We start from the raw sequence: 57671 nt of genomic DNA, 5'->3' as shown, positions 1-57671 counted from the left end.
CGAGTATAATGAGATGAATAATCTTCTTTATGAATTTTTGGACAATCTTACAAAAAGGAATAATTAAATGCAAAAACTTGAAAATTATGAACAAATACTGAATAAAATAAAAGAAGAAAAATATTTTTTATTATACGTTTCAATGAATAATTGCAGCGTCTGTCACTCTGATATGCCAAAAGTTGAGAAAATTGTTAATGAGAAAAATTTTACCGCTTATCATATCGAAGCCTCTGAAATTCCTGAAGCTGTTGGGCAATTAAGTCTATTTTCAGTCCCAGTAGTTATTCTATTTTATGAAGGCAGAGAGATACACAGACAAGCTAAAATTATTGATTTTGACGAATTAAATTATAGAATTGAACAAATAAGTGAAAATAAATAAATACCAAAAGGGAACTGATTCTAATAAAACTAGAACCAATTCCCTTAATTTTATTTTTCCAACATTCTTAACCCATAAGATCTAAAAATATCCTCAGCTTTACCAATCAATTCTTTCGTAGGAGTCGGCGTATCCTGTAATTTATATACTTTTTTCATTTTTTCCCACTTTGATTTTCCCATTTGATGAAATGGCAATATATCCACCCTTTCTATATTTGTAAGCTGTGATACAAATTTTGCCCAGTCATGCAAATCTTTTTCATCATCGGAATATCCTGGAACTAATACATATCTTAACCAGACTGGTTTATTTATTTCCTTCAAGTACTCTGAAAATTTTAGCGTATTTTCCAAATCTACAGAAGTCAATATTTTATATTTTTCAGGATTTATATGTTTAATGTCAAGAAGTACCATATCTACAAGATCCAATACTTTTTTTGCCTTTTCATTAAAAATATATCCAGATGTATCAAGTGCTGTATGAATCTTATTTTCACGGCAAAGTTTAAATAATTCTATCAAAAATTCAGGCTGCATCAAAGGCTCACCACCAGATACAGTAACTCCGCCACTTTTTATAAATCCTTTCACTTTTAAAATTTCCTTCATAACTTCCTGTGCTGTCATTACCATCTTTTTATCTTTAATTTCCCAAGTATCTACATTATGGCAATACAAGCATCTCAAAGGACATCCCTGTAAAAACAGCACAAATCTAATTCCTGGTCCATCCTTTGTCCCAAAAGATTCAAATGAATGAATATACCCTTTTATTTCCATATTAATTTTCTCTCTTTCTCTTTATATTCAATAAATTTGTTCAATAACTTAAATTTTATTTTAAATTTATTGACTATGTCATCAACATCAAACTTTATTTATTTTATGACAAGAGGAAAATACCTCTTGCTAATACTGAAAATCCATAATAAATCTATTACCAAAAAATGAGAAATAACATCTAACAAATTTATTATAAATTAAATTTCAAGCCACATAATAGAAAATAATGCCGCATAACTCATATTCTTATGAAACTATGCGACATTTTTCATATTTCTAACAATTTATTAAATTTATTTTAGCAATTAAATTTTTAAACTTTCAAAAATTACATTTTGTTTGAAATTGTTCTGTTAATTACATCTAATTGTTGTTCTCTAGTCAATTTAACAAAGTTTACTGCATATCCAGAAACTCTGATTGTCAATTGTGGATAATTTTCAGGATGTTCCATTGCATCTTCTAGTAAATCTCTTCCGAATACATTTACATTTAAGTGGTGTCCTGTTTGATTGAAGTATCCATCCATTAATCCAACTAAGTTAGTTTGTTTTTCATTTGCATTTTTACCTAATGTTTCTGGTGTAATTGCGAATGTATAAGAAATTCCATCGTTTGCATCTTCAAATGGGATTTTTGCTACTGAAGCAAGTGAAGCAACAGCTCCTCTTGTATCTCTTCCATGCATAGGGTTTGCTCCTGGACCAAATGGTGCTCCAGCTCTTCTTCCATCAGGTGTATTTCCTGTTTTCTTACCATATACAACATTTGAAGTAATTGTCAATACTGATTGTGTAGGGATTGCATCTCTATACATTTTATGAGTTCTCAATTTGTTCATAAATCTTCTTGTAATATCTACTGCAAATTGGTCAGTTGCATCGTCATTATTTCCAAATGGAACATAATCTTTTTCATTGATGTAGTCAACTGCATCTCCTTCTTCATCTCTTACAACTTTTACTTTACCATATTTAATAGCCGCAAGTGAATCTGCAATAATTGAAAGTCCAGCAATTCCAAATGCTTCTGTTCTTCTAATATTGATGTCGTGCAATGACATTTCCAATGCTTCATAAGAATATTTGTCATGCATATAGTGAATAATATTCAATGCTTTAACATAAGTTGAAGCTAACCAGTCTAACACTTTATCTAATTTTTCCCATACTTCATCAAATTCCAAGTATTCACCTTTGATTGGTTCAAATTGTCCAACTGGTGTAACTTGAATCTTAGATTTTTCATCTTTACCACCATTAATTGCATATAACAATGCTTTTGGCAAGTTTACTCTTGCTCCAAAGAATTGCATTTGATGCCCAATTGTCATTGGAGATACGCAACATGCGATTCCGTAGTCATTTCCAAATTGTGGTCTCATAATGTCGTCATTTTCATATTGTACTGATGAAGTATCAATTGACACTTTAGCACAGAATTTTTTCCAGTTTTCAGGTAATTTTTCACTCCATAAAACTGTTAAGTTTGGTTCAGGTGAAGTTCCCATGTTGTACAATGTGTGTAAAATTCTGAATGAATTTTTTGTAACCATTGATCTTCCGTCTAATCCCATTCCTCCAATTGATTCAGTTACCCAAACTGGATCTCCTGAGAACAATGCATCATATTCAGGTGTTCTTAAGAATCTAATTATTCTTAATTTCATTACAAAGTGGTCCATTATTTCTTGAGCTTCTTTTTCAGTCAAAGTTCCTTCTTGTAAATCTCTTTCCAAGAAAATATCTAAGAATGTAGAAGTTCTACCAATACTCATTGCAGCTCCATTTTGATCTTTTGTAGCAGCTAAGTATGCAAAATACAACCATTGTACTGCTTCTTTACCGTTAGTAGCTGGTCCTGAAATATCAATTCCATAAGCTTGTGCCATTCTCTTCAATGCTTTTAATGCTTTAACTTGTTCAAAGATTTCTTCTCTAAGTCTAATAACATCTTCTGTCATTTCAGCTGGATCTAAGTTTTTAAATTGTTCTTCTCTATCAGCTATCAATCTGTCAACTCCGTAAAGTGCAACTCTTCTGTAATCTCCAATAATTCTTCCTCGTCCATAAGCATCTGGAAGTCCTGTAATAATTCCTGTATGTCTTGCTTTTCTGATTTGATCAGTATAAGCTGAAAATACTCCATCATTATGAGTCTTTCTGTATTTAGTAAAAATTTCTTCAGTTTCTGGATCCAATGTGTATCCAAAAGCATTTAGACTGTTTTTTACCATTCTTAATCCACCATTTGGGAAAATTGCTCTTTTTAAAGGTGCATCAGTTTGAAGTCCTACAATTTGTTCCAAATCTTTATTAATATATCCTGCTCCATAAGCATCAATTTGAGAAGGTATTTTAGTTTCTGCATCATAGATACCTTTTTCTCTTTCTACTTTAAATTTTTCTGAAAGACTTTTCCATAATTCAGTAGTAGCTTCTGTTGGTCCTTCCAAAAAACTGTCATCTCCTAAATATTCAGTATAATTTAGTTTGATGAATTCTGTAACGTCAATGTTGTTTGTCCAATTTCCTTCTTTAAATCCTCTCCATGCGTCCATTATTCAATAACACATCCTTTCAATTTTTAATTTATTTGTTATCTTTTTGTAATCATTATAATATTGAACTTGACTCTGTGTCTATTATACCCCAAAAACTTTATAAAAGCAAATATATTTTGAAAAATTTTTAAAAAATTTTTTTATAAAAAAAGTTATCCAAATGCCGTAAAATAGTGAAAAAAATAACTTATATAATTTATGCACTTGGAAGGTTATTTCTCATAAAATTTATCTATGAAATATTTTTCTATCTTTTTTAAATTCCAAATATTGAAACATCATTGTACGTAAATTTATCATTTGTTTTAAAATATTTGTTCTACTTTGCAAAGTCCCTTTTTCTTTTCCTAATACAATATTAAAAATAGGGATATCCGAAAAATTTCTTATTATATTTAAAAATTTTGAATTAGAAATTATTAATATCTGTTCATAGTTAGCATTATTTTTTGTAATAATTTTTTTAAAATTATTCAAATGATTTACTTCTACTACTTCCAGAAAATTAAAAAATTTTATTACTTTACTAAATGTCTTTAAAATCTGATTTTCTTCTACATCAACAAGAACTAGAGTCTTTATTTTTGAAGTTTCATCAAGATGAATATATTTTTTTACAAGCCTTTTATTTAACAGGTTTTCATTTTCAAAATTTACAGACGTTTCAGCAATACTATAAACTTCTACTTTATCTTCTTTTTTCTTTTTAACCTCTACCTTTTTTATTCCAAACATTTGACGGCTCTTTTCAATCATTAAATTTTTGTTGATTTCCTTTAATATTTTTTCAGGGTTTCTTTTTTTTCTATGTAATTTTTTATAAAATAAAGTAATAAACTTATAATTTATTTTCAATTTTTCTCTTTTATAAATTTTTTCTATCATTATGAAAAATTCTTCATTTTCGATAGTTCTTTCTATACAATATTTAAATTTTATATCTTCATTTCTTAAATTTAAAATAAAATACGTCAATATTGAATATTTTTCATACATCGAAATTATATCAGTAAACTGATCAATATACAAAAAGATTAGCTTTTTCATATATTTAATTCCTTTTAATTCCAAAATTTCTTGTAATATCTTAAAATAAAAATTTTCCTGATATGTACTTTTTCCAATATAAATTTTTTCCATCCTTCTCATCAATATTTCTCTCAAATAATTTTCTCTTAATTCTTTAAGATTATGATTTCTGTTTAAAAACAATTTTTCTGTATTTACTGTTTTTACATATTCTGAATACTTTATATTGTAAATTTTTAGCAGCTGTTTTAAATCATTTTGAATATTTTTAGTATTTTCTTCAGTTCTTCTAATTTGCTTATTGAATTTATAAATATTCAATTTTTCCTTTCCAAGTAGTAAGATAAGCAGGATGAGTTCTCGTCTGAATGACATTTTCATATTTATACTTCTGTCGTCTATTTTAAATAAATCTTCATAATATTTTCCAAAATAATACAAATAATTCTTGCTTTTGTGTATTATATCATTGTTATTTTCACATAAAAAAGTATTTATATGTTCAATTGTATAATCCAATATTTTAAATCCATATTTTTCAGCCAGTTTTTTTCTATTGACAATTTTAAAATTTAAAATATCTTTTAATATGTCACTCTCATTAAAATCAATTTCCATTGATTGTTTACTCCTCATATTTCTTGTTAGACTCGTAATACTGATGAATACGAATATTTTCATAATAACAATTATGAGTTTATTTTTTTAGATGAGATTTTTTGTTTTCTTATTTTTGAAAAATACCCTTTAAATATTGACTTTCAACAATTTATTAAAATTAATTTAAAATTAAAATATTGAAATGTAATTTCAAAATTATGCTCATAAATTACTATATTTACTGATAAATATCATTATAAGTATTTTCAAAATTTATAATTTTTTATACTTTATTTATAAAAAAAATAAAATCATCTCAAAAAAAATAAATAAAAAAACTGATTATATAGTTAAAAAAACCTTTATTTTAAAGAGTTTATTGACAATGTTCGTTTTATTAAAAACAAAAAAAATATAAAATATAGCAATAACTTCTTCTTCCCAAAATTTTATTTTTTAACAAAAAATTTTAAAATTGAACTAAAAAATGATAGAGCAAAAATTTGTAATTGCAAAAAAAATAATATTGTATTATAATAAATATATATATGTGATTATAAAATAACTTTGAAATTAAACTCTAAGATTATGACTATTCTAAATTAAGTTCAATTTTTCTATTAATTTTTAGATTAGCTTAGTTTTAAGCAAGGTTCGATTATAGCGTTATCAAATATATCTAATATTTTTTAGGAAAGGAAGCAATGAAAAAACATTATTTTGAAAGTTTCGATGGAAAAAAAATCCCTTATTTATTTTTTGAATCAAAAAGAAAAAAATATAAAAGCAATATCGTAATATTTCATGGAATGACTGAACCTGTTGACAGATATGCTGAATTTGGAGAATTTTTAGCTTTTAATGGATATAATGTATTTGTTATGGAAATTCGTGGTCACGGAGAGCTAAAAAATAGCGAAATTGGAGATTTTGGAAAAAATGGAATAAAATCTGTCTTTAAAGATATTGACATTTTTTTTACTAAAGCTTTTAATGAAATTGAATTAAACCCTGATAATACTACGATTCTTGGACATAGCATGGGGTCTCTTATTGGAATGCGATGGGGAATCAAAAATAATTATAAATATTTTATTTTATCTGGATTTCCGTTAAAAAAACAGCTGAAAGTCACAAGCGGAATCTTAACAGCTTTTTTTGAAAGAATTATTTTTAGGAAAATTTCTGTATTTAACAAAGTTTTTAAAAAATGGAATACAGCTTTTGAACCAAACAAAACCAAATTTGACTGGCTGACACGTGATGAAACCGAAAATAAAAAATATGAAAATAACGAGTTTTGTGGCTATCCTGTCACACCAAAGTTTTTTTCTGGAATTTTTTCTACAATGGGATTTATTAACAGAAATTATAAAAAATTAGATGACCATACAAAAATATTAGTTATTTATGGAACTGATGATAAAGCGGTTGATACTTATTATATAAACAAAATTTTTAATAATTTAAGAAAAAAAATGAGAAGAATTAATATTCTTGAAAACAGGAATGGACGACACGAATCACTAAACGAAACAAATAAACATGAAATTTATGATGAAATCTTAAAATGGCTGAATGCAAAAAATTTTTAATTTATAACAAAAAATTTCAAAAAATTTGAAAAAATAATAAATTTTTATTGAAAAGTATGATATAATTAAGAAAGTTAATTTTAATAGGAGGAAAAATGGGCGTATTTGATTTTGTAAAAATATTTAGGGTAAATAAAAGTATTTCGATAGATTTAGGAACTGCAAATATATTGATTTACGATAAACAAAGAAAAAAAATAGTATTAAATGAACCGTCTGTTGTTGCACGTGACAGAAAAACAGGAAAATTAATCGCAGTTGGAAAAGAAGCTAGAGAAATGCTAGGAAAAACTCCTGATAGTATTCAAGCTATCAAACCTTTGCAAGATGGAGTTATTGCAGATATTGACTCGACAAAGGAAATGATTACATACTTTATTCACAAAATTTACGGAAATTCATTATTCAAGCCTGAAGTAATGATTTGTGTTCCAATTGAAGTAACAAGTGTTGAAAGAAAAGCACTATTTGATGCAGTAAAAGGTGCTAAGAAAACATATATCATCGAAGAAGGAAGAGCTGCCATTATTGGTTCAGGAGTAGATATTTCGCAACCTGAAGGAAGCATGGTAATTGATATAGGTGGAGGTTCTACTGATATTGCAATTCTATCGTTAGATGAAATTATTGCAAGCAAATCAATTAGAATTGCTGGAAACAGATTTGATGAAGACATAGTAAGATTTGTAAAAAGAAAATACAATTTGTTAATTGGAGATAGAACTGCTGAAAAAATAAAAAAAGAATTAGGTTCAGCATTAAAAGTTCAATCGCCTGAAGTTATGGAAATAAAAGGTAGAGATTTGGAAACTGGAATTCCTAATACTGTGGAAGTCAATGCAAATGAAATTTATGAAGCAATAGAAGATTCTTTATTCCAAATTGTAAACTCTACAAAAGAAGTTCTTGAAAAATGTCCGCCTGAATTGGCAGCAGATATTTTAGATAACGGAATTGTAATGACTGGTGGAGGTTCACTAATCAGAAACTTTATTGATATGATGGAACAAGAAGTTGGAATCAAAGTATTCTTATCTCCAAATCCACTTGATTCAGTAGTTTTAGGTGGAGGAGCCGCATTTGACAACAAAAAATTATTAAGAACTCTTCAAATGAAAGAAAACTAATATTTGTTGTTATTAAAAAATAGAAAATGGTAAAAAATGAAATTACAAAAAATAACTGAAAAATTTAAAAATGAAATAAATCAAGAAAAAATAAGTGCAAGTTACCTCTTTTATGGAGATAAGAGAGTTGACTTGCTTTCTTATGCACTAATGTTTTCAAAAATGATCATGGTAAAAAATATTCAAAATAATGTTGAAAAAGAAAAAATAGAAAAACTTATTGATAATTTTCAACATCCTGACATTGAAATAATAAATAAAAATAATGAAAACATAAAAATTGATGAAGTAAGGGAAATCATCTATTCATCAATAGAATCTTCATTTAATTCACCAAAAAAAATATTTATTTTGTGTGGAATTGAAAACTTGAGAAAAGAATCTTCAAATGCACTTTTAAAAATTTTGGAAGAACCTCCAAAAAACGTTTATTTCATACTTTTATCAAGAACTTTAAATATTATTTCTACAATAAAATCCCGTACAATCAAATTTTATCTTTCTGGAATGAATAATAATGAGCTGGAAGTTAGCAAGGAAATTTACTATTTCTTTGATGGCAATGAAAAAGATATTTTAGAATTTAAAAAACAAAACTTCTCGCTTGATAATATTCAATTCCAAATTAATACCGTGGAAGATATTTTAAAAATTATTATTGAAATGAAAAATTATGTGACTGGCGAGATAACTATAAAAAATTACTTGGATTTAATAATAAAATATAATAAAAGTATTGAACTTCTTTCACGCAGAGTGCGTTTTTGGAATCTTGAAAATCTATATTTTTTTATAAATGAAATAGAAAACGAATTAAAAAAAGAAAAAGAATTTTTGATAAGTTTTCTTTCTAAAATCATTATAAATTCAAAAAATTCTGTGGAAACAGAAGATTTTAAAAATCTGATAAATTTAAAAAATAGTATTAGAAATAATGTAAATGTAAAAAGTGTACTTTTTAATTTTTTTGATATTTTGCAAAATTCTTAAAAATAATTCAATGAAATTAATAAAAAAAAATGGGAAATAAACTGTGTGATCAGAATATCTCCCATTTTTTATAGCAAAACTCTAAATATATCTAATAAAAAATTCAAAATATTTACAATTTAATTTTTATCTTTTATTATTGGAACCCAAAGTTCCATTTACATATCTCCCTTGCTCTGAACCTCTTATGGATAAAGAAGATTCTTAAATACTATTTAGTTTCTTTATGAAGATCTAGAACTAATTTCCTTAAGACTTTAATGGAAAAGCTCTCCCCCAAAACATTAGCATATAGTAGAATATAAATTTAATTTTCTTGTAAACTAAAAATATGATTTGCATAATCTTTAGCATTTTCTGAAAGTTCCTCATCACTTATATTTTCAGTATCAAAAAGAAAATAATTAGAAATTAGATTTGCCTTTACATATTCAACAGTTGCTTTAAAATGTATCAAAATTTCATCCATTGAAAATTTCACAGAGCCAGTTTTTGAATAGTCACTTTCAAATCCTCCAATAGAAATTGCAACTCCTATATTTTTTCCTTTTAGATTATATTCATTTCCATAGGCCCAATTATAAGAAAGTACATCATCAAGCCATTTTTTCAATAAAGGAGTGTATGTATACCAGTAAAGCGGAAATTGAATAATTATGTTATCATGAGATAATAATAATTCGTGCTCTCTTTCAATATCAATATCCCAATTTGGATAATTTTTGTAAAGTTCATTTACTGTAATTTTGTCAGGATATTTTTCCAGTTCTTCCTTCCATCTTTTGTTAATTCTCGAATTTTCCATATCTGGATGTGCTAAAATAACTAAAGTTTTCATAATTTAATCATCCTTTCTTTTTTAAATATATTAAAGCAAAAATAATCGTTACCCGAAACCTTTCAAATCCTCCTTTGAAATATTCAAATAATTTTTTAGTTTTTTCCATAAATTTTCCCATAGGCAATCACCTCTTATCATATTTTGGTTTTAATTCTCTCAATTTTATGATACCACATATTATTTAAAAACAAATAATAAAATTTATTAAAAATAATAGATTAATCAAATAATTTAACATTTCCAGAATAATAAAATAAATTTTTATTTTTATCTATTAAATAACAAGTCAATATGATATAATTTATCATAAAATATAAGTTTTATTATTTAAGTGGCAGATTTTTGAAAAATCATTAGATAACATAATCAAAGGGGGGATTATTATGAAAATAAAATATGTCATTATTTTTGTAATGCTGTTAATTGCGGGGAATTTTTTAAGACTTTTAATTGAGGATAAAAATATTCCTGAAATTGAAATTAATAAGGAAAAAAATTATAAAAAAGATAAGGCTAAGAAAGATACTGATTTGACAAAAAGTAATGTAAAATTTGATATTAACAGTATTGAGTATAAAGATTTGCTAAAGCTGGGGATTAATAAGAATAAGGCTGAAAGATTTATGAAATATCGGGACGAAGTTGGGATTATTAAAGATGTTAATGAAGTAAAGAATGTCTCTGGATTTGGAAAATCAGGACTAGAAATTGCTCAGAAATTTTTGTTTGTGGATAATGAAAAAATACAAAATTCTAGACAAAATTATGGGCGTGAAATAACTAAATATAATATTAATAAATTAAGTGAAAAAGAATTAAAAAAAATAGGATTTACAAATAAGGAAATAAAAAAATTACTTCCTGAAATTGAAAAAAATAACATAAGGTCAAATGTGGATTTGGAAAAGATTATTGGGAAAGAACGTTATGTAGAAATTGAAGATAAAATAAAATTTATAGAATAAAATTTAATATCATTTTATTTATTAGACTTGATTGAAAATTATATGCAATTTTATAATTAATAAAATAAATGTTCTAAAACAAAGGGACTTAAAAGTTATCGAATAGATATATTTGATAATAAGGCTTAATTTCTTGTTAAATCAGAACTTTTATTTAAATAAAACTTATGCTTAGCAAAAAAAATTATATAATTATTTTTTTATAAAAACTGCCACTTAGATATCTACTTATATTAATTTTAAATTATGCTCTAACTCATTCAAAATTAAGCTATTAAAAATCATATAAACTTAAAGTTTAGTCATAGTTTTTGAGTTCAGTTTTATTATATATACTTCGTTAAAAAATAAAAATTAAACAATGATAATTTATAATAAGTAAAATGTATTAAAAAGAAAGGAGTTTGATTATTTTTTTTAAAATAAAATAAAAAAATGAGTTTATTATCAGATATTGCAGTACCAATCGCAAAGTTGGTAAATATGAAAAAATATAAGGAAAAGGATTTTTTAAATCCAAGAAGAGATACAGATTTTTTGAATAAAAAAAATTTTGATAAATTGCTTACTGCTGATGAGCAGTTCATTGATGAATATCAAATTTTAACAGTTTTCGGTGAGAAAAGCTGTAACAGGCATATTATTTTTTTGCACGGCGGGGCTTATGTTATGCGTGCTGTTCGAGGGCATAAAAATATTATTGAAAAACTCGTAAAGAAATATCATTTGAAAGTTACATTTATTGACTATCCGCTTGCTCCTGAAAATACTGTGGAGAAAGCACATAAAGTTGTAATGGAAGCTTACAGAAAAATAACGAAAAAATATAAAAATGATGAGTTTTATTTATTTGGAGATTCTTCTGGCGGAGGGCTGGCACTTGCATTTTTGCAAAGATTAAAAAAAGAAAAACAGTTGCCTTTTTCAGAAAAAACTGTATTGATGTCGCCTTGGGTTGATGTTTCAATGACAAATAAGGAAATAGAGGAATTTGCAGAAAAAGATCCGCTTTTGCCGTTAAATGGGCTGATTGTAACTGGAAAGCAGTTTGCTGGGAAACTGGATGTAAAAGATCCGCTGATTTCGCCAATTTATGGAAATATGGATAATCTTGGGGAAATATTTCTTATTTTTGGAACAAATGAAATTTTGTATCCTGATTGCTTAAAATTAAGCGATATGCTGGAAATTGCAGTCGGAACAAGTGTAGAAATAAAAATTGGAGAAAATTTGTGCCATGACTGGATTTTAGCACCCCTTAAAGAAACAGAGGAAACTATTGATGAAATTGGAAAATTTTTTCTGAAATAATCAAAATTCTTCAAATTTAAATAAATTCTATAAAATCTCATTTCTATTTTTTTTTAGAGTTTATTATTATCCCAAAAAATAAAAAAAGGAACTTTAATTATGTCTAAAACAATTGAGAAAAAAAGTGATGAATATAACAACATTAGTAAAAAAATTAATCAGGAAAAACACAAGGAAATCCTTAAAATTCACAAAGAAATAAAAACTGGAATCAAAAAGGCTATAAAAGGTTATAAAAAGGCATGGAAAGGTACAGAGCAAGAGGTTTTTGCAGAAATGGCATTTTGCATCTTGACACCTCAGTCGAAGGCTAAAAACGCTTGGAAAGCTATTACAAATTTAGTGGAAAATGGACTTTTGTACAAGGGAAAAGCTGAAGAAATAGTCGAATTTTTAAATATTGTCAGATTTAAAAATAATAAGTCTAAATATTTGGTGGAATTTAGAAAATTAATGACAAGAGATGGAAAATTACAGCCAAAAAAAATTTTATCTGAAATTGGGGATACTTTTGAAAAACGAAAATGGATATTGAAAAACGTCAAGGGCATGGGACTAAAAGAGGCAAATCACGTGCTGCGAAATCTTGGATTCGGAGAAAATATTGCAATTTTGGATAGACATATTTTGAGAAATCTTGAGGCTCTTAATGTGATTGATGAAATTCCTAAGACAATAACTGAGAAAAAATATTATGAAATTGAAGAAAAAATGAGAGAATATTCAGACTTTGCAAAAATAAAAATGGATGAGCTAGACTTGGTTTTATGGTATAAAGAAGCTGGTGAAATTTTCAAATAATTTTTAAAATTCTGTAGTGAATTTTTCAAAAAAATATGGTAAAATACTAATGGAAATTTTTATAAATAATTAAATATATATAGGCATATCTATTTAAAAATTAATTTTTTTTAAGCAACAATTAAAAACAACGAAAGGAGCGGTTTTTTATGACCTCTAATTTAAAGCAACTAAAAAATGATATAAAAAAATATAATTTTAAAAAAAGCACAATTATCTTTGGATTAGCCGCACTACTAGTCAGCTGTGGTGGAGGCGGAGGCGGAGGTGGAGAAAGCGGTTCTACGACATCGGCTGCTACTCCTACACCTGCAAATCCAGCACCAGTAACAACAAAACCAACTGTAACAGCAAAAACTTCTAACATAGCTTGGAACTCTTCCACTCTTTCCTATGACAAAAATAATCCACATAATAATTCAAATACAACACTCACAGGTAATAATGTAAAAGTGGGAATTATTGACGTAGGATTTGAAAATTCAGCATTTAGTTCTGATCTTACGGAAAAATTTGGAACTCGTCTAACAAAACTTTCAGTTTCTGGATTTACCTCAGAAGCTACTGCAGACGATGACCACGGAATTGTTGTAGCAGATCTTGCAGCAGGATCTTCAGCAGGAATTGCTAAAGGAGCTAGTGTATACGTAATTGATGCAGCAAAAAGAAATACTGACAGCAATACAACCTATCCAAGCGTAAAATTAGAAATGTACCAAAAATTAAAAGATAATGGTGTAACTATTTACAACCAGTCATTTGGAATTGATGGACAAGTGACTGACTTTAATGCTGATTCTGCTTCAAGTCACTACTATGGACACCAAATTGGAAGTTCTATGCTTAATTTTTATAGAAATGAAGTAAACAATGGAGCATTATTTGTATGGTCTGCAGGAAATGACTCATCTGATTCACAGCCTACGCTTGAAGGAGGTTTGCCACATTTTGAAAGCGGACTTCAAAAAGGATGGATAAATGTAGTTGCATTAACTTCAAAAGATGAATCTAAACTAGGAGATACAAGTTGGGATAACTTAACTCCGCTATCGCCTGCAGGAGTTGCTAAAAACTGGTCTGTAACAGCTGTCGGAGATCAGACATTTACAATGAAAGGAAAAAGCTATATTGGTGGCGGATCTTCATTTGCAGCACCACTTGTAAGTGGAACGGCTGCCTTAATTAAACAAAAATATCCTTGGATGGATGGAGATTTAATTAGACAGACTATTTTATCAACTGCAACAGATATAGGAGCTGCTGGTGTCGATGACGTTTATGGATGGGGACTTTTAAATATTGACAAAGCGTTAAAAGGTCCTGCTTTATTTAGTAAACAGCTTGCGCTCGCAGATAACGTAACTATCAATATTCCAAGCGGAAGCTATATTTTCTCAAATGATATTTCAGGAGATGCAGGTGTAATTAAAAATGGATCTGGGGATTTAATCTTGTCTGGAAATTCTACATTCACAGGACCTACTACAGTAAATGCTGGAAGATTGCAAGTAAATGGTGTTTATTCTTCTTCAATTAACGTAAGAAAACAAGCTATTCTTTCAACAAACAATGCTGTTATTAAAAATGACATTACAAATAGTGGAACTATAGAAAATAACGGTTCTACAGAAGTTACTGGAAATTATTCGTCACTGGAAAATTCCAGAATTGTAACAGATTTAAATTCTAATATACACGTAAAAGGAAAAGTTACTTTAAGTAACACAAAACTTGAAGTAAAGCCTGAAGAAAATGGAGAAAGAAAATACATAACAGCTAACGGAACTACACAAAATGTAATCACATCAGATAACAAAATTGAAGGAAACTTTAATGATGTAAATACTGATGAAATGTTAAATGCCAATGTTAATCAAACTGAAAACTCTGTTTCTGCAAAAGTAAGCAGAAAAAATGTTCTAGACTATGTTGAAAAAATTTCAGATTCTGACGAAATGCAAAAAAATACTGCACAAAATTTAGAAACTGCTTTTCAAAAACTAGATCAGGACATTGAAGACGGAACAGCTGGAAATGTTGCACAATTTGAAAGAAAAGCCGCTAAATTACAAGCTCTTACTTCGTCAAGCAGAGCAGCCATTTTAGATAGCTTATCTGGACAAATTTATGCTTCAGCACAAGCATTGACTTTTCAACATTCACAAACTGTAAATAAAGACTTATCTAACAGATTGGTTATGTTAGGAACTCTTGATAATGTTGGAGACAAATTTGGATTATGGATTTCTGGATTAGGTGCTAACGGTAAATTAAAACAAGATGGATACGGTAAGGGAGATACTAAAGTATACGGTGGACAAGTTGGAGTTGATAAGCAATTTGGAGAAAACTTAATTTTAGGTACTGCTTTATCTTACTCAAAAGCTGATGTTAAATTTGACAGATATGGTGGAAAATCTGATGCTAATAACTTTGGGGCTTCATTATATGGAAGATTAGGAAATAAGAATATTCCAGTTTATTTGCAAGGACGTTTAGGAATTGGATTTGTTGACAGTGATGTTGAAAGAGATATTATTTTAAGTAATAATGATTATACAAGAGCTAAAATTAATCATAATGATAAAGTTTATTCTGGATATTTAGAAACAGGATATGATGTCAAAAATAATAATGGAGACTTTGTTGTAACGCCATTTGCAGGATTAACTCACGATACTGTTGTAAGAGGTTCATTCTCTGAAGAAAAAAGTCAGTTTGGATTAACCGCTGATAAGAAAAACTATAATCAAACTGCTGCATTAGTTGGGCTTAGAGTTGGAAAAGCTGTAAATTGGAAAGGTGGAAGCAAAACTACATTCCAAGGCTATGTAACACATCAAAGAGCTTTCAATAAACAGGATTTAAGTTTTGATGCAAGATATACTGGACTTCCAGGAGCAAAATTCAAAGTAAAAGGTATTGGACTTGCTAAAAATAAAACTTGGGCTGGAGTTGGAGCATTGACAGAAGTAAACAAAGATTTTGGATGGTATGTAAACTATGATGGCTCTGTTGACAGCGGAAAAGGCAAAGGAAACAATAACGTATTTACAACTGGAGTAAGATTTAATTTCTAATTTAAAATTTAAAATTTAGATTTGTTGACTTTTTACATAACGAATGTTATAATACTTTAAAAATAATAAAAATGGAGGTTTTATCATGAAACAAAATACTTTAATCAGCAACATTATAAAAATCGAAACAAAAGAAAAAGAAACTTTTAAAAATATTCTTTTAGTGTTAGGTGGAGTTGCATTTTTATCAATAATGTCTCAAGTTTTGATTCCGCTTCCTTATACTCCTGTACCAATTTCACTTGGAACATTTGGAGTAACATTAATGGCGTTACTATACGGAAGAAAATTAGGAACTGCAACTATACTTTCATACGTTGCAGCAGGTAGCTTAGGTGCTCCAATTTTTGCTGGAGGTAAAGCTGGTTCATTATTCTCACCAACTGGCGGATATATTTTAGGATATATTATAGCTACAATAATCTTAGGATACTTATCTGACAAAGGTGTTACAAAATCTTATGTAAAAACATTTTTATCATTATTACTTTCAAGTGCTATTATTTTAACGCTTGGATCAATAGTGTTGTCATTATTTTTACCTGGTAAAAATGCATTTATGGTTGGTGTTTTGCCTTTCCTTCCTGGAGATGCATTAAAATCAACTACTGTAACACTTTTACTTCCAACATTGTGGAAATTTATTCCAAAAAATGATAAAACAGAAGACAAATAATTAATCAAAGATTCCCGTTTTAAAAAATTTTTTTGAACGGGAGTTTTTTTGTAACTAATGTTACACTGTTATTTAAAAAAATGTTATACAATATAAATGGAGAGAACTTAGTGATTTAGTATTACACTCGAACTCATCAAATTAAACTGTTAAAAATCATATAAACTTATGTTTTGAGTAAAATAGTCATAGTTTTTGAGTTCGGTTTTAAATCAGTTTTACTATAATCCCATTTAAATAAAATATTATTTTTAATTTTTTAATGGAATTTAGTATAAAATTGATATGAATTGGCTATACCGTCATATCTTTCGATTTTCGATTTCAAAGTACATTTTATAATATTCAGATAAAAATTCTGATATTATTAGATGTACTTTTTTATTTTTGCAGGATTGCTCATTGCCGCAAATCCTACAACCTATGGCTAGTCTACGACACTTTTCTGTACTGAGAAAAAACTCGCTATGCTCGAACAGTTTTACCAGCACAGGAAAATCCCCCGACGGATTATTTATACTAGACTTTTTTTTAATGAAAATTATATTTTAATTATTTGAAAATATTAGGTTTATATCCTTTATAAAAAAAGTTTGTAATAAATTCGTTATTTAAATGGGGTTTAAATATTCGCTTTTTAAACGAGAAATAATATTATTATAAATTGATTTACCAAAAAAAATTTAAATATCAAAAAAATATCTTGACAATCAAAGTATTTAGTGTTAATATAATATCGTAATTAGGTTAGACTAATTTTTAATTAGGTTGAACTAAAAACAGGAAGGAGGTCAAATGAGCAGAAGTATAGAAGATTACTTAAAGGGAATATATGCTTTAAAAAGAAAAAAAGAATACTCTAACAAAAAACTTGCAGAATATTTAAATATTTCTCCAGCATCAGTAAGTGGAATGATAAAAAAATTAGAAAATGATAATTATCTTACTGTTGATAAAAAAACTGTTAATCTTACTGAAAAGGGAAATAGATTTGCACTAGATATTATACGTAAACATAGAGTTTGGGAAGTTTTTTTATTTGAAAAGCTAGGATATGATAAAAAGGAAGTTCATAAAGAAGCTGAAATTTTAGAGCACGTAACAAGTAACAAACTTCTTAAAAAATTGGAAAAGTTTTTATTCTATCCAAAGGAGTGTCCTCATGGAAAACCAATTTTTTATGATTTTGAGGACTTTGATGGAGAAAATATCATAAAACTATCAGAAGCCAAAGAAAATGATGAAATTGTCATACTAAGTGCAGATGATAATATCGAGTTACATGACTATTTACGAGATTTGGATATACATTTGAAGGAACAGTATATTGTGAAAAAAAAAGATCCATTTAATGGACCGATATATTTGAAAAGTGAGCAAAATAATGAAAAAATACTGGCTTTTAATGCGGCAGACATGATTGAGGTTTATAAAAAAAATGAAGATATGGAGGAAACAGATTATGAGTAAAAATAATGTACTTAAAAAATTGAATTTGGTAATTGCAGTATGTGTGGCAATGATGTTGTTAATATCTTGTGGAAAAGGTGGAGCTGCATCAGGGAAAAAAATAAAAGTTACAACAACAACAACAATGCTTACTGACCTTGTAAAAACAATAGGTGGAGATAAAGTTGAAGTTACAGGGCTTATGGGAGAAGGAGTAGATCCGCATCTATACAGTGCCAGTGCAGGTGATATTGAAAAACTTGGAAATGCTGACATTATAGTGTATGGTGGACTGCATTTGGAAGGTAAAATGACAGAAATTTTTGAAAAATTAACTTCTCAAAATAAAAATATATTAAATGTTGGGGACAAGCTGGATAAAAGTAAAGTTCATTTAGTTGACCAAAATACTCCTGATCCACATGTATGGTTTAATACAGAATTATGGGGAAAAGAAGCCGAAGCTGTAGAAGCTGCATTAAGTAAATATGACCCTAAAAACAGCACATATTATAAAGAAAATTTAAAGAAATACAAAACTGAACTGAACGAACTGACAACTTATGTAAAAACAAGAATTAATGAAATTCCTAAAAAAAGCAGAGTACTTGTAACAGCTCACGATGCCTTTAACTACTTTGGAGAACAATTTGGACTGGAAGTAAAAGCTATACAAGGTGTTTCTACAGATTCTGAAACTGGTACAAAAAATATAAGTGATTTGGCTAATTTCATAGTTGAAAGAAATATAAAAGCAATATTTGTAGAATCTTCTGTTCCGAAAAAAAGTATAGAAGCACTGCAAGAAGCTATAAAGGCTAGAGGAAAAGAAGTTAAGATAGGTGGGGAATTGTATTCAGACTCGCTAGGAGATAAAGCACATAATTCTGAAACTTATATTAAAACTGTTAAGGCAAATGCTGATACCATTGTAAATGCTTTAAAATAAATATTAAGCAAAATTTCGTTAAAGAAAAAAGAACTGTTTAAGCTAAATTAAAAATGTCGTGATTTTTTGGAAATAAAATTGATTGTTTGAGCGAAGTCTCACGTAGCAAGTTTCAATTTTGTTTTCAAAAAATGCTTAGACAAGCGGGGATGCAAGGGTATGGCGATTGATACCCTTGCTATAATTAAAGAAATAACATAAAAAATTAAAGGAAATTATTTATTAACAACGATTTATTTTATAAAAATACAAAATGATTATTAAAAATTAAGACAAAATTAGACATTAAATAAAAATAAATTTACACAAAAGAATAGTTTTACAATTTAGAAGAAGGAGGAAAGATGAATCAAAATGTTTCTGATGATGTTATTATAAAAGTTGAGGATTTGACAATAGCTTATGAGGATAAACCCGTTTTATGGGATGTTGAGCTTGGAATAAAAAAAGGAATCCTTATGGCGATTGTTGGTCCAAACGGGGCGGGAAAATCTACCTTAATTAAGGCTATGCTTGACTTGATAAAGCCTGTTACTGGAGAAGTCAGATTTTACGGAGAAAAATATAGCAAGGTAAGGGATAAAATTGCTTACGTGCCTCAAAGAGGTAGTGTTGACTGGGATTTTCCTACTACTGTATTTGATGTTGTGGAAATGGGGCGTTACGGGAAAGTTGGATGGCTAAAGAAAGTTAGAAAAATTGATAAGGAAAAGACTAAGGAAGCTATTCACAAAGTTGAAATGGATGAATTTATGGATAGACAAATAAGCCAACTATCTGGTGGTCAACAGCAAAGAGTCTTTTTAGCAAGAGCATTAGTCCAAGAAGCTGAAATATATTTTATGGATGAGCCTTTTCAAGGTGTTGACACTAAAACTGAAAAATCTATTGTAAATATTTTAAAAAAATTGAGAAATGAGAAAAAAACAGTAATTGTTGTTCACCATGATTTGCAAACTGTAAAAGATTATTTTGATTATGTAACATTTATAAATGTTTCTGTTGTAGCTTCTGGACCTGTTGAAGAAGTATTTACTCCTGAAAATATCGAAAAAACATATAAAAGTAAAAAAGTTATTCAAAATAATGTAGAGGAGGATTAACATGAACATATTAAATCTTCTTATAACTGACCATACTTTTAGAACAGTTGCACTTGGATGCTCATTGCTCGGAATGGTTTCAGGAATATTGGGATGCTTTGCAGTTTTACGAAAACAGAGTTTACTAGGTGATGCTGTTTCGCATGCTTCACTTCCTGGAGTTTGTTTGGCTTTTTTGCTAACAGGTGTAAAAAATACTGAAATTTTACTATTTGGTGCATTAATAACAGGAATTATCTGTATTGGAATAATTCAGGTAATCCAAAATTATACAAAGATAAAATTTGACAGTGCTTTAGCATTGATTTTATCCGTATTTTTTGGATTAGGTTTAGTTCTGCTTTCTTATATGAATAAATTACCAGGGGCAAATAAATCTGGGCTGAATAAATTTATTTTTGGACAGGCTTCTACATTTATCAAAAGAGATGTTGATATTATTTTTATTACAGGAATTATTCTTCTGATTATAATTATTCTTTTCTGGAAAGAATTTAAAATTGTTTCATTTGACTCTGATTTTGCCAAAACATTGGGATTTCCAAGTAAAAAAATTGAAATACTAATTTCTGTATTAATTGTAACTACTGTAATAATCGGTATTCAAGCAGCAGGAGTAATATTAATAAGCGCAATGATTATTTCACCAGCAGTTGCAGCAAGGCAATGGACAGACAAACTTTCAATTATGGTAATTTTATCAGCTATTTTTGGTGGCATATCAGGTTTGCTTGGAACTTTGATAAGCATAAGCGAAAACAATTTGCCAACTGGACCTATTATAGTTATAATCATAAGCATAATAGTAGTTACTAGCATTTTATTTTCAAATAAAAGAGGTATTATTTTTAAAATTATAAGAAACAAAAAGCGAAAAAAAGAATTTATAAAAAAATTAAAAATAAAAAAAACTGAAATAAACAGTTTGGAAAGGGGAAAATAAATTATGAATTTTGCGTTGGAAATACAGCTTATTGCGATAATGGTAGCTAGTGCCTGTTCTATTTTGGGAACTTTTCTAGTCTTAAAAAGTATGTCGATGGTTTCAGATGCGATTACACATACTATTTTACTTGGAATTGTAATAGCATTTTTTGCAGTTCATGACTTGAATTCTCCTTTATTAATTATTGGTGCAGGAATAGTTGGCGTTTTAACAGTTTATCTTGTAGAGCTTCTTAACTCTACAAAACTTGTAAAAGAAGATTCAGCAATCGGAGTGGTTTTTCCACTACTATTTAGCATTGCTGTAATCTTGATTTCAAAATACGCTGGAAATGTGCATTTGGATTTAGATTCAGTATTACTTGGAGAATTGGCATTTGCACCATTTAATCGTGTACAAATATTAGGACTTAGCATTCCAAAAGGATTTGTTACAACTTTAATTGTATTTTTAGTAAATCTATCATTTATTACTATATTCTTCAAAGAGCTAAAAATTTCAGTATTTGACAAAGCTTTAGCATTGACACTTGGAATGAAGCCAATACTAATTCATTATATGCTGATGTCGCTTGTATCAATGACGGCTGTGGCTTCATTTGAAGCAGTAGGTTCAATATTAGTCGTTGCATTTATGATAGGACCTCCGATTACAGCATATTTATTAACTGATAAATTAAAAGTTATGGTTGGATTAAGTATTTTGATAGGTGCATTATCAAGTATCATAGGCTTTCATTTTGCAAGGCTTTTTGATGTTTCGATTGCTGGAAGCATCGCAGTAGTAATAGGATTAATTTTTCTTTTAACATTAATTTTTTCTCCTAAAAAAGGTTTAATTTTTACAATTAACCGTAAAAAGAATCAAAAGATGATTTTTTCGGTTAGAATTCTTTTAATCCATTTATATAATCATGCAAATACTAAACAAGAAAAAGATGAATGTGGAACTAATACAATCGACAATCATCTTCGTTGGAACAAAAACTTTTTAAATAAAGTTATTGAAAAAGCCAAAAAAGAAAAATATATTTATGTAGATAGCAATGTTTTCAAAATCTCTGAAAAAGGAAAAAAATATTTATTAAACATTTAATCCTAAATCTGAATAGTTTTGAATATAGTATAAAAACAAAAATATGGATTGCTTTTTTATAAATTGTAAAAAGCAATTCTTTTTTATTTATTTTACACTTCTTATACTGTTGTTGGATTTATTATATATATGATTAAAAAAAGATAAATAAATTTTTTTTATCATAATTAATGGTATAAGAAATGAAAAATTTTGGAAAAAATGGGGATTTGTGGAATTATATATTTTTTTTATGAAACTTGAAAAACACAAAATATTGTGTTATTATTATGTTATAAAAACAATATATTGTGTTTTAGATTTGAAAAAATCTAAATGAATTTCAAGTATATTTAAAGGGATAAGGGAAATTGGTGGTTTGCGAAAAAATAAAAAAAGTATGAAAGTAAAAATAAGGGAGGAATAAAAATGCAACCACAATTAACAGAAAATTTAAAAAATATAATATCAGGAATAGTGAATGTTGAAAGTAACGATACATGTAATGAAAATGCAAACATGTCTTCAATGACACCAGCGGGGCAAATGATGAAATTCGCAAGTGAAGTATCAAAAATTTACGCTTTGGAAAATTTAGTTTCACCAAGATTTAAGGAAGCTCATGAAAAGGGGCTTATTCATATTCACGATTTGGATTTTTATTCCAGCAAGACTACAACTTGCCTGCAATATGACTTGGCAGATATGTTTGAGAATGGTTTTTATACTAAGCATGGATATATTCGGGAAGCACAAAGCATTTCCACTTATGCAACGCTTGCTACCATTATTTTTCAGACAAATCAGAATGAACAGCATGGAGGACAGGCAATACCAGCATTTGACTTCTATATGGCAAAAGGTGTGCTAAAATCATTTAGACGTCATTTAAAAAGAAGAATTTTAAGCTTTGTAGAAATCAAAAATGGAGTAGAAATTACACAAGAATACGAAAAAAATGCAAAAGAATTTTTGAAAAAAAATGTTTCTTCAATTAAATGCAATGAAAATGAAATAAAATTACTGGAAGAATACTTTAAAATAAATAGAGATGATTTAATTAAATTGCTAGTTGAGGCTTATGATGATACTCAAAATGAAACTTATCAAGCAATGGAAGGATTTTTGCACAATTTGAACACAATGCATTCTCGTGGTGGAAATCAAGTTGTATTTTCTTCAATAAATTATGGAACTGATACTTCAGAAGAAGGCAGAATGGTCATCCGTGAATTATTAAAGGCTACATCAAGTGGGCTTGGTAAAAATGAAACTCCAATCTTTCCAATACAAATTTTTAAAGTAAAGGAAGGTCTTAATTATTCTGAAAAAGACTATGATTTAGCTAGAAACGATTTTGATGGAGTTTTAGAAACTGTAAAAAAACAAAAAGTTTCTTATGAAGATAATCCAGAAAATAAAAAGTCACTTTTTGAAACACCAAATTTTGATTTATTATTATTATCTTGTGAAACTTCAAGCCGAAGATTATTTCCAAATTTCGTATTTTTAGATTCAGAATTTAACAAACACGAAAAATGGAGAATGGATGATCCAGGAAGATACAAATATGAAATCGCAACAATGGGATGTCGAACACGTGTATTTGAAAATGTAAATGGTGAAAAAACTAGTCTTGGACGTGGAAACTTGTCTTTTACAAGTATTAATTTTCCAAGAATTGCAATTTTAACTAGAAAAAATGTGGAAAAAGAAATTGCAGAAATGGAAAAAAATGGAAAATTTGCAAATGAAGAAGAAAAAAATAATAAAAAAATCGAACTTTTGACAGAAGAATTTCAAAAAAGAGTGCTGGAAGCAACATATTTAGTTGGAGATCAGCTTTATGAACGTTACAATTTCCAAAGAACAGCTTTGGCAAAACAATTTCCATTTATGAGAAGCAATAATTTATGGAAAGGACTTGGCGAAAAGGATGGAAATGATGAAGTTGGAGATGCGATAAATACAGGTTCTCTTTCAATTGGTTTTGTTGGAGGGGCAAATGCGATGTATGCTTTATTTGATGCGGAACATGGAACAAGTGAAGTTGCTTATAATGTGCTTTATGATACAGTTAAAAAAATGGGTGCAGTTGCAGATGAATTTAGAGATAAATATCATTTAAATTATTCAATTTTGGCAACTCCAGCAGAAAGCCTAGCAGGAAGATTTTTACGTATAGATAGAGATGAATTTGGAGTAATAAAAAATGTTACAGATAGAGATTACTACGTAAATTCATTTCACATTGATGTAAAAAAAGAAATTAGCCTTTTTGACAAAATTAGAAAAGAAGCTCCATTTCATAAATTGACAAGAGGTGGGCATATCACTTATGTGGAATTGGATGGGGAAGCACGAAAAAATATAGGTGTTATGTTAAAAATTGTAAAAGTTATGAAAGATTCTGGAATTGGTTATGGCTCAATAAATCATCCAGTTGATAGATGCAGAGATTGTGGAACAGAAGCAATAATTTATGATAAATGCCCAATTTGTGGAAGCCATAATATTTCTAGAATTAGAAGAATAACAGGTTATCTGACAGGAGATTTAGACAGCTGGAATAGTGCTAAGCAAGCTGAAGAGCACGACAGAGTAAAACACGGTATAAAATAAATATATAAATTATAACAGCGAGGTAATTTAAAGTGAATAAACTAAAGACAGAAAAAGAAAAAACTTTAGAAAAAAAAATTTCAAGAACTCCAAAAAATGACTTTACACTAAAAATCTTAACAACTTACAAGGAAACAATCGTTGACGGTGTCGGTCTTCGTTATTCACTTTACTTTGCTGGCTGTTCTCATGCCTGTCCTGGCTGCCATAACGAATATTCATGGAATCCAAATCACGGAAATACTCTAACTTATGAAATTTTAGAAAAAATTGCCAATGAAATAAATGAAAATACTCTGCTTGATGGAATTACAATAAGTGGTGGCGATCCCCTCTTTAATCCAACAGATATGTTAAAAGTATTGAAATTCTTGAAGGAAAAGACAGGAAAGAATATATGGCTTTATACGGGTTATACAATTGAACAGATTCGCTGTGATGAATTGCGAAAAAAATGTCTTGAGTATGTAGATGTGCTAGTTGACGGGCGATTTGTAAAAGAGCTTTATGATCCGAAACTAAAATTTAGGGGAAGCAGTAATCAAAGAATTATAAAAAAGGAAGATTTTTTTATTAAATAGATTTATTTGATAATTTTATAAATACATATTTTAAATTAATTAACGAATAAGTCTATTTTTTTTTATAAAATTTTATCCAAAAAACATTTCATATTCTCATATCAAAAGAAAAATTAATGTAAAAATATATAGAAAAAACTTAAAAATAATGATAAAATATTTATGTATAATTATGTTTTATAAAAAAATTTAATATATAGAGGTGAAAAGTGAAGGAAAAAATTATTATTATCGATTTTGGTTCACAATATAGCCAGCTAATTGCTAGAAGAATTAGGGAAATGGAAGTTTATTGTGAAATTGTACCTTTAATTGATATTGAAAAAATAAAAACTGGGAAAGAAAAGGTAAAAGGGATTATATTCTCTGGAGGGCCTGCTTCAGTTTATGAAAAAGATGCTCCAACTGTAAATCCAGAAGTATTTAACCTAAATCTTCCTATTTTGGGAATCTGCTACGGAATGCAGCTAATTACACATTTAAATGGTGGAAAAGTTGAAAAAGCTGATTCAAGGGAATTTGGAAAGGCTATCTTGGAAGTGGAAAATAATAATAATCCATTATTTACAGGAGTTAAAAAATCTTCTAACATCTGGATGAGCCACAATGACCACATCACAGAATTACCAAAAGATTTTGAAGTAATTGCAAAAACTGATTCATCAATTGCTGCAATTACAAATAACAATGGAATTTACGCATTGCAATTCCATCCAGAAGTAGTTCATTCTGAATGTGGAACTCAAATTTTGGAAAATTTTGTATTTAACATTTGTAAATGTGAAAAAAATTGGAAAATTTCAAGTTTTATTACTGAAAAAACAAAATTTATAAAAGAAACTGTTGGAGATGAGCATGTACTTCTTGCCCTTTCAGGTGGAGTAGATTCATCAGTTGCTGCAGTTCTTATTAACAATGCAATTGGACATCAGCTTACTTGCATGTTTGTAGATACTGGACTTTTGAGAAAAGACGAAGGAAAAAAAGTATTGGAATACTACAAGGAACATTTTGATCTGAATATTGTATTTGTTGATGCAAAAGACAGATTTCTAAATAAATTAAAAGGTGTAGATGAACCTGAAGCTAAAAGAAAAATCATTGGAAATGAATTTATTGAAGTGTTTAACGAAGAAATCAGAAAACTTAAAGGTCAAGAAGGTGCAAAATTTTTGGCACAGGGAACAATTTATCCAGATGTTATTGAATCTCAATCTATAAAAGGACCTTCTCACACAATAAAATCCCATCACAATGTTGGAGGATTGCCAGAAGACTTGCAATTTGAATTATTAGAGCCTTTAAAGGAATTGTTTAAGGATGAAGTTAGAAAGGTAGGACACGAGCTTGGACTTCCTGATACAATCATAAAAAGACATCCATTCCCAGGTCCAGGACTTGGAATCCGTGTAATTGGAGAAGTAACGCCTGACAAAGTAAAAATCCTTCAAGAAGCCGATGATATTTTCATTACTGAATTAATGGAAAAAGGACTTTATGATAAGGTAGATCAAGCATTTGTAACATTACTTCCTGTAAAAACTGTCGGAGTAATGGGAGATCAAAGAACTTATGAATTTGTAGCGGCAATTCGTTCAGTAAATACAATTGATTTTATGACAGCCACTTGGTCAAAACTTCCTTATGAATTTCTGGAAGAGGTGTCAAATAAGATTATAAACAAAGTAAATGGGATTAATAGAATTGTGTACGATATTTCTTCTAAACCGCCTGGAACAATTGAGTGGGAATAATTCAATTTATAATTAAAATAAAGTTTCACTATACAAGCAAAAATTAATATTAAATTAATTTTAGATATTCTAAAAACTAAAATTTTTATGCTATAAATAATATAGTAAACAAAAGGAGAGATAAAAAATGAAAAATTTAAAAATTACAGTAAGTGCAATGGTTGTTATGATGTCTATTTCTGGAATGTCTGCAAGTTTTAGATTCTTTAAAAAGAAAAAAAGTGATGACAAACCGGCTGTAACAGCTCCAGCACCTGCAAAATCAACATCATCAAATCCAGCAGCAGATTTTTGTGCAAGTCAAGGTGGAAGATCTGTTAATGTAAGAAGTAGTAAAGGTAACTATGATGTTTGTCTGTTAAATGATGGAACAGCCGTTGAAGAATGGGATTATTATAGACAAAACAATACTCCAAGAAATATTGAAGCAGCAGTAATAGGATCACCAAATCCAGCTTCTAAATTCTGTGTTGACAAAGGTGGAAAATCTGATATTGAAAAAGATAAAAATGGAAATGAAAGAGGGGTATGCAGATTCAATAACGGTACAAAAGTTGATGAATGGGAATACTACAGAGAAAATAATTAATTTTAACAAATAACAGGCAAGAAATTTCAGTTTCTAAAAGCGGGAGCAGTTCATTAAAGATGGCAAGTTTTTAATTTGCCATTTTTTTATATACTCAAACCTATTTAAAATTAAACTATTAAAGATCATATAAATTCAGGGTTTGAGTAAAATAGTCATAATTCTTGAGTTCAGTTTTAAAGCAGTTTTACTATAAAATAAACAAGGGGCTTTTAACCCCTTGCTAAAAAATATTTAATACATTAAATTTATAATTTTATTATCTCTCGCTTCGTTTTTTTAATGCTGCTTCTATCCATCCTGTAAACAACGGATGTGGACGATTTGGACGGCTCTTAAATTCTGGATGATATTGTGAAGCTATGAAATATGGATGATCTTTTATTTCAATTACTTCTACATAATTTCCGTCTGGAGATAATCCTACAATGTCCATTCCAGCTTTTTCAAATTCTTCTCTGTAAGCATTGTTAAATTCATATCTATGTCTATGTCTTTCAGCAATTTCAGTTTTTCCATAAACTTTTGAGGCCAAACTATCTTCTTTTAATACACAAGGGTATGCTCCTAGACGCATTGTTCCTCCCATGTCCTTAAGTCCTTTCTGTTCTTCCATAAGACTGATAATTGGATAATCTGTATCTTTATCAAATTCTGTTGAAGTAGCATTCTTGTATCCCAGTATATTTCTTGCAAATTCCACACATGCCATTTGCATTCCAAGACAAATTCCCAAAAATGGAATGTTATTTTCTCTTGCAAACTTAATTGCTTCAACTTTTCCATCAACTCCCCTGTCACCAAATCCACCTGGTACTAGAATTCCATCATAATCTGCCAATTTTCTCACATCAAATTCTCCAGCCTTAAAGTAATCAATCTCAACTTTTGTGTCAAGATTAAATCCTGCATGTTCTATTGATTCATGAATACTTATATAAGCATCTTTTAATTCAACATACTTTCCGACAACTGCCACTTTTACAAGTTTTTTAGGATTTTTAAATTTTTCAACCATTTTAGTCCATGCAGTTAATAATGGTTTTTCATTTTTTATTTTAAAATGTTTACAAATTACATCTGCAAGTCCTAATTTTTCCATAGTTAATGGTATTTCATAAAGGCTTTCTGCATCAAGTGATTCAATAACTGCTTCTTCATCAATATCACAAAAAAGTGAGATTTTTTTCTTAATATTTCCATCAACAGGATGTTCACTTCTCACTACAATTACATCTGGTGAAATTCCAAGCCCTTGAAGCATTTTTACACTATGTTGTGTTGGTTTTGTTTTTAACTCCCCTGCAGCTTTCAGATATGGTAATAATGTCACATGAATATAAGCAATGTTATCTCTTCCAACTTCTCTTTTCAATTGACGAATTGCTTCAATAAATGGATCGCTTTCAATATCTCCGATAGTTCCACCAATTTCAGTAATTACAATATCCGAATTATTTTCTTCAGCAGCTTTTATAACATTGTACTTAATTTCATCTGTAACATGAGGTACTGTTTGAACTGTTCCTCCCAAAAATTCTCCTCTACGTTCTTTTGCAATAATTTTTGACATAATTTTTCCTGTTGTTAAATTATTATATTTTGTCAAATTCTCATTAATAAATCTTTCATAATGTCCTAAATCCAAATCTGTTTCTGCTCCATCTTCAGTTACAAAAACTTCTCCATGCTGATAAGGACTCATAGTTCCAGGATCTACATTTATATATGGATCGAATTTTTGAATTGTAACTTTATATCCCCTTTCTTTCAATAATCTTCCTAATGAAGAAGCCACAATTCCTTTTCCAAGTGATGAAACAACTCCACCTGTAACAAAAATATATTTCGTAGTAGTAGTATTATGCTTACCCATTTTTTCCTCCTATTTTTATTTCTAATTTTATCTATTTAATTTTTTATATTCTATATTTAATTCATAAATATTTTTGGCAATTTTACAAAAACATCACTTTATTCACTAAGTTATCATTTTTTAAATTATTTAATCAATTTTATTTTAATCAGAAGAATCAATCTCCATCTATCTGCACCATGCTTTACACAAACATTTTTTATAAAGAAAAAATAAGACTCAATTTTAAATAAAGACTATTTTACCAATTAACCAAATATAATTCAAAATTTACTTCAAAATCTAAAACAGTTATTTTTTCTTCAACAAAATTATATTGTTTTCCCACAAAAAAAGATGAAAAAAAAAATTTTCACCTTTTTTAAACAAGTTTTATTTGTATTAGTCTAAAGGAATTATCCTAAATTTAGGATAATTCCAAATTCAACTTTTATTTTTTAATTTTCAATCTTTGGATAACTATCTTGCAGCTCCAGCTTTGTAAGCTCCATTTGCTCCAAATACGTTTCTAATTTTATCTTTATAGTATTCTTTCATATAATCTTTTGCAGGCCCTAAATATTTTCTTGGATCAAATTCTCCTGGTTTTTTAGCGAATACTTCTCTGATTCCTGCTGTGAAAGCCAATCTTCCATCAGTATCTACATTAATTTTAGCTACTGCTGATTTAGCAGCTTTTCTTAATTCTGAATCAGGGATACCAATTGCATCTGCAATTTGTCCACCATATTGATTAATCATTTCAACGAATTGGTGTGGTACAGCTGATGAACCATGTAATACGATTGGGAATCCAGGAATTCTTTTTTCAATTTCTGCCAAGATATCCAATCTTAATTTAGGATCTTCACCTGGTTTAAATTTGTGAGCTCCGTGAGAAGTTCCAATTGCGATTGCTAATGAATCAACACCAGTTTTAGATACGAAATCTTCAACTTCTTCAGGTTGAGTGTAAATATGTTCAGCTGCTTCTACATCATCTTCGATTCCAGCTAAAACTCCTAATTCAGCTTCAACTGTAACATCGTGTTGGTGAGCGAAATCAGCAACTTGTTTTGCTTCTGCTACGTTTACGTCGTAAGGGTGGTGAGAACCATCATACATTACTGATGAGAATCCGTATTCGATACAGTCTTTTGCTTCAGCAAAATTTGGACCATGATCCAAGTGCAATGCTACTGGAATATCTGATCCAGCTGCTTCTACATAAGCTGTTGCAGCTTTTGCAAGCCAAGGTAACATTTCTTTACCAATATATTTTCTAGCACCTGTTGATACTTGAAGAATTACTGGTGCTCCTTCTTCAACACATGCTTCAATAATTCCTTGTAATTGTTCCATATTGTTGAAATTAAAAGCAGGTACCGCATAACCTTCTTTGTTTGCTTTAGCAAACATTTCTTTAGTATTTGCTAATCCTAATTCTTTGTAATGATATTTCATTATTACGCCTCCTAATATTTATTAATTAGTTAAATTCATTAATTATATGTTACCAAATTTTTCTATAAAAATCAATAGATAACAAAAAATAATTGTATAAAATTATTAATTTATTTTATTTTGCTCTAGCAAATCTTCCACGGTCATTTTTTTTCTAAGTACATTTTTATCTGTAAAACCTGGAATACCATCAACCCTTCCACGTCTTGAAACTTGCCAAATTATCCATCTATTATGTTCTTTTATTCTAGGAAAATATTTATAATCTGTAATCCATATTTTATTTTTGGGAAATTCACCTTTTATATACGCATTATAAGTATTATAATTTACATAAAAAATTACTCTTTTTTTATAATGTTTTTCAAGTTTTTCAACCATTTCTCCCAAATTTTTTATTACACTCTTTTTTTTGTACTTTTTTGTAGATATTTCCAAATCAATAATTGGTGGCAATGTTTTGTCAGAATCAGGAACTTTACTTATATAAAAATCAGCTTGTGCTGCTCCACTGCTTGTCATTGTGAAAAAATGATATGCCCCAACTACAAAGCCATTTAATCTGGCATTATTCCAATTATACAAAAAATCTGTATCAAGAAAGTTCTGTCCTTCAGTTGCCTTTAAAATAATAAACTTATACTTTGGATCTACACGAGTCCAGTTTACTTTTTCCTGATGATGTGAAATATCCAGTCCCTGTGTATTATAACCTGCCATTTGTGCCAAAATCTCATTGTGGTACAAATATCCGTTAATTTCCAAAAAAACTGCTATACCTCCAACAATTATTACAATTATCAAAAATTTTATAAATTTTTCCATATTTTCTCCATTCAGTTATTTAATAACAAAATTTTTTCAAAGTAGCTCAAAATTGCTCAAAGTATTTAAAATATATTTGAATCTTTTGAAAATTGAACTGTTAAAAATTATATAAACTTAAAGTTTGAGTAAAATAGTTATAATTTTTGAGTTCGGTTTTAAATTAGTTTACTATACTTTAACTTTGCATTATTGAGCTTAATTTTTGAGCATTTTTGACAGTTTTGGAAAAAATCAAATTAATTTGATATTTAATTTATAGCTTTTGTTATTTTATAACTGTCATTCCGCCCATATACGGCACCAATACTTCTGGAATCTTTATAGTTCCATCTTCTTGCTGATAATTTTCCATAATTGCAAGCAATGTTCTTCCTACAGCAAGTCCTGATCCATTTAATGTGTGCACAAAATGACTTTTTTTCGTTTCTTTATCACGATATTTAATCATAGCTCTTCTTGCTTGAAAATCTTCAGTATTTGAGCAAGAAGAAATTTCTCTATATTTATTTTGGCTAGGCACCCAAACTTCCAAATCATAAGTTTTTGCAGCACTAAATCCTAAATCTCCACTGCAAAGTGCCACTACTCTATATGGCAAATTCAATTTTTGCAAGATTTTTTCTGCACTATTTACCATTGATTCAAGTTCGTCATAAGAAGTTTCTGGTTTCACAATTTTTACCATTTCAACTTTATTAAATTGATGTTGACGAATAAGCCCTTTTAAATCACGACCACCTGAACCAGCTTCTTTTCTGAAACAAGCCGTATATCCACAGTAATGTTTAGGCAATTCTTCTTCGTCTAAAATTTCTCCATTATGTAAATTTGTAAGCGTTACTTCTGCTGTTGGGATTAAATACATTTCTTCCCCTTCGATTTTGTAAGCATCATCAGCAAATTTAGGAAGTTGTCCAGTTCCAACCATCATTTCTTTTTTTACAAGTTGTGGCGTGAAAATTTCTTCAAAATCTTCTTCTTGAGTGTGAACATCAATCATAAAAGCAATTAACGCTCTCTCAAGTCTAGCAGCCGCATTTTTATAAACTGTAAATCTTGAACCACCTAATTTTGCTCCTCTTTCAAAATCCAAAATTCCAAGATTAACTCCTAATTCATCGTGAGGCTTTATTTCAAAGTCAAATTCTCTTGGAGTTCCCCATTTTCTTACTTCTACATTTTCATCTTCATCTTTTCCAATTGGAGTTGTATCACTTAATTTATTTGGAATTGTATAGGCAAGTTGTACTTGTTTTTCATCAATTTCAGTCACTCTTTGATCCAATTCCTTAATTTTTGCACTTACTGTTTGCATTCTGGCAAGTAATTCAGCAGGATCTTTTCCTTCTTGCTTATATTTCCCAATTAATGAACTTGATTCATTTCTTTCCTTTTTTAACATTTCAACTTCCTGAAGCAAGTTTCTTCTATCTTCATCAAGTTTTAACAATGAATCCAAATCAAAGTCACTATTTCTATTTTTTAAATCTTGTTTGATTTTTTCAGCATTTTCTCTTATGTATCTCATTTCTAACATAATTTTTTATTTCCTTTCTAAAATATTTATATTTAATTTATTTAAGTGAACTAAAAATTTTCAAGATATGTATATAATACTTTTTTACTTTCACTTAAATTTTCAAAATCATAATTTTTATCAAATTCTATTTTTTTTACATTTTGAATATTATATTTTTCCACAATTTTGTCAAAGTTTTCCACATAAATTTTTTTGTAAAGTTCATCAACGTGATTTTCCACAAAATAATTTAAGTTTTCCACATTTTCAAAATTTAAAAATACTAAATCAGATTTTGTAAAATAATTTAAAATATTTTTTATTACCTCATCTATTTTATCACGAATTTCATTAAATTTCGAGTTATTTTCAATTTCTATTTTTTCTATTATTTTTTCTGCAAAAAAAGTTTTTACAAACTTATTTGTATCCATTAAAATCAAAGAATAACTATACAATATTTCAAAAAATTTATTTCTATTTCGATATAATAATTCATTCCCCAATTTTACTGCAAAAATTGACTCCTTATTAAAAATACTTCTTCTAAATCCATCTACTAATTTCTGCATTTCAATTTTGCTTACTCTTTCTATTTTTTTCTCTTTTCCCTTAAACGTTTCCAAGAACTGTTCGCTTATAATTTTTTTTATATTTTTGTTTTTTTTATTCGCATCAAAATAAATATATGCCAGTTCAAGTATAAATGATGGCTCTTTTTCAATAATTTTAAAATTTTTATCAACCTGAAAATATTTTGGTTTTTCAAAGTGATTTTTATATTTTAAAATAAATTCTGAAAAATTTTCTATATTTAAAAATACATTTTCACTTTCCAGATTTTTATTCTCAGTCAAAATTTAATTCCTCCTTTCTGCTCAAACTCTATTTTTATTTTTTATATTACTTTCCCTCTTTAGCAATTTTAAATTCCATTTTCAAAATCATTAAATTTTCTATATTTTTATCAATTTTTACAATATCCTTTTCCGTTGTCAAAATATAGTCATAATTTTCAGATTTTTTCTTTATTTCTGAAATTTCTTCATTTGTATAAACGTGATGATCTGTAAATTTTATTTCGTCAATATTACTCGGATTCAATTTTTTTATTGTTTGATAAAACACGGCTGGATTAGCAATTGAAGAAAAAATCATCAAATTTTTATTTTGAATAGCTTCCAAAGGAAATTTCTCATTTTCAATTTTATTTCTGCTATTTATTTTACCAAATTTTTCATTATTTTCAAAGTTTAATTTGTAAAAATAACTTTCCTCGAAAGTAGCAACAGAAATTGGTTTTTCATATTTTACCAGCCTTTCCTTAATTTTCCCAATTTCTTCTTCCAAAACATAGTTACTTTTCGTAATAATAATTTCATCAGCCCTTTTCAAAGCATTAAGTGATTCCCGCAATCGACCTTTTGGTAAATAATCGTCCATTCCAAAAGGATTGGTTGCATCAATCAAAATGATATTTTTATCTTTCTTTAATTTTCTATGCTGAAAGCCATCGTCCATAATAATTGTCTCCACACCGCATTTTTCTTTTAAAAAAGTTGCACCTTCATAACGATTTTTACAAACTACGACAGGAATTTGAAAATTTAAGGCATGTAAATAGGCTTCATCTCCCGATTCTTTCGGATTAGCATAAATCTTTTTTTCATCTCGCACGAGCAATAAATCTGTTTTCCGTTTTCCCTTGTAGCCTCGGCTCAAAATTCCAACTTTTTTATTTTTTTCTAAATATTTTTGAACAAAATACTGCACAGCTGGGGTTTTCCCAGTCCCGCCTGCCACAATATTTCCAATACAAATTATTTCCACTCCATCAACTTTTTTTTCTTTAAAAATTTTTAAATCATAAAGTTTATTTCGTAAAAATACGATAAATCCATATATAATTGATAATAATTTCATTAATCTTTCCTCAATCTAATTTTTCTAATTAATTTTCCACTAATCCTTTATAAATTGTTTCCAGCCTTCTAAATCGATTTTTTATTCCAGATTTGGAAATTTCCATTAAATCTGCCAGTTCCTGTAATGACATTTCTTGATTTTCCAGCCGTAATTTTGCCGTTTCACTCAATACATCTGTCAGTTCGGAAAGCCCCAATTTTTGATCAATTACTTTTATCATGCGAATCTGCTTTTCGGAAGCTGACAATTTTTTCGTTTCATTTGCAATTTCCCAGTTCATATTTCTATTAATTTTATTCCGAATTTCCTTATTTATCGTAACTTCCTCAAATTCAAAAAATGAATTTATTCCACCAATTAAAAAAATTATATCAAGAATATCCTCTGAATTTCGCAAATAAACAAGACTCTTATTTTTTTTCTCTGTCTGAAAAACCTTTTTTCCCATCTGTTTAAACAAATAATACAAATAAGTGGCAGAATCCTCACTATCCACAAAAAAGTCCATCGCATAAGCCTTTTCTGGAGATTTTATATATCCGCAGCTAAGGAAAAAACCTCTGATTATGCCAGCTAGCTGCTTTTCATCTTCCACAACTGCAAAATTTTTATGAAAATATATTTTCTTTAAAAAAGATTTATATTCCTGCTGGTTGTGCTGTGTTGGAAAAAGTATTACTTCATAGAGCTTATGTGTCCCAAGCCGTTTGCTAATAACATATTTTAACTGAATTGGAATATTTGTTACAGATCGTAAATTTGAATAAATTCTTTTGGCAAGCGATACATTTTCAGTACTAAAATAAATTCCATGTTCTGTAATTACATTTTTTGCAATAAAAATTCCAAAAAGTTCCGCATAGACAATATCTTTATCTGTATTTTCCAAATTAAAGATTTCTCTTTTTACATTTGCTGAATATGACAATTTTCCCTCCTTTTACACTTCACTAAACTTTTTCTAATAATTTACTTTTCTAGGATTTCCTGCCTTATCATAATAAGTCCAAGTCCCAGTTTTTCTTCTACCTATAAAATTTCCGTCAAATCCAAGGCTTCCATTTGTATAATATGCTTTTACAGTCCCACTTTCCCCATCTAAATTTGCTTCATACAAAGGTCTTCCATTTTCATAATAAACATTCATTTTTCCATCTACTTCATCGTTTACATAATTAATTTCAGATTTTTTACCTCCGTTTGTATTCCATTCAGTAAATAATCCATTTTTTTGTCCATTTAAATAGTTTTCTTGTGATTTTCTTGAACCATTTTCGTAATATTCAGTCCAAGTTCCTGTTATTTTCCCATTTTCATAATTTCCAACTGTTTCTTGAACTCCTGTTTTGGCATAATATGAAATATAACGTCCATCTAACTGATCATTTTTATACTGATATTTTTTCCAAACTTGTCCATTTTCAGTATAAACTGTCCATTCTCCTTCTTTTTTTCCGTTTATATAATTTCCCAATGTAAATCTATTTCCATTTGCATAATATTCATCGTATTTCCCATTTAATATTCCGTTGTTTAAATTAACAATAAGTTTTCTTCCGCCTTCTTCTGTAATTTTATATTCTCCATTTCCTGTCAGTTCATAAGTGCTGGCATCAATTCTTTTTAAATCGTCCATACTTGAAGAATTAAGATGTGATAACCTAACTTTTCCAAAATTTGTTCCATAATTTGCAAATACATCTTTTCCATAAGCAACTGCTGAAAATATCATCATTCCAGCAATAAACAATATTTTTTTATTATTATTTTTTTTCATTTTTCCATCTCCCACATTTTATGAAATTTGTTTTTTTATTTTATCAATTCACCTTTTTACATTATAACAAATTTTTTTCATTTTTTAAACTAAATTATTGATTTTTCTTGCTACATATTACATTATAAGTAAACTAGGCTTAATCAGCATTATCAATCCCAAAATAATCATCAAAATTCCACCAAATAGATTTACCCATTTTGAGTATTTTGTAGTCAATTGAAGTTTGTTTATACTCATTAAAGCAAATCCAAAAACTATTATATCATCTATCATATAACCTATTATGTAAATAAATGTATAAAATTGTCTTGCCCAAAAAGGAACTTCATTTATTTGAAGAATTTTTGTATATGTTTGTGGAATTCCAATTGAACAGGCAAACTCTATTACATTTACAGAAAGTGCCAATCCAATTATTGCAAGTGCTGTAAGCAATGTAAATGGCTTATTAGCTATATCCTTTACTTTTCTTGAAATTTTTGCTCTTTGCTCCAAATCTGTCACTTCACATTCTAAAGTATCGCCTTTCTTCAAATAATTTTTAATAAAGAAAATCCCTCCAGCGATTCCGACAATCCCGACAATCGGAGTTACCCATTTATCCAATCCTACAAAGTCCCAAGTATAAATCCATGCATTTAAAATCAAGAAATACATAACAGCTTCAGCCAGAATAAATAGCCCAGCAACCCTAAACATCTTAACTTTATTTCCAACTGCAATCAAGGCTGTCAAAAATAAAACTAGAACCCACATAGCACAAGGATTAAATCCATCAATTGTTCCTAAAACTATTGACATTGTCAACAAGGAATAATTTGTTAGATCAATCGTTTTATTAATAATCGGAATATTCACAAGCACCTGATGTTCAGCCCCTTTCGTAAGTCCTGGAATTTCACAAACTTTATCTCCAGTACAAACTGCACCATTACTGCTTACATTCCCCTTTCCAGCTTGTCCGCTTTCCACATATTCCTTCAAACTCAAAATCTTTTCTTTAGTTTTTCCAGAATCTATCAGCCCTTCAATTTCCTTTCCAGTAGTTTCTGCCGTATTAAACCCTTGAATAATATGCCCGTCAACATAAATAATCGGAGTCCCCTTAACAAGTTTCAACTTTGTCGCAGTTTCATCAAAAAAAGCCTTTTCATCCTTACTCTCATCAATCTTATGCTCCACATACTCAAAATCATCCCTTTTAGTTGACAATTCCTTCAAAAACTTTTCCAAATTAGCACAATTTTTACAATCTTTTCTCCCAAAATACTCAATTTTCACCTTTTTTACCTGACTATTTCCAGCAGAATAATTAATTTGACTTATAAAAAATAATCCCAAAATCATAACCAGCAAAGTAAAAATCTTGCTTTTAACTACTTCAACTTTAAAATCATTTCTCCAAAACATACTTTTTTTCACACCTTTCTTTTTTACAATTTTTATCCTTTTATTTTAAATTTTTTTATTTTTTATAAATAATAACCGTACTAACCGCATATTTCCTACTATGCGAAATACTAATCTGAATTATAAGCCCTTGCGCCTTCTCCTTTATCGCATTATAAAGCGTCACATAAGGCTTTCCAAGTTCATCATTCAAAATCTCAATATCACTTAGCGAAAATCCATGCACTCCAGTCCCAAATGCCTTAGAAACTGCCTCTTTCGCCGCAAATCTACCCGCATAACTAGAATACGGATGTTTCTTTTTCTCAATATGCTCAATTTCCTTTTCTGTATAAACTTTTCTTTTAAAAAGGCTTGTCTGCTTAATCGCCTTTTCAATTCGGGATATTTCAATAATATCTGTCCCAATTCCATAAATTTCCATTTTTATCTCCTTTTTGAAACTTACTATTGTTAGATTATACTACAATTTTGGAAAAATACAAAATTTTATATTTTATAAAATAAAAAAACTATCCCAAGTTTTTGAAATAGTTTTTTATTAAAAATTAAAGATTCTTATTTTTTTTTATAATTGGTTCAATGAAAATATGAAAAAAAACTACAATCATAACTAAATAAATTAACGGATTACATTGATAAGCTCTCTTAAAATTTAATTTTAATATTTGAATACTTGCAGTAGTAAGACCTGAACTCCAGTATTTTATGTGAATTGATTTTGATAGAAGTCTAAGTGGAGTTGGTATTTTTAACCAATATCGGATATATATAATTGATATCAAAAAAATATAAAATTTTATATTCTTTTTGTGAAAATCAAAAATCAAATTAAAATATTTCTTCATAATCAAATTATAAGGTTGCAATAAATTGCATTAATTTATTAAAATTATATTCTCTTGTTTTTTCCATTATTAAAAACCAATCAATAATTGCCCAAATACTACATCCTCCTAACGTAAGAAGTTTTAATACTCCTAATGCTGTTTCTCCTAAAATAAATCTATCTACTCCTAAACTACCAAAAAATAATGACATTATTAATACAAACATGCTATCTTTAAAAACAAAACTTTGAATATATCTTATCTTTTCTTCTGGTAAAGAATTTAATCTTTCTCTCAGTATATATACTTTACTTTGAGGTAAATTTTTAGAATTTAACATCAAAAAATTTTCAATCATATTCTTTTTTTGTTCTGAATTAGAGTTAATTACTTCATTCATTTTTAATATTTCTCCCTTCTTTTTCTATATTTATAATATTATTCTAACACGTAAATCTTTTTTTTTTTTTGAATTTGATTAATTTTTTATTATTCATTTTTTTGTAAAAAAAACCCCTAAATATTATCTAATTTAGAGGCTCTATATTTATTTAAATTCCATTATTTCACTTTAACAATTTTTTTCTTCCCAGCTCTCACAATCATTCCACTTTCAAGAACAACTGTAGCTTTCACATCTTTTATTGGCTCATCATTTATTTTGAATCCACCTTGTTGAATTAATCTTCTAGCTTCACTTGTTGTTTTCATCAACCCTGTTTCTTTTACCAACAAATCAATGATTCCAACTTCTTTGTATTCCAACTCAACTTCAGGCAAGTCAACATTTAAGTTTCTCTTACTGAATACATTTTCAAACCAATCTCTCGCTTCTTTAGCCGCTTCTTCACCGTAGTAAATTTTTACAACTTCTGCTCCCAATTGTTTTTTAGCTTCCATTGGATGTAAACTTCCATCTGCGATTTGTGCTTTAATTTCTTCAATTTTTTCAAAAGGAACATCAGTTATCATTGTGTAATAGTTTTCCATCAATTCATCTGAAATTGACATAACTTTACCAAACATATCGTTTGGCGTATCTTTTACACCAATGTAGTTTCCTAATGATTTCGACATTTTTTCTACTCCATCAAGTCCAACCAAAATCGGCATTATCATACAAATTTGTTGCTCTTGACCAAAGTTTTTCTGTAAATCTCTTCCTCTTAACAAATTGAATTTTTGTTCAGTCGCACCTAATTCCACATCAGCGTGTAATTCTACTGAATCATAACCTTGTAAAATTGGATACATAAACTCAATCAATGAAACTGGTTTATTTTCAGATAATCTTTTTGAAAAGTCTTCTCTCGAAATCATTTGTGAAACTGTAAATTGCGACAACAAATTCAATGCATCTGACAACGACAATTTTTCTAACCAATCAGCATTATAAACAACATTTATTTTATCTAAATCCAAAATTAATTTTACTTGATCCAAATATGTTTTAATATTTTCCATAACTTGTTCTTCTGACAACATTTTTCTAGTTTCAGATTTTCCAGTCGGATCCCCAATTCTTCCAGTGAAAGTCCCAATCAAGAAAAAAACATCATGTCCTAAATCTTGAAACTGTTTCAATTTTCTCAAAGGTACCGCATGTCCCAAGTGCAAATCAGACCCAGTCGGATCAATCCCTAATTTTACTCTTAATGGAGTATTCGTTGAAATTGATTTTTCCAACTTTTTCTTAAATTCATTTTCATTAATTATTTCATCGCATCCACGACTTAAAATATTAAATTGTCTTTCTACTTCTTGTTTAATTTCTAATTCTGTCATTTTTTTATTTTTTCTCCTTATTTCTTAATTTTCTTTAATTTTTATAAATTATAAATATGCAACATATTTCATGAAATAATACACAATCGGCAATACAAACAACGCACTGTCAAATCTATCCAAAAATCCACCATGTCCCAAAAGCAAATTCCCAGAATCCTTTACTCCCAGCTCTCTTTTTATCTTAGATTCCACCAAATCTCCAAGTTCAGCAAAAACTCCAATTGCAAGTGCTAAAATAAAAGCTTTTAAGCCCCCAATCGCAACATAGTCATAATTTACAGAACAAGTTTTTGTTAAAAATGAAATTCCGCAGACAAAATTTGCTATAAATAAATATATTTTATCAAAAGATAAAATTACTAAAAACACGCCCAAAATTCCTGCAATTGCACCTTCAATTGATTTTTTCGGACTGATTTTTGGAGCAAGCCTATGCTTAAATATTTTTCCACCAATTGCCATTCCAACAAGGTAAGCGGAAATATCACATGCCCAAATTAATAAAAATGTCATTACGACTAAAATATTTCCATTTGGAAATTCGGATCTTATTAATAAAATGTGTGAAAATAAATACGAAACATAAATTATTCCAAATAAAGTATAGGAAATTTCTGCCATTGCATTTTCAATTTTTACTTTTAAAACTTGCCTTAACGACAGAAGAATTATTGCAAATACGATAAATCCTCCCATATCAAAGTTAATTTGCTTAAAAAATTCAAATTTAAAATATGAAAAAATATTTTTTGAATTTTCCTGAAAATATATTGCAACAGGCAAAAACAGTCCAAGTCCCATTCCAATCCTACTTGCCACTTCAAAGCCTTTATCCTTTAACATTTTATAAAATTCAAAGAGCGACATTCCAATTATTACAAGCGTAAAGATTAAAAACATCACATTCCCCTTTAAAAATATCCATAAAAGGAAAGGTACAAATAACAAAATAATAAATAATCTACTTAACATTCAGTCCTCCGTATCTTCTATCCCTTTTATTAAAGGATAAAATCGCTTTATCTAATTCTTTTTCATCAAAATCAGGCCATAAAACATCCGTTATATAAAATTCTGAATAGGCAATTTCCCAAAGTAAAAAATTACTTATTCTAAATTCTCCACTTGTCCGTATCACAAGTTCTGGATCTGGAATTTCTGGACGATACATATATTGCGAAAACTCCTCTTCTGTAATATTTTCAAGTTTTTTTGTTTTATTTTCATCCAAAATTTTATTTACTGCACTTACAATTTCCCTTCTTCCGCCATAATTAAAAGCTATATTAAAAGTTATTTTATCACAGTCTTCCAAATACTTTTGCGTTTCTTCAATTTTTTTTAGCAGTTTTTCGGCGATATTTTCTTTTTCTCCTGTTACAACTAATTTCACGCCTTGCTTTTTCAAATTTTTTTTCTCTTTGTCCAAATATTTTCCAAATAAATCCATAAGACCGTTTACTTCCTTTTGAGGACGCTTCCAATTTTCAGTTGAAAAAGCATAAACAGTCAAATATTTCACTCCAATTTCCCCAGCATATTTTAAAATTTTCTCAAGGCTGCCTGCTCCAGCTCTATGCCCTTCTAATCGAATCTTTCCACGCTTTTTTGCCCATCTTCCATTTCCATCCATAATAATTGCTATATGCTCAGGAATTACTAATTGATCTCTATCCATATTATTCCTTTCAAGACTGAAAATATTATTGCTATAATTATAACAGCCAAATCATTATTTTTCAAGGTATTTAAAAAATTATTATAAAAAATATTTTGTTCTTTTTGTTAATGTTTGACAAGTTGAAATGCTTTAATTAGAGAAGGGGGCAAAGCCCCTTATTATAAATAAAATATACTCTTTATTTTTTATAGAATCTAATATTAATTTACTAAAATCCTTTATTTTAGATTTCTACATAAAAAACTATTTATTTTTTTGACTTAATATATACTCATAATATTCTTTATATTTCCTACCTATATTTATCAAGTCTCGTTCTTTTGCAATATTATAAGCTTGCTCTGTGATCTGATCCAAATTTTCTATATTATTTTCAACAATATTTTTTATTTTTTCACAAAATTCTTCGTTATTTCTAGCTTTAAAACATGTTTTTCCATCTTTTAACCAATTTTCATATACAGGAATATCCCTTACTACTAGCGGTAACTTTGCTGAAAGTGCTTCCAATACTACGATTCCTTCATTTTCTTCATACGTCATAAACAAAAAGGCTTTTGCAGCACTAAATGCACCAATTAAAACATCCGTGTCAACATATCCTGGAAAAATTAAATTTTCTGGTGGATTTTCAATTATTCTTTGTATTTTGTCAGGTAACATTGATTTTACACTTGAAGAACCAAACCAAAGAAATTGATAGTTATTACATTCCTTTGCCACTTTTACAAAATCTTTTATTCCTTTCCTTTCAAAAGGCAGTCCAGCAGTTATAATTAATGGTTTATTTATGTCATACACCGTTTTGTACTCATCTAAAAACTTTTGCTTTAAATCTTCATTTTTATTAAATTTATTTATATTTACACCATTTGAAATTACTCTAATTTCTTTTTCTTTTTCCAAATATTTTGATTTTATAAGATTTTTTGTATATTCTGACGGAGAAATCAAATAATCTGCTTCATTATATAATTTCTTTGTCCAAAATTTTATAATTGGCGACAGGACATAACTTCCCTTTATACTTCCACGAAAATCTTCATAAGTTGTATGTGTATGATAAATTACAGGCTTTCCTTTTTTCTTTGCCTGTTTCAATACTTCATAAGATTTTAGTGCAACTGTATTTATATGTGCCAAATCATAATCATCTTCAGGATCCTGTGTAATTTCAATATTATTTGCTCCAAGGGCTTCTACCTGATGATTTAAGGCTTGTCCAACGCCGGATTTGCTGAAGGAACTTTTCCCCTCTGAATATAGTAAAACTTTCACGACTATCATACTCCTCTATTGTTTTTTTATAAACTTCTTCTACTCTTTCCCCAAATTTTTGTGCTGTATAATCTTGTGAAGCAACAAAAGCATTTTCAATAATTTTTTCTCTAAATTCCTTATTTTCTTTTAAAAGCATTATAGAATCAATAAATTCTTTTTCATTTCTATAAACAAGTCCCGCTTCATTTTTTACAAGCAAGTCTTCCAAATTCAAGTCATATCTCGCCACAACAGGTGTCTTAGCCGCCATTGCCTCAACAAACGTAAGTCCTTGTGTTTCTGATACGCTTGCATTCAAAAAAACATCTCCCATCTGATAATATGCAGCAACTTTATCATGCGGCACTTCCCCAGTAAATATAACTCTATCAGAAATTTCAAGTTTTTCAGCTTGTTTTTTCAAATTATCTAAAATTCTTCCACGACCAACAATCATAAACTTAAATTTTTCATCCTTAATTTTAGAAAACATATCAATTAATAAATCTATACTTTTCTCTTCAGCAATCCGTCCGATATACACACAAAGAAATTCACTTTCATCAATTCCAAAACTTTCCCTCATAAATCTCAAATCTTCATCAGAATAATTTCCACGATAAAATTTATCCAATTCCAATCCAGTTGGAATAATGTTCATTGTCTGATCCACTCCATAAGAATACAAAATATCCTCAACTTTTCTTGTAGGAACGATCAAAGCATTGCACTTTTCACAATAAAACTTACTAATCGCAGCTGCGATCTTTTTTCCAGCTTTAACAAATCTTGAGCCAAAAATATAATGTGTATAATATTCATACAAAGTGTGATAAGTATGAACAAGTGGTATTTCTAAATTAATTGCAGCAAATCTAGCAAATGTCCCTACTCCCCATTCAGTCTGCGAATGAATAATATCCAATTCTAACCTTTTTATTTTTTTTATTATTTTTGCTGAATAAATCATCCCTAATCTATACTGAGGTAACGGTTTAAATTCCATACTTGGAAGTCTCAAAACATTAGGTTCTACTTGTGGTGCATCAGGATCTGTCGTAGTAATAATATACACCTTATGTCCTTGCTTTCTAAGCTCCTTTTCAAGTGTCATAATCGAGCTGACGACCCCATTTACCTGAGGTCTGTATGTATCAGTAAATATTCCAATTCTCATTTTTATATTTCTCCTTTAATTCTTAGGAAACTCCAAAAAGAACTTTCCAATTTTTCCCATCCGATAATCTTTCATTAATCTTCTTGAAATAATCTCATAATTATGCTCATCCTTTTTAAAAATTCCTAGTCTTTTTTCCAAAACTTCTAATATTTTATGATTTTCCATTTCTAAGATTTCTTCGTTTTCAATATATTCTTCCAAGTTATATGCTTTTACAAGATTTTCAATTTTTCCAAGATTTTTTAGTTTATCCAAAAATTTTATCGCAATATGCTCCAATTGTAGCACATCATCCTTTATAGAACCAGTAATTGCCAAATTATAAGCCACATTATCATCCTCAAATTTTGGCCATAAAACTCCTGGCGTATCTAGTAATTCGAGTTTTTCATCAATTTTTATCCATTGCTTTCCACGTGTAAATCCTGGTGTATTTCCAACTCTTGCCTTATTTTTATTTACAAATTTATTTATAAATTTAGACTTTCCAACATTAGGAATCCCAGCAATCATTGCCCGTATTTCTGTTTTACGAAGTCCCTTTTTTTTCATTTTTTCCAGTTTTTCCGCATAAATTTTATCCGTAATTTTCCGCAATTCATTAAAATTAGTCCCTTTTTCCACGCTCAAAGCAACAAAATAATCAGAAAAATTATTTTCCAAAAAGTAATCTTCCCAAACTTTCAATTCCTTATTGTCAACCAAATCTACTTTATTTAAGACAATAATCTTTTTCTTATTATTTGCCAACCTTGAAATATCTGGATTTTTACTCGAAAGTGGAATCCTTGCATCCAAAATTTCAATCACAACATCAATTACTTTAAGATTTTCGACAATTAAATCTTTAGTTTTTTTCATATGCCCTGGATACCAGTTTATATTCATTTTTTTATTTTCTCCATTTTCTATCTATTTTTTATAAAAAATATTAATTAAATTCTTATTTTTAATTCCAAAATTAATACTAAATCTCATTTGAAAAATTTATTTATTTTCTGAGAAAAGATTAAGTCTCTTAGTGAACTATTCCCACTTATAGAAAGCCTACGACTTCTCGCTATCTTTTTGTTAAATAAAAGTTATAATAACTCTACTACTCTAACAAAGATATTACAAATTTAATTTTAAAATTAAAGATAAAAACTCAAACAAATATTTTTATTCTAAATGAAGCTTTTTTTATTATATCTATATCAAAATAATTATTGTAGCCTAATAAAAATAAAATCTATCTTACTTTTACTAATTTTTAACTACTCTATATTTTTATTCTTTAAATAAATGCCATCATCATTTATTGCTCTTATAAATAAGACAATTTCTCCTTTTATTGGCTTTTTTTCCAGCTTTTCAATAATTTCTGAAACATTTCCACGAATTATTTCTTCATAAATTTTAGTAAGTTCTCTTGTTATTACAACATATCGCTCTCCTAAATATTCTTTTACATCTTTTAATGTTTTTAAAATTCTGTTGGGAGATTCTAAAATTACAATTGTTCTTTCTTCTTCTTTTAATTTATTGAAAAGTGTCTGTCTTCCTTTTTTCTTTGGCAAAAAGCCCTCATAAGCCATTCTTCGCATATCTAATCCAGAAATGCTTGCTCCTGTAACAATTGACGAAGCTCCTGGTATTCCAACGACTTTTATTCCAGCTTTCAAAACTTCATTTACCAGCTCAAATCCAGGATCTGAAATACACGGTGTTCCTGCATCTGTTACAAGTGCAATTTTCTTTTGATCTTTTAAAAGATTGATAATATTTGTGATTTGATGAAGTTTATTATGTTCATGATATTGGTACACCGTTTTCTCAATTTCATAATGGGAAAGAAGTTTTTTTGTAACTCTTGTATCTTCTGCAAAAATATAATCAACTTCCTTCAAAGTCTTTATCGCTCTAAAAGTTATATCTTCTAAATTCCCAATTGGTGTACCAACAACATAAAACATATATTTTCTCCTAATTTTTAATTTCTTTTTTTAATTTTTTGATTTTTATTATTATTTTCTTTTTCCTGTTCCATTTATTTTTTTATTCATTTCTTCGATTGCTCTTTTTAATTGAACATCTCCTGCTGAAATGATTTTAGCGGCTTCTTCCTTACCTTTATCCTTTGTTATTATTTCTTCAATTTCTTTTTCTCTATTTTTTCTAGCTTGTTCACTTTCGTTAGTATAACCTTTTAATGTCAGCAATTCTTCCATTTTAACTTCTATATCAGGTTCAATACCTTTTTCATGAATATAATTTCCTTTTGGTGTAAAATATTGAGCAATAGTAAGTTTTATGGCATCATCTGTTCTCAAAGGTATAACTTGTTGTACGATTCCTTTTCCAAATGTTTTTTCTCCAATAATTGTTCCACGTTTATAATCTTTAATTGCACCTGTTACAATTTCTGATGCACTTGCACTTGCTTTATTTGTCAATACAATTAACGGGAAATTACCAAGATTTTTTAAAGTTCTGTTATAATTTTTTTGTTGTCCATTTTTATATTTCAAATAAACTATTAAATCTTCTTTTACAAAAAGTGAAGCTATATCTTGTGCTTCTTGAAGTGATCCTCCAGGATTAGAACGCAAGTCTAGGATTAAACCTTTCATACCTTTAGCTTGTAAATCTTTTATAGCTTTTTCAACTTCTGCTCCAACGTGATTTCCAAATTTTAAAAGACTTACATAACCAATATGGTTTTCAAGCATTTTACTTTCTACCATTTCTAATTTGATTTTTGCTCTTGTCAATGTGAATTTCATTGGCTCTTTTTTACCTTCTCTAACTACTTCCACATCAACTTTTGTACCTTCCTTACCTTTTAAAAGTTTTACAGTTTCATTTGCTGTAAGCGGTAAAATATCTTTTCCATCAACTTTTGTAATTTTATCTTTTATTTTAATTCCAACTTTTTCAGCAGGACTTCCTATAAATGGTGAAACAACTTCCAAAGGTTCTCCTTTTTTCTTGCTGATACTCATTCCAACTCCAACATATTCTCCATCCATATCTTCCGAAAAATCAGCAAGATCTGCTTTAGACAAATATTCTGAATAAGGATCATTCAGTTTATTTACAACTCCAGCAACAGCACCTTCATAAAGATCACTTTTACTTGGAGTAGCTTCCTTTCCAACAAAATTATTTTCAATAATATTAATTACATCTACAATTCTGTTTAATTCTGTCGCATCTTTTGTATATCCAGCACTTGTGTTCTTGTCGTTTTTGGATGTTTTTACTATAGTAGTTGCTGCAAATAAAGGTACGCTTACTAATACAAGACCCAATACTGCCTGTACTATTTTATTCTTTTTCATTTTTCCTCCTAAAATATACTTAAATAGTCAACTGTAAAATTACTATAAATTGTCATTTTGACTTATGAAAACTTTAATAACATTAAAAATTCCTTATTCCCTTTTGCCCCTTTTATTGGTGAATCTTCTACACCTATTAATTCATATCCACATTCTTTTGAAAAAGAAATTATTTTTTTTATAGTTTCATCGTGATATTCCTCGTTTTCCACGACACCATTTTTTCCAATTTTTTCTCTTCCAACTTCAAACTGCGGTTTTACTAACATCACAATTTTCCCAGTTTTTGCAAGAAATTTTTTAAAATACGGAATAACTTTCGTCAAAGATATAAAAGAAACATCAATTACTATGAAATCTACCTTTTCATTATTAATATCCTCTTCTTTAAGGTCTTTTATGTGCATCTCCTCCAGCGAAAAAACCTTCTCATTATTTCTTAATTTCCAATCAAGCTGATTTTTTCCAACATCAATGCTATAGACATATTTAGCACCATTTTGTAAAGCACAATCTGTAAATCCTCCAGTAGATGCTCCAATATCAAGAACTAATTTATCTTTAAAATCTAAATCCCAAGTTTTTATAGCTTTTTCTAGTTTCAAGCCACCACGACTGACATATTTCAATTTATCCTTGATGCGAATATTTAAATCGTCGTTGTCTTTAAACATCGTCCCTGCCTTTGTTACAACTTGCTCGTTCACGATAACATTACCTGCCATTACTTCTCTTTTTGCTTTTTCCCGTGTTTCAAAAAGTTCCCGTTCCACAAGAATTAAATCCAATCTTTTTTTCATCATTTTCTCTCTTCCAAATTTTAAAATAAAAACTGAATAAATCTGAATTTTTTCCAAAAGTTATAATCTTTTTAAGTTAGCTTTTAAGTAGTGATACTATATCATAAAACATATCTCTTATTTTTCTATTTATTTTTGATTACTAAACGCATATTTATTATTTTATCATCAATTTTATTTTAAAAACAAAAAAATTAAATATTTTTAATTATATTTCAGATTTATTTATTTTTATAAATTTATTCATTTTACCATATTTTATGTTATTTTTCAAACATTTATCCTTTTTTGAACGGAGTAAATTAGTTATGGACAAATCAAAAATTATATTTTAATTTATTTTCTGATAAAGAAGCTTTAACCCCTTACTAAAAGAAATTTATAACAACTCTATTTTTTACTAAAATAATATTTTTAGGCAAAAGAATTATCGCTATGCTACTGCATCCTTGCTAGTCTATAACATTTTAAAATCACATCATATTCAAAGGATCTACATCAATTGTTACTCGTATTTTCTTCTCTTTTTCACTAAATTTATTTACGCATTTTTTTATGATTTTTTTTATTTTTATAATTTTTTCTCTTTCAAATTTAAAAAATATCTGGTAACGGTATCTTCCATTCATTTTATAAATTGGCGATTTAAAAGCATCTGATATAAAATCATTTGGTGTTAATTCCATAGCTACATTTATATTTTTAATAATTTCTTCACGCAAAGTTTGAGCTTTTTCTTTTATTAAATTTTCTTCCATTGCCGAAACTACTAAAATTATAATTCTTCCAAAGGGTGGATAATTCAGCATTTTTCGCATAACCATCTCATTTTTGTAATATCCTTCATAATCATTTTCTATCGTTTTTTTTATTACATCATTTTCTCCATTAAAAGTCTGAATAATTACTTCTCCATCCTTTTCTCCACGTCCTGCACGCCCTGCAGCCTGTGTCAGCAGCTGAAAAGTTTTTTCTGAGGCCCTAAAATCTGGAAAATTCAAGATTATGTCAGCATTAATCACTCCAACTAACGTTACATTTGAAAAATGCAATCCTTTTGCAATAATCTGTGTTCCAAGCATTATATCATACTTGTGATTTTTAAAATCATTATAGATTTTTTCATAATTCTGCTTAGTTTTTACACTTTCTGAATCCACTCTCACAATTCTAGCTGACGGAAATATCTGTGCAAGCTCTTCTTCAATTTTTTCAGTTCCAGCTCCAATTTTTATCATTTTATGACCTTTACACTCATCACACGTATTATTAAAATGTTTTTCATAACCGCAATAATGACATTTTAGGCGATTATCATATTTATAATAATTTAATGAAATACTGCAATTCGGACAAGTTGGAATACTTCCACAGTCCTTACATTTTAATAAATTTGAAAATGCTTTTCTATTCAAAATTAATATAACCTGCTCATTTTTTTGTAAAGTTTTAGAAATTTTACTAAGTAACTTTTCTGAAAAATTTTCTACTGTTTCATTCAAATCTACAATTTCAAATTTTGGCATTTTGGCATTTTTATATCGTTTTTTAAGTTCAATTAATTCAATATCTCCTTGCTGTGCCTGATAATATGTTTCAAAAGAGGGAGTTGCCGAACCTAAAATCACTTTTGTTTTTTTATCTTTTATAATTTTTGATTCTTTATTTTCTCCTAATTCTCCACTTTCTTCTAAACTTTTATCTTCTTTTAATTTTGCATTTTTTAAAAATGCTCTTTTTATCGCTACATTTTTTACATGATAACGTGGGTTATTTTCCTGTTTATACGTATTTTCATGTTCCTCGTCCACAATGATGTATTTCAAATTTTGAACTGGAGCAAAAATTGCAGATCTTGCCCCAATTACTATTTTCTTTTCCCCATTTCGTATAAATTTCCATTCTTCCCGTTTTTCCTTATTTGTCAGCTTGCTGTGAAGAATAGCCACTTCATTGTAAAATTCTTCTTCAAGACGCTGTATCATCTGAACTGTAAGCGAAATTTCAGGAACTAAAAAAATACTTCCAAATCCCTTTTTCAAGGCTTCTTTTATTAAATTAATATAAATTTCAGTTTTTCCTGAACCAGTTATCCCCTTTAGCAAAAAAATCTGATTTTCACTATTTTTTATTGTATCTACAGCTTTTTGCTGCTCATCATTCAATACAATTTCCTTTTCTACAATTTTACTTTTTTCCTTTTCTTTTTTTGAAATTTTAGAATTTAAAATTACTTTTTTTTCAATGAATATAATTTTTTCATTTATTGCTTTTTCTATAATTTCTTTAGAAAAATTTTTTTTTAGAGTTGCAACTGTAATTTCCTTATATTTTTTCATATATTCATTAAATCTTTTTATTTCTGATAAATCTTCAGTTTCTAAAAAATCTTTTTGATAAATAGCTTTTTTAGAATAATTTAATTTCAATGCTCCTGGATAAACTGCATTTATAACACTGTAATAATCACTTATATAATAATTTTTTATCCATCTTATAAGTTGCATAATGTCATCTGGAATAGATAGAACAGGTGCCGCATCTTTAATTTCCTTTATTTTAGAAATATCAAAATTAATTTTACTTTTTTCAGTCATTGCCAAAATAAGTCCCATTTTATCTCTGTTTATAAAATTAACTATACACCACTGTCCAATCTCATATTTTTCTTCAGACTTATACGTATATATCCCCTTATTATTTTCTACATAAATTTCATAATAATACATTTTATACCTCAAAAACCTCTCTTAATTTTTATTTGATTATTCCATAATTATTTGTATTTTAGATTTTTTATCTAATTTTGTTCCTTTTTTAGGAAATTGAAAAACAACTTCTCCACTTCCAGTAATTTCATAGTCTGAAAATTTCCCTTGCGGATAAATGGATAAAAATTCTCTTAAACTTATTCCTGTTAAATCTGGCATAATATTTTTATCAAAATCTTGTTTTATTTTTCCTAGATCTTTTTTCTTTTCCATTTGAACAGATCCAGCATTGTTTTCTACAGTTTTAACTTTTCCATCTGGCTGTATTTTTTTATAATCTATCAATCTTTGCAGAACATTTCTTGCAGATGGCAAGGCAACTTCAGAACCATAATAACTTCCTTTAGGTTCATTAATTGTTATCAATACAGCATATTTAGGCTTATCTACTGGAAAAAATCCAAAAAACGAACTTACATAAGATTTATCCTGATACACACCATCTTTTGCTTTTTTGGCAGTTCCTGTCTTCCCACCAACACGATAACCAGGGATATAAGCTCCTTCACTAGTTCCACGATTTACTGATGCTTCCATATATTTTCTATTTAATCTTGAAACTTCATCACTAAAAATTTTTCTTTCCATAACAGGTTTATTTTGCTTAATTATATTTCCTTTACTGTCTTCTATTCTATCAACCAGATAAGGCTTCATCATTTTACCGTTATTAATAACTGTGTTTAATGCCATTAATATTTGAATTTGTGTCATTGAAATACCTTGACCATAAGACATAGTTGCTCTTTCTACAGTTCTTATTTTTTTTACTTCAGAAAGACTTTTTGCCATTTCAAAATATGTATCTATCCCCGTTTTCATTCCAAGACCAAGTTTTAATAAATAATCAAGAAAAACATCCTTACTAATCATTTTTTCAATTTTTACCATTACTACATTGGAAGATTTTGCAATTGCATCTGCCAAGCTTAAAGTTCCCATTACTTCATTATCATGTTCCCTAAGTACTTTATCTGCAACTTTAATTGAACCTTCTGAAGTAAGTTTAGTATTTTTGTTGATTGCTTTTGTTTCCAGTCCTATTGCAACCGTTATAGGCTTAAATATTGAACCAGGTTCAAAATAATCTGTAATTGGTCTATTTTTTATTTCAGCTCTATTTTCTGCTTTTGGGTATGATGATATTGCAAGCACTTTTCCAGTTTCTACTTCTATTAAAATTCCCATTGTAGAAGCAGCATTATGTTTTACATAAGCCTTTTCCAATTCATCATTAAGAACATATTGTAAAAAACTGTCTATTGTAAGTACAAGATTATTTCCTTCTTCTTCTTTTTCATCTTCAGTTTTTTTCACATTTCCAAGCTTCATAATTTTTTGTAAAGCCTGAGGAATTTTTCTAAGTCCAGTTATAATTCCTTTTTTCCCTGAAAGCTCTTTATCGTAATATTTTTCAATTCCATAAACACCTTTATCTTCATTATTGACATACCCAATAGTTTCCTGAATATCATCATTCTGAACATAATTTCTCTTAAATACCGTTTCAAATGTTACACCTTTAAACTTTTTTTTATTTCCTTTAGAATTTTTTACAGGTTCTTCTTTTTTATTTTTACCTTCAATTTCTGCTTCAATGGCTATCTTTGCATTGTAAGGAATTATATATTCAAGTTTTAAATATTTTTTATTAATTGATTTAGCTTTTAAATATTCATTTTTATATTTTTCAATTTCCAATTCAGGTATATATTTTTTTAACATATTCAGCACTTCATCAATATTATTTTGTTTAATCAAGCTAGGATCTAAATTAACAATAAATCTTTCATCATCATAAGCCAGTACTTGCCCATCACTTGTAGATATTCTTCCTCTTTTAGCCTTTATAAAATTAAAAAAAGTATATTGCTTTTCCCCATCTGCCCTATATTTATTACCATATTTAGTATTCTGAATTTTATAAACGTTCCAAATTATACATAAAAAACCCATTATCGTAAACAATACTAGCAACCCAAATCTTCCTCTAAATGTGTTTAAATATTTGAACAATACTCTAAAAAAATTCTCAACTTTTTGTTCTTTTCTATTTCTTTCCATATTTGACTTTGCTCTGTCAATAATATTATTTTTTTTCTTGCCCTTTTTCATTTTTCTCCTAATTTAACCAATATTAACCTTCAAGTCTAGCTAAAATCATTTCATTAATCATTTGAGGATTAGCCTTACCTTTAGACAATCTCATTGCTTGTCCAACAAGATATTTTAGTGCATTGCTCTTACCATTTTTGTAATCTTCCACCGATTGTGCATTTTCAGCCAACACTTGATCAACAATTTTCTCAATCGCACTGTCATCAGTAATTTGAACCAATCCTTTTTCTTTTACGATAATTTCAGGATCTTTATCTTCTGTCAATAAAATTTCAAATACATCTTTCGCTATTTTCGAGCTAATTGTTTTCGCTTGAATCAACTTAATCAATTTCCCTAAATTTTTTGGTGTTACATTAAATTCTGAAATCGAAATATTCTTTTCCTTTAAGACTCTTAAAACTTCTGTCAATACCCAGTTTGCCGCAAGTCTTGGCTCTTTTGTATCATTTACAATTTCTTCGTAATATTCAGCTAATTCTTGTTCCGAAGAAAGTGTTGCAGCTTCCATTTCATGCAATTTGTATTCATTTACAAATCTTCTCGCTTTTTCATCAGCAAATTCTGGCATTTCACCTTTTACTTTTTCCAATCTTTCGTCAGAAATTACAAGTGTAGGCAAATCTGGCTCAGGGAAATATCTATAATCCATAGCTTCCTCTTTACTTCTCATCGGCTTAGTTACAGCATTTTCCTCATCCCAAAGTCTAGTTTCCTGAACAACTCTTCCACCATTTTCAATCACTTCAATTTGTCTATTTGTTTCATATTCAATGGCTCTCATAACCGCTTTAAATGAGTTTAAGTTCTTAGTTTCCGTTCTAGTCCCCAATTTTTTTTCGCCTTTTTTTCTAACAGAAACATTCGCATCACATCTAAGCGATCCCAATTCCATACTTACATCACTAACTTTAGTATATTTCAATCTATCTTTCAATGTATTCAAGTACGCATAAGCCTCTTCAGCATTTTTAATTTCTGGCTTAGAAATAATCTCGATTAACGGTACAGACGCTCTGTTGTAATTCAACAATGTTTCAGAAGTTGTGTGAATACTTTTCGCCGTATCTTCCTCAATTTGAATTCTCTCAATCCCAACAACTGCTTCTTTTCCAGAATTTGTCGTAATTTTCAAAGTCCCATTTTCCGCATAAGGTTTAAAATACTGCGTAATTTGATAATTTTTTGGCGAATCTGGATAAAAATAATTTTTTCTATCAAATTGACTTTCCTCATTTATTTCACATCCCAAAGCAAGTGCCGCTTTTATCGCATAATCAAGCACTTTTTCATTCAATTTTGGCAATGCTCCTGGTTGACCAGTACACACTGGACACGCCGATGTATTTGGATGTTTGTTATCATAATCGGCATCACACGAACACCATACTTTTGTATTTGTTTTTAATTGACAATGCACTTCCAGTCCGATGACTGTTTCATATTCCATACTCATTTTCTAATATTTTTCCTTTCTTCTTCAAAATTTTTATTTTTTAAAATCTTTTCGTTATTCACTAAATAATTTTAGATGATTTTTATTTTTTAAATTATTATCTTTATATTTTTCTAAATAAAGTTTTTCAAATTCCTCAATTTCCAGGTTATGATTTTTTAAAAACCAATTTTTATGATTCTCTATATACTCTTTTCTAAGTTTTTCATCATTTAAATCATTTGGAATCCTTTTCATTCTCTCATCTATGCTATCAAATCCCAAAAAAGGCTCACTTAATCTCTTTTTGGACATTTCTATATATTCTCGATTAATTTCTATTCCAATTCCTTTTCTGCTTAACTGCTGACAAACTCTCATCGCTGTCCCGCTTCCTAAAAAAGGATCTAATACCGTATCATCTTCATTGGATGAAGCAAGTATCATCCTTTCAAATAATGCCTCCGGCTTCTGTGTAGGATGCTTTTTCCTGTTTTTATTACTGTAATGAACATGCGAAACTTCCCATACATTTCCTGGATTTGCACCTCTTATATTATTTACAGAACGATAATATTTTTGTGGTATTCTTATATCATCTAAATTAAATTTAAATTTTTTCTTATCTTTTGTAAACATCAAAATATCATCATGTCTAGGAGAAAAACCTCTTGTTTTACCTATTCCTTGTGTATAAAACCAAGTTATCCACGAATTAAAATACAAATTAAATTCTTTTTCTAACATAACATAAATGTAAGATATATATTTCATTCCCATAAAAATATACAATGTTCCATCATCTTTTAAAATTCTTACAGCCTCATTTATCCAAAGCCGTGAAAATTCAAGATACTCATCAAACTCCAAATTATCCTTTGTAAATCCATAATCCTTATTTAAATTATATGGAGGATCAGTTACAATTAAATCCACACTCTTATCAGAAAGATCCTTTAATTTTTCCAAAGCATCTCCCAATATTAATGTTATTCCTTTATCCATTTATTTTTCACCGCTTCCCTATAAAAATCTTCTATAGTCCTGCGACTGCTATTTAAATACTTTTTATCTAACAATTGACACATTTCCCAAGCAGTTCTATATTCATATTCAACATAATGTATATCTTTTATTTGAATTTGCCCAGTTCCCAAACTTGGATTATAAGCAATATCTTTTTCACTGACATATTTTAAATCGTAGATATTAAATTCTGTCAATTCCATTATCCCATTAATTATAGATGTAATAGGATTTTTCTCATTATAAACTTTATGCTTTATAGATAAAATTATAAATATAAAATCAGGATTTTGGATATATGCTGTCCTTATTCGTGAAAAAGAAGTTATATTTGGCGATTTTCCACTATTTTTTATATTATTTGAAGTAGCTTTTACATCAATATTTCCCGTTATTACATTTTTATTTTTCCTAAATTGTAATATTATATCCGACATTCCCAGTCTTTCCTGAGCTTCTACATTTATAAGTCTATATTTATTTTCAGATTCATCTCTTATTTCTAAAAATGTCTCAAAAGCCCAAGCCTCAATTAATGGAGCAGCCAATTTATTTATATTTTCCAATGGAAGTCCCATTTTCAAATTGGTTTTTATTATTATTTTATTATTTCCACTTTCTCTTTTTTCTTCAAAAATCTGCTTTACCGAAGAAATAACAAAATCTGATTCCAATTTATAATTTTTAGATTCAACCGGCTTTTTCAAATCCAAATCCGTATATTTCATTTAAACCCCCTCAAAAAAACTTTTAAAACTCAGGATATTCAATTTCCCCACGAACACCTTCAAATTTATTCGCCACATTAAACAATAAATCTTCTCTAAAATAATTTCCAATTAACTGAATTCCAACTGGC

At 28.5% G+C, this 57671-nt stretch carries 48 protein-coding genes (1 of these 48 running past the window's edge); 19 read left to right on the top strand and 29 right to left on the bottom strand.

All coding sequences use genetic code 11. The annotated features are described in order from the left end of the window. Both ACO409_RS02370 and ACO409_RS02365 read left to right on the top strand, forming a co-directional pair. Positions 1-67: the 3' portion of a type 1 glutamine amidotransferase gene (locus ACO409_RS02370; protein ID WP_485554477.1), read on the top strand. Its footprint begins 647 nt before the window's first position; the window shows 67 of its 714 coding nt (coding positions 648-714); its start codon lies beyond the left edge, outside the window; its stop codon occupies positions 65-67. Then, positions 68-385 carry a thioredoxin family protein gene (locus ACO409_RS02365; RefSeq protein WP_485554475.1) on the top strand — a complete coding sequence of 106 codons (318 nt, stop codon included), beginning with the start codon at positions 68-70 and terminating at the stop codon, positions 383-385. 50 nt (positions 386-435) lie between these two features. On the opposite strand, the gene pflA is transcribed toward ACO409_RS02365, so the two are convergent. The 3 genes from pflA to ACO409_RS02350 form a co-directional block, all read right to left on the bottom strand. Continuing rightward, a complete protein-coding gene (gene pflA / locus ACO409_RS02360; protein WP_485554488.1) occupies positions 436-1164 on the bottom strand; it encodes a pyruvate formate-lyase-activating protein in 729 nt (242 codons plus the stop codon). Between the two features lie 337 nt (positions 1165-1501). Continuing rightward, positions 1502-3733 carry a formate C-acetyltransferase gene (pflB, locus tag ACO409_RS02355; protein WP_485554473.1) on the bottom strand — a complete coding sequence of 744 codons (2232 nt, stop codon included), beginning with the start codon at positions 3731-3733 and terminating at the stop codon, positions 1502-1504. A 231-nt stretch (positions 3734-3964) separates the two neighbouring features. Further along, complete coding sequence (locus tag ACO409_RS02350; RefSeq protein ID WP_485554471.1) at positions 3965-5383, bottom strand: hypothetical protein; 1419 nt, start codon at positions 5381-5383, stop codon at positions 3965-3967. Positions 5384-6069: 686 nt separating this feature from the next. Between ACO409_RS02350 and ACO409_RS02345 the strand changes: the two genes are divergently transcribed. The 3 genes from ACO409_RS02345 (at position 6070) to ACO409_RS02335 (ending at position 9077) form a co-directional block, all read left to right on the top strand. Continuing rightward, positions 6070-6960 carry an alpha/beta fold hydrolase gene (locus ACO409_RS02345; protein WP_485554469.1) on the top strand — a complete coding sequence of 297 codons (891 nt, stop codon included), beginning with the start codon at positions 6070-6072 and terminating at the stop codon, positions 6958-6960. Positions 6961-7055: 95 nt separating this feature from the next. Next, positions 7056-8087: a rod shape-determining protein MreB gene (gene mreB, locus ACO409_RS02340; protein ID WP_485554467.1), complete on the top strand. Its 1032-nt coding sequence runs from the start codon at positions 7056-7058 to the stop codon at positions 8085-8087. Positions 8088-8123: 36 nt separating this feature from the next. Continuing rightward, positions 8124-9077, top strand: coding sequence for an ATPase (locus ACO409_RS02335; RefSeq protein WP_485554465.1), 954 nt, complete (start codon positions 8124-8126; stop codon positions 9075-9077). Between the two features lie 307 nt (positions 9078-9384). Here the strand turns inward: ACO409_RS02335 and ACO409_RS02330 are convergent, their stop codons facing one another. After that, positions 9385-9915 (bottom strand): NAD(P)H-dependent oxidoreductase, encoded by a 531-nt coding sequence (locus tag ACO409_RS02330; protein ID WP_485554463.1) that lies wholly within the window; start codon positions 9913-9915, stop codon positions 9385-9387. Positions 9916-10301: 386 nt separating this feature from the next. Here ACO409_RS02330 and ACO409_RS02325 point away from each other — a divergent pair, with 386 nt between their 5' ends. The 14 genes from ACO409_RS02325 (at position 10302) to ACO409_RS02260 (ending at position 27818) form a co-directional block, all read left to right on the top strand. Continuing rightward, positions 10302-10883, top strand: coding sequence for a helix-hairpin-helix domain-containing protein (locus ACO409_RS02325; RefSeq protein WP_485554461.1), 582 nt, complete (start codon positions 10302-10304; stop codon positions 10881-10883). Positions 10884-11318: 435 nt separating this feature from the next. After that, a complete protein-coding gene (locus tag ACO409_RS02320) occupies positions 11319-12194 on the top strand; it encodes an alpha/beta hydrolase fold domain-containing protein (protein ID WP_485554459.1) in 876 nt (291 codons plus the stop codon). A 99-nt stretch (positions 12195-12293) separates the two neighbouring features. Then, positions 12294-12995 carry an N-glycosylase/DNA lyase gene (locus ACO409_RS02315; protein WP_485554457.1) on the top strand — a complete coding sequence of 234 codons (702 nt, stop codon included), beginning with the start codon at positions 12294-12296 and terminating at the stop codon, positions 12993-12995. A 149-nt stretch (positions 12996-13144) separates the two neighbouring features. After that, entirely contained in the window at positions 13145-16075 is a 2931-nt protein-coding gene (locus ACO409_RS02310; protein WP_485554455.1) for an autotransporter outer membrane beta-barrel domain-containing protein, read from the top strand. A gap of 85 nt (positions 16076-16160) precedes the next feature. Continuing rightward, on the top strand, positions 16161-16751 hold the full coding sequence (locus ACO409_RS02305) for a biotin transporter BioY (RefSeq protein WP_485554453.1): 591 nt from the start codon (positions 16161-16163) through the stop codon (positions 16749-16751). Between the two features lie 795 nt (positions 16752-17546). Next, the gene (locus ACO409_RS02300; protein ID WP_485554451.1) at positions 17547-18221 is read left to right on the top strand and encodes a metal-dependent transcriptional regulator; all 675 of its coding nucleotides are present in this window, start codon (positions 17547-17549) and stop codon (positions 18219-18221) included. Then, positions 18214-19149 (top strand): metal ABC transporter solute-binding protein, Zn/Mn family, encoded by a 936-nt coding sequence (locus ACO409_RS02295; protein WP_485554449.1) that lies wholly within the window; start codon positions 18214-18216, stop codon positions 19147-19149. Before ACO409_RS02300 ends, ACO409_RS02295 begins: the two co-directional genes overlap by 8 nt. A gap of 344 nt (positions 19150-19493) precedes the next feature. After that, positions 19494-20252, top strand: a complete 759-nt coding sequence (locus tag ACO409_RS02290) for a metal ABC transporter ATP-binding protein (protein WP_485554447.1) — start codon at positions 19494-19496, stop codon at positions 20250-20252. Between the two features lies 1 nt (position 20253). Then, positions 20254-21195, top strand: a complete 942-nt coding sequence (locus tag ACO409_RS02285; RefSeq protein WP_485554445.1) for a metal ABC transporter permease — start codon at positions 20254-20256, stop codon at positions 21193-21195. Between the two features lie 3 nt (positions 21196-21198). Then, on the top strand, positions 21199-22293 hold the full coding sequence (locus ACO409_RS02280; protein WP_485554443.1) for a metal ABC transporter permease: 1095 nt from the start codon (positions 21199-21201) through the stop codon (positions 22291-22293). A 408-nt stretch (positions 22294-22701) separates the two neighbouring features. After that, complete coding sequence (locus ACO409_RS02275; protein ID WP_485554441.1) at positions 22702-24894, top strand: anaerobic ribonucleoside triphosphate reductase; 2193 nt, start codon at positions 22702-22704, stop codon at positions 24892-24894. A 32-nt stretch (positions 24895-24926) separates the two neighbouring features. Next, positions 24927-25475 carry an anaerobic ribonucleoside-triphosphate reductase activating protein gene (nrdG, locus tag ACO409_RS02270; RefSeq protein ID WP_485554439.1) on the top strand — a complete coding sequence of 183 codons (549 nt, stop codon included), beginning with the start codon at positions 24927-24929 and terminating at the stop codon, positions 25473-25475. A gap of 209 nt (positions 25476-25684) precedes the next feature. Continuing rightward, entirely contained in the window at positions 25685-27229 is a 1545-nt protein-coding gene (guaA, locus tag ACO409_RS02265) for a glutamine-hydrolyzing GMP synthase (RefSeq protein WP_485554437.1), read from the top strand. A 127-nt stretch (positions 27230-27356) separates the two neighbouring features. Next, complete coding sequence (locus tag ACO409_RS02260; RefSeq protein ID WP_485554435.1) at positions 27357-27818, top strand: putative hemolysin; 462 nt, start codon at positions 27357-27359, stop codon at positions 27816-27818. Between the two features lie 259 nt (positions 27819-28077). On the opposite strand, the gene pyrG is transcribed toward ACO409_RS02260, so the two are convergent. The 25 genes from pyrG to ACO409_RS02135 all read right to left on the bottom strand — a co-directional run bounded on the left by pyrG (position 28078) and on the right by ACO409_RS02135 (position 57540). Further along, a complete protein-coding gene (pyrG, locus tag ACO409_RS02255) occupies positions 28078-29694 on the bottom strand; it encodes a CTP synthase (protein ID WP_485554433.1) in 1617 nt (538 codons plus the stop codon). A 459-nt stretch (positions 29695-30153) separates the two neighbouring features. Next, positions 30154-31137, bottom strand: a complete 984-nt coding sequence (locus ACO409_RS02250) for a class II fructose-bisphosphate aldolase (RefSeq protein ID WP_485554431.1) — start codon at positions 31135-31137, stop codon at positions 30154-30156. A 105-nt stretch (positions 31138-31242) separates the two neighbouring features. Continuing rightward, on the bottom strand, positions 31243-31962 hold the full coding sequence (locus ACO409_RS02245) for a glycoside hydrolase family 25 protein (protein ID WP_485554429.1): 720 nt from the start codon (positions 31960-31962) through the stop codon (positions 31243-31245). 268 nt (positions 31963-32230) lie between these two features. Further along, positions 32231-33502: a serine--tRNA ligase gene (gene serS / locus ACO409_RS02240; protein WP_485554427.1), complete on the bottom strand. Its 1272-nt coding sequence runs from the start codon at positions 33500-33502 to the stop codon at positions 32231-32233. Between the two features lie 50 nt (positions 33503-33552). Continuing rightward, the gene (locus ACO409_RS02235; protein ID WP_485554425.1) at positions 33553-34341 is read right to left on the bottom strand and encodes a hypothetical protein; all 789 of its coding nucleotides are present in this window, start codon (positions 34339-34341) and stop codon (positions 33553-33555) included. A 46-nt stretch (positions 34342-34387) separates the two neighbouring features. Further along, positions 34388-35407, bottom strand: coding sequence for a tetraacyldisaccharide 4'-kinase (lpxK, locus tag ACO409_RS02230; RefSeq protein ID WP_485554423.1), 1020 nt, complete (start codon positions 35405-35407; stop codon positions 34388-34390). Positions 35408-35435: 28 nt separating this feature from the next. Further along, on the bottom strand, positions 35436-36338 hold the full coding sequence (gene whiA / locus ACO409_RS02225; RefSeq protein WP_485554421.1) for a DNA-binding protein WhiA: 903 nt from the start codon (positions 36336-36338) through the stop codon (positions 35436-35438). A 33-nt stretch (positions 36339-36371) separates the two neighbouring features. Continuing rightward, on the bottom strand, positions 36372-37187 hold the full coding sequence (locus ACO409_RS02220) for a toxin-antitoxin system YwqK family antitoxin (RefSeq protein ID WP_485554419.1): 816 nt from the start codon (positions 37185-37187) through the stop codon (positions 36372-36374). A 117-nt stretch (positions 37188-37304) separates the two neighbouring features. Then, the gene (locus ACO409_RS02215) at positions 37305-38600 is read right to left on the bottom strand and encodes a glutaredoxin (RefSeq protein WP_485554417.1); all 1296 of its coding nucleotides are present in this window, start codon (positions 38598-38600) and stop codon (positions 37305-37307) included. Positions 38601-38655: 55 nt separating this feature from the next. Then, positions 38656-39024, bottom strand: coding sequence for a holo-ACP synthase (gene acpS / locus ACO409_RS02210; protein ID WP_485554415.1), 369 nt, complete (start codon positions 39022-39024; stop codon positions 38656-38658). A gap of 431 nt (positions 39025-39455) precedes the next feature. Beyond that, on the bottom strand, positions 39456-39830 hold the full coding sequence (locus ACO409_RS02205) for a TM2 domain-containing protein (RefSeq protein ID WP_485554413.1): 375 nt from the start codon (positions 39828-39830) through the stop codon (positions 39456-39458). Between the two features lie 161 nt (positions 39831-39991). Next, a complete protein-coding gene (gene tyrS / locus ACO409_RS02200; protein ID WP_010128246.1) occupies positions 39992-41215 on the bottom strand; it encodes a tyrosine--tRNA ligase in 1224 nt (407 codons plus the stop codon). Positions 41216-41263: 48 nt separating this feature from the next. Beyond that, positions 41264-42190: a phosphatidate cytidylyltransferase gene (locus ACO409_RS02195; protein ID WP_485554411.1), complete on the bottom strand. Its 927-nt coding sequence runs from the start codon at positions 42188-42190 to the stop codon at positions 41264-41266. Then, positions 42180-42896 (bottom strand): undecaprenyl pyrophosphate synthase, encoded by a 717-nt coding sequence (uppS, locus tag ACO409_RS02190; RefSeq protein ID WP_485554409.1) that lies wholly within the window; start codon positions 42894-42896, stop codon positions 42180-42182. The genes ACO409_RS02195 and uppS overlap by 11 nt, the downstream gene beginning before the upstream one ends. A 246-nt stretch (positions 42897-43142) precedes the next feature. Then, positions 43143-44186 carry a glycosyltransferase family 4 protein gene (locus tag ACO409_RS02185; RefSeq protein WP_485554407.1) on the bottom strand — a complete coding sequence of 348 codons (1044 nt, stop codon included), beginning with the start codon at positions 44184-44186 and terminating at the stop codon, positions 43143-43145. Continuing rightward, positions 44080-45336 (bottom strand): glycosyltransferase family 4 protein, encoded by a 1257-nt coding sequence (locus tag ACO409_RS02180; protein WP_485554405.1) that lies wholly within the window; start codon positions 45334-45336, stop codon positions 44080-44082. Before ACO409_RS02180 ends, ACO409_RS02185 begins: the two co-directional genes overlap by 107 nt. A 15-nt stretch (positions 45337-45351) precedes the next feature. Beyond that, entirely contained in the window at positions 45352-46227 is an 876-nt protein-coding gene (ylqF, locus tag ACO409_RS02175; RefSeq protein WP_485554403.1) for a ribosome biogenesis GTPase YlqF, read from the bottom strand. Between the two features lie 368 nt (positions 46228-46595). Next, entirely contained in the window at positions 46596-47294 is a 699-nt protein-coding gene (rsmI, locus tag ACO409_RS02170; protein WP_485554401.1) for a 16S rRNA (cytidine(1402)-2'-O)-methyltransferase, read from the bottom strand. A 51-nt stretch (positions 47295-47345) separates the two neighbouring features. Then, the gene (locus ACO409_RS02165; RefSeq protein ID WP_485554399.1) at positions 47346-48662 is read right to left on the bottom strand and encodes a S41 family peptidase; all 1317 of its coding nucleotides are present in this window, start codon (positions 48660-48662) and stop codon (positions 47346-47348) included. Between the two features lie 62 nt (positions 48663-48724). Further along, positions 48725-49462: a TlyA family RNA methyltransferase gene (locus ACO409_RS02160; RefSeq protein WP_485554486.1), complete on the bottom strand. Its 738-nt coding sequence runs from the start codon at positions 49460-49462 to the stop codon at positions 48725-48727. A gap of 473 nt (positions 49463-49935) precedes the next feature. Then, the gene (gene priA, locus ACO409_RS02155) at positions 49936-52191 is read right to left on the bottom strand and encodes a replication restart helicase PriA (RefSeq protein WP_485554397.1); all 2256 of its coding nucleotides are present in this window, start codon (positions 52189-52191) and stop codon (positions 49936-49938) included. A gap of 36 nt (positions 52192-52227) precedes the next feature. After that, positions 52228-54348 carry a penicillin-binding transpeptidase domain-containing protein gene (locus ACO409_RS02150; protein ID WP_485554395.1) on the bottom strand — a complete coding sequence of 707 codons (2121 nt, stop codon included), beginning with the start codon at positions 54346-54348 and terminating at the stop codon, positions 52228-52230. Between the two features lie 22 nt (positions 54349-54370). Next, the gene (gatB, locus tag ACO409_RS02145) at positions 54371-55807 is read right to left on the bottom strand and encodes an Asp-tRNA(Asn)/Glu-tRNA(Gln) amidotransferase subunit GatB (RefSeq protein ID WP_485554394.1); all 1437 of its coding nucleotides are present in this window, start codon (positions 55805-55807) and stop codon (positions 54371-54373) included. 54 nt (positions 55808-55861) lie between these two features. Further along, positions 55862-56791 carry a DNA-methyltransferase gene (locus ACO409_RS02140; protein WP_485554392.1) on the bottom strand — a complete coding sequence of 310 codons (930 nt, stop codon included), beginning with the start codon at positions 56789-56791 and terminating at the stop codon, positions 55862-55864. Next, positions 56776-57540 (bottom strand): restriction endonuclease, encoded by a 765-nt coding sequence (locus ACO409_RS02135; protein ID WP_485554390.1) that lies wholly within the window; start codon positions 57538-57540, stop codon positions 56776-56778. Before ACO409_RS02135 ends, ACO409_RS02140 begins: the two co-directional genes overlap by 16 nt. Between the last annotated feature and the right edge of the window lie 131 nt (positions 57541-57671).

The sequence above is a fragment of the Leptotrichia sp. genome (assembly GCF_057270615.1).
The sequence above is the reverse complement of the archived record's forward strand: the minus strand, read 5'-3'. Positions and strand labels throughout refer to the sequence as shown.

Excerpts from the sequence above, each read along its gene's own strand:
- ACO409_RS02365 (WP_485554475.1), top strand. The coding sequence starts at position 68 with ATGCAAAAACTTGAAAATTATGAACAAATACTGAATAAAATAAAAGAA.
- pflB (WP_485554473.1), bottom strand. The coding sequence starts at position 3,733 with ATGGACGCATGGAGAGGATTTAAAGAAGGAAATTGGACAAACAACATT.
- ACO409_RS02350 (WP_485554471.1), bottom strand. The coding sequence starts at position 5,383 with ATGGAAATTGATTTTAATGAGAGTGACATATTAAAAGATATTTTAAAT.
- ACO409_RS02345 (WP_485554469.1), top strand. The coding sequence starts at position 6,070 with ATGAAAAAACATTATTTTGAAAGTTTCGATGGAAAAAAAATCCCTTAT.
- mreB (WP_485554467.1), top strand. The coding sequence starts at position 7,056 with ATGGGCGTATTTGATTTTGTAAAAATATTTAGGGTAAATAAAAGTATT.
- ACO409_RS02335 (WP_485554465.1), top strand. The coding sequence starts at position 8,124 with ATGAAATTACAAAAAATAACTGAAAAATTTAAAAATGAAATAAATCAA.
- ACO409_RS02330 (WP_485554463.1), bottom strand. The coding sequence starts at position 9,915 with ATGAAAACTTTAGTTATTTTAGCACATCCAGATATGGAAAATTCGAGA.
- ACO409_RS02325 (WP_485554461.1), top strand. The coding sequence starts at position 10,302 with ATGAAAATAAAATATGTCATTATTTTTGTAATGCTGTTAATTGCGGGG.
- ACO409_RS02320 (WP_485554459.1), top strand. The coding sequence starts at position 11,319 with ATGAGTTTATTATCAGATATTGCAGTACCAATCGCAAAGTTGGTAAAT.
- ACO409_RS02315 (WP_485554457.1), top strand. The coding sequence starts at position 12,294 with ATGTCTAAAACAATTGAGAAAAAAAGTGATGAATATAACAACATTAGT.
- ACO409_RS02310 (WP_485554455.1), top strand. The coding sequence starts at position 13,145 with ATGACCTCTAATTTAAAGCAACTAAAAAATGATATAAAAAAATATAAT.
- ACO409_RS02305 (WP_485554453.1), top strand. The coding sequence starts at position 16,161 with ATGAAACAAAATACTTTAATCAGCAACATTATAAAAATCGAAACAAAA.
- ACO409_RS02300 (WP_485554451.1), top strand. The coding sequence starts at position 17,547 with ATGAGCAGAAGTATAGAAGATTACTTAAAGGGAATATATGCTTTAAAA.
- ACO409_RS02295 (WP_485554449.1), top strand. The coding sequence starts at position 18,214 with ATGAGTAAAAATAATGTACTTAAAAAATTGAATTTGGTAATTGCAGTA.
- ACO409_RS02290 (WP_485554447.1), top strand. The coding sequence starts at position 19,494 with ATGAATCAAAATGTTTCTGATGATGTTATTATAAAAGTTGAGGATTTG.
- ACO409_RS02285 (WP_485554445.1), top strand. The coding sequence starts at position 20,254 with ATGAACATATTAAATCTTCTTATAACTGACCATACTTTTAGAACAGTT.
- ACO409_RS02280 (WP_485554443.1), top strand. The coding sequence starts at position 21,199 with ATGAATTTTGCGTTGGAAATACAGCTTATTGCGATAATGGTAGCTAGT.
- ACO409_RS02275 (WP_485554441.1), top strand. The coding sequence starts at position 22,702 with ATGCAACCACAATTAACAGAAAATTTAAAAAATATAATATCAGGAATA.
- ACO409_RS02260 (WP_485554435.1), top strand. The coding sequence starts at position 27,357 with ATGAAAAATTTAAAAATTACAGTAAGTGCAATGGTTGTTATGATGTCT.
- pyrG (WP_485554433.1), bottom strand. The coding sequence starts at position 29,694 with ATGGGTAAGCATAATACTACTACTACGAAATATATTTTTGTTACAGGT.
- ACO409_RS02250 (WP_485554431.1), bottom strand. The coding sequence starts at position 31,137 with ATGAAATATCATTACAAAGAATTAGGATTAGCAAATACTAAAGAAATG.
- ACO409_RS02245 (WP_485554429.1), bottom strand. The coding sequence starts at position 31,962 with ATGGAAAAATTTATAAAATTTTTGATAATTGTAATAATTGTTGGAGGT.
- serS (WP_485554427.1), bottom strand. The coding sequence starts at position 33,502 with ATGTTAGAAATGAGATACATAAGAGAAAATGCTGAAAAAATCAAACAA.
- lpxK (WP_485554423.1), bottom strand. The coding sequence starts at position 35,407 with ATGAAATTATTATCAATTATATATGGATTTATCGTATTTTTACGAAAT.
- ACO409_RS02220 (WP_485554419.1), bottom strand. The coding sequence starts at position 37,187 with ATGAAAAAAAATAATAATAAAAAAATATTGTTTATTGCTGGAATGATG.
- ACO409_RS02215 (WP_485554417.1), bottom strand. The coding sequence starts at position 38,600 with ATGTTTTGGAGAAATGATTTTAAAGTTGAAGTAGTTAAAAGCAAGATT.
- acpS (WP_485554415.1), bottom strand. The coding sequence starts at position 39,024 with ATGGAAATTTATGGAATTGGGACAGATATTATTGAAATATCCCGAATT.
- ACO409_RS02205 (WP_485554413.1), bottom strand. The coding sequence starts at position 39,830 with ATGAATGAAGTAATTAACTCTAATTCAGAACAAAAAAAGAATATGATT.
- tyrS (WP_010128246.1), bottom strand. The coding sequence starts at position 41,215 with ATGACAGAATTAGAAATTAAACAAGAAGTAGAAAGACAATTTAATATT.
- ACO409_RS02195 (WP_485554411.1), bottom strand. The coding sequence starts at position 42,190 with ATGTTAAGTAGATTATTTATTATTTTGTTATTTGTACCTTTCCTTTTA.
- uppS (WP_485554409.1), bottom strand. The coding sequence starts at position 42,896 with ATGGATAGAGATCAATTAGTAATTCCTGAGCATATAGCAATTATTATG.
- ACO409_RS02185 (WP_485554407.1), bottom strand. The coding sequence starts at position 44,186 with ATGATAGTCGTGAAAGTTTTACTATATTCAGAGGGGAAAAGTTCCTTC.
- ACO409_RS02180 (WP_485554405.1), bottom strand. The coding sequence starts at position 45,336 with ATGAGAATTGGAATATTTACTGATACATACAGACCTCAGGTAAATGGG.
- ylqF (WP_485554403.1), bottom strand. The coding sequence starts at position 46,227 with ATGAATATAAACTGGTATCCAGGGCATATGAAAAAAACTAAAGATTTA.
- rsmI (WP_485554401.1), bottom strand. The coding sequence starts at position 47,294 with ATGTTTTATGTTGTTGGTACACCAATTGGGAATTTAGAAGATATAACT.
- ACO409_RS02165 (WP_485554399.1), bottom strand. The coding sequence starts at position 48,662 with ATGAAAAAGAATAAAATAGTACAGGCAGTATTGGGTCTTGTATTAGTA.
- ACO409_RS02160 (WP_485554486.1), bottom strand. The coding sequence starts at position 49,462 with ATGAAAAAAAGATTGGATTTAATTCTTGTGGAACGGGAACTTTTTGAA.
- priA (WP_485554397.1), bottom strand. The coding sequence starts at position 52,191 with ATGTATTATTATGAAATTTATGTAGAAAATAATAAGGGGATATATACG.
- ACO409_RS02150 (WP_485554395.1), bottom strand. The coding sequence starts at position 54,348 with ATGAAAAAGGGCAAGAAAAAAAATAATATTATTGACAGAGCAAAGTCA.
- gatB (WP_485554394.1), bottom strand. The coding sequence starts at position 55,807 with ATGAGTATGGAATATGAAACAGTCATCGGACTGGAAGTGCATTGTCAA.
- ACO409_RS02140 (WP_485554392.1), bottom strand. The coding sequence starts at position 56,791 with ATGGATAAAGGAATAACATTAATATTGGGAGATGCTTTGGAAAAATTA.
- ACO409_RS02135 (WP_485554390.1), bottom strand. The coding sequence starts at position 57,540 with ATGAAATATACGGATTTGGATTTGAAAAAGCCGGTTGAATCTAAAAAT.